The organism is Aeromonas sp. Lyrl_2 (genome assembly GCF_051948815.1).
GTDB lineage: Bacteria > Pseudomonadota > Gammaproteobacteria > Enterobacterales > Aeromonadaceae > Aeromonas > Aeromonas veronii.
The window spans coordinates 1-42,232 of the sequence record NZ_JAYJLJ010000029.1 but is presented as its reverse complement, the minus strand read 5'-3'; the positions used below and the strand labels follow the sequence as shown (position 1 = coordinate 42,232).

Below are 42,232 nucleotides of genomic sequence, written 5' to 3'. Positions count from 1 at the left end.
GTAGACCTCAAGGTGATGGCCTACTTCAAGATTAGCCTTTCAACACGTAATTGGGACAGAGCCGTTTATTTCCACCATTTTCTGGCTATATCTGAGCCTTATCAGTTTCATTCACAGCAATTTGAACGACTCTGCAGGTGGTCAAATCAGGCTTCTGTCGCTTGCTGGCTACAGAGTAGCTCCATACTGACCACCCCCTCTTCCATTTGCACGTCGATCTTGAAGCCAAGCCGTTTGGCGAGGTTGACCATGCCGCGATTGCTGGGCATGGTCATGCCGGATAGCTGGCCAATCCCTTGCTCTTTGGCGTAACGGATGATCTTCTCCATCATCAATTTGCCGAGCCCCACCCCTTTCAAGTCCGATCGCACCAGAATGGCAAACTCGGCATCGCTCAGGTCCGGGGTCGAGATAGCGCGTACCACGCCGAGGATTTGATCCTGCAGCTCGCCATCTTGCCCCACAGCCACGAAGGCCATCTCCCGGTCGTAATCGATCTGGGTCATGCGGGCCAGCTCTTCATGGCCCAGCTCGCCTACATCGGCGAAGAAGCGTTTGTACCTGTCTTCATCGGAGACTTGCAGCACGAACTGCTTGTGAGCCGGTTCATCTTCCGGCCGGATCGGGCGCAGCAGGATATGGCGCTGATCTTTAAGCCAGGCACCCTCTTCCAGTTCGGTAGGATAGGGGCGGATAGCCAGTCGGTTGCTGGCCGGGAGGGCGGGGTCAGCCAGTGTGAGGCTGGCATCCAGCACCACCATCTCTGCGCCGCACGCTTGCAGCGGGTGTAGGTCCAGTTCCTGAATCTCAGGAAAGGCGAGCAGCAGCTCGGAGAGCTGGCAAAGCACTTGGCCCAAGGCATCGATATCCAGTCGTTCCGGCGTGGCATGTTCACGGATCTTGCGGCTCTTGAGCGCACCGATGATCTGGTAACGGGCCAGCGCCTGATTGAGCGGTGGTAGCGCTGCGACCATCTCCTGCGGTTCGGCGCCCGACTCACCCAGCAGAATGACGGGGCCAAAGATGGCGTCTTGCTGGATACGTACCCGCAGCTCCAGGCCGCCGCTGCGGCGAGCCATCCGCTGCACCAGCAAGCCTTCGATACGGGCGCCCGGAGCATGTTGTCTGACCCTGTCCAGAATGGCATCGGCGGCTTGCGCCACTTCGGCCGAGGTGCGCAGGTTGAGCACCACGCCGTGCACGGCAGACTTGTGCAGGATATCTGGCGAACGGAGTTTGACTGCCACCGGGTAGCCGATCTGCTCGGCAGTCAGGGTTGCCTCGATGGCGTCGGTGACGATCCAGGTTGGCAGGGTCGAGAGACCAGCGGCTTGCAAAATCGGGTGTACCAGATGAGTATCCAGCCTCAGTTGCTTGCGCTCCTGCGCCTGACGGATCAGCTGCTGGCACAGCTCGCCATTGAGCTGGTTGCCATGTAGTGACGCCGGTGTCTCCATCAACTGCTTCTGGTTGCGGCGGTATTCCACCATATGCATGAAGGCGGCCATGGCGCTTTCCGGTGTGCGGTAGGTCGGGAAGCCCGCTTCGGTAAAGAGTTTGCGCCCCTCCTGCGCCGAGTATTCACCCGCCCAGTTGGTGAGGATGTTGAAACGGCGCGCTCTGGGGTGCTGTTTCAGATGGGCAATAAGATGGCTGGCCAGAGGCGCGCTCGGTGCCGTGAGCGAGGGGGCGTGGATGATCAGGATGGCATCAATGCCATCCTCTTGCAGCACGCTGTCCAGCGCCTCCTGATAGGTGGTGATGGTGGCATCGCTGCCGATATCGAGCGGCGGGCGAGCCAGCTTGCCGCCCCGTTCCAGCAGCACATCCACTGCCATATTGGCCAGCCCGCGGCCGTTGGAGATGATGGCAAGCCGCTCCCCCTTGAGGGTCATGGAGTGGCTGAGGGTTTCTACCGCGGCAAACAGTTCGTGGGTATCCCGTACCCGCAACATGCCGGCGCGACGGATGGCGGCATCATAGACGTTGTCGAGGCCGTGGGCCGGATCGTGGCGCCCGCTTTTCAGCACCAGGATCGGCTTGTTGCGCGAGGCTGCCCGCGCCGCCGAGAGAAAGTGGCGGGCGTCGTGCAACTTGTCCATGTAGATCAAGATGGCGCGGGTGACGCTGTCGCGGGAGAGTTGATCCAGCAGCTGGCCGAAGTCGATGTCGCAGTGATCACCAAGGGAGATGAAGGCGGAGAAGCCCAGCTCATGCTGCTTGGCCCAATCCAGAATGGTGGTGCTGACGGCGGCGGATTGCGACAGAAAGGCGACCTGCCCCGGCTTGGCGGCAATGGGTGAAAAGCTGGCGTTAATCCCTTGGCCTGGCAGCAGCATCCCCATGCTGTTGGGGCCGAGCAGGCGAATGCCATATTGCTGGCAGACCCGTTTCAGCTCCAGCCGCTCTTCGGGAGAAAAGTCGGCGGCCAGTATGATGGCCGCCCCCGCCCCCTTCTGGCCAAGCGCTTCCAGCAACGGCAGGACCCGCTCCCGTCTGGTGCAGATGATGGCGAGATCCGGGGTTAGCGGCAGGCTGGCAATATCGGGATAGGCCAGCACGCCGGCGATGGACTTGTTGCGCGGGGTGACAGGGAGGATGGGCCCTTTGAACTGGCCCGCCAGCAGGTGGCGCACGATTACGTGACCCGCCTTGAGCGGGTCGGTCGAGGCGCCGATCACGGCGATTGAGTGGGGTTTGAACAGCCGATCCAGACCGCTTGCTTTCATGGGCACTCCCGACAAAAGGGGGAAGATACCAGTCTAATACGCCTTTGCTGCGGGTTCTGTGACCGGCTCCTGATCACCGTTTGTTCAGGGCATTGGCACGCAGATAAAAGCGCAGTTCGCCTTGCACCCGACGAATGGCCCCCAGGTGGCGTTCCTGCAGATAGATATCCTGCACCCGATCGAGCGCTGTACTGGGCACGCCCATGCTCTGCAGATACTCGTCAAACAGGGTTGAACCCTTGATCTCTACCAGATGCTGTTTCATGGCTCTCCTCCCTGCGCCTTGGCGTGTGTTGATGAACGCCCAGTCTGCGATGACCTGCCGGGTTTGCCTATTGTCACTTTTGACACGAGATTTGACACGAGAGCGCTCACACATCTTTCAGAGAGGGCGCCGTTGAGGCGCTGGCTGGCGTTATAGTATGGCGAGGAGCACGAGGCACGGATGGTGCACAGGATGATCAGAGTCTGGTGGTGGTGCATGGCACTGTGGACGGTTGGCGCAACGGCAACCGAGCAGCCTATCCGCGCCTGGAATCTGCTGCTGGATCACCCCAACCCCGCCGTCGTCCAGTTGCTGCGGCTCTCCCTCGATCTCACCGTGCCCGAATATGGCCCCTACCAGCTGGTCTCCAGTCCGCAAATGGAGCAGGGGCGGGCGGTGAAGGAGCTGCGCAGCGGCGAGCTGGTTCAGGTCGGTGTCTTTGCCCCCGATGGTGAGCGAGAGCGGGAGTTGCTGGCAATCCACATTCCGCTGGCCAAGGGGCTGCTGGGGTGGCGGGTGTGTCTGGTTCGGCAGGGGGATGAGGGACGTTTTGCCGCGATCGGGTCGTTGGCAGACTGGCATCGCGCCGGGCTCTCCATCGGTCAGCACAGATCCTGGCCTGATACCCAGCTGCTCAAGGCCAACGGCCTCAAGGTGACGGTGGGCAATCTCTATGAGGCGCTCTTCAACATGCTGCGCAAGAAGCGCTTTGACTGCTTCCTGCGCTCGGTCATCGAGGTCGAGGATGAACTGCGGCAGCACACGGATCTCGCCATCGAGCCCCGTCTGGTGTTTCGTTATCCGCTGGCGCTGCTCTTCTTTGTCTCGCCAAAATATCCGGAGCTGGCCCAGCGCATCGAGCTTGGCCTGCTGCGGGCGCGGCAGTCTGGTGCTTTTGACCGGGTCTTTGAAGAGGGATTTGGCAGCACCATTCGGCGGCTGAAACTGGATGAGCGGGTGCGCCTCGAGCTGCACAACCCCGACTTGCCGCTGCCCAGCCGCATCATGATGGCCGATCCGGCCCTTATCTATAATCCGGTGTCAGCGCAGTGAACCCTGATTCTGCGCGGTATCCCAGAAGGCGCGGATCAGCGGCTCTTCCAGTCGCTTCTTGAGCACCCCGATCCCCACATCAAATGGCTTGAAGGCGGGCTTGAGGTCGATGATCCGCACCTTGTCGCCGAGCGGGCTGTGGTCGATCACCGCCGCCGGCACCAGTCCCACACCACAGCCGAGCGCCACCATAGCGACGATCCCCTCGTTACCCGCCACTTCGGCGTAGATGTTGGGGGCGATCCCCTTGTTGCGAAACCACTGATCGCTACGTTTTCGGGCCAGCCCCTGTTCGGAGAGGATGACCGGCAGCTGCTCCCAATCAGGTTCTCCCTGACGGAACCACTGGTTCAGTTGCGGGGCGTTGCGCGGCGCGATAAAGACCAGCGGTACCAGCTGCAGGCTGGCGAACTCCAGCTTGGCCGGCAGGGCGTCGGGGCGGGCGGCGATGGCGAGATCGGCCTCGTCGGCCAGGATCTTGTCCACCGCCAGCGCCGGGTCACCGGTCTCCAGCTTGATCTCCAGCTGGGGGTAGCGGCGGCGAAAGCGCTCCAGTACCTCGGGCAGCAGAAAGTAGCTGGCAGTGACCGAGCAGAAGACCCGCAGACGACCTTGCAGCGGCTCGTCGCTGCGTTTGAGCTCCTGTTTGAGCTGGCGCCACTCCTGCAACAGGCCGCCGCCAAACTCCCGCAGTTTCTCGCCGGCAGGGGTGAGCCGCACCGAGCGGTTGTCCCGTTCGAACAGGATGCAGCCGGTCTCCTGCTCCAGTCGCTGGATGGCGCGGCTCAGGGTGGAGGGGCTGACCGCCATGGCATCGGCACTCTTGCCGAAGTGGAGGGAGTCGGCGAGGTGGAGAAACAGCTCGAGATTGCGAAGATCCATCTTTCAGCTCCTGACGCGGCTTGTGTGCCCGATATCCAGCGGTTGGCGGCTTGTTTCTGCCATCTCGCGGTACATTCAGCAGGCAATTTTGAAGAGTGAGCGTTTCAGTTATTGCAACGTACTGTTTCGAATATATCAGTTCAGGCAATAAGTGTCCCGCGCTATAGTGGTTCAGACAACGCCGCTATCCGGCATGGAATCAATCGAACGGAGCAATCACCATGGCTAACTATTTCAACACCTTGAACCTGCGTCAGCAGTTGGCCCAGCTGGGCAAGTGTCGTTTCATGCAGCGCGAAGAGTTCGCGGACGGCTGCAACGTGCTGAAGGGCAAGAAGGTGGTGATAGTGGGCTGTGGTGCCCAGGGTCTGAACCAGGGTCTGAACATGCGCGACTCCGGGCTGGATATCTCCTACGCCCTGCGCAAGGCCGCCATCACCGAGAAGCGTGCCTCCTGGCAGAAAGCTACCGACAACGGCTTCGCGGTCGGTACCTATGAAGAGCTGATCCCGACCGCCGATCTGGTGCTGAACCTGACTCCGGACAAGCAGCACTCTGACGTGGTGAAAACCGTGATGCCGCTGATGAAGCAGGGCGCCGCGCTGGGTTACTCCCACGGCTTCAACGTGGTGGAAGAGGGTCAGCAGATCCGCTCCGACATCACAGTCGTGATGGTTGCGCCCAAGTGCCCGGGGACCGAAGTGCGTGAGGAGTACAAGCGCGGTTTCGGCGTACCGACTCTGATCGCCGTTCACCCTGAAAATGACCCGAAAGGCGAAGGCATGGCCATCGCCAAGGCGTGGGCCTCTGCCACCGGCGGCGACCGTGCCGGGGTGCTGGAATCCTCCTTCGTGGCGGAAGTAAAATCCGACCTGATGGGCGAGCAGACCATCCTCTGCGGCATGCTGCAGGCCGGTTCCCTGCTCTGCTACGACAAGCTGGTTGCCGAAGGCACAGACCCGGCCTACGCCGGCAAGCTGATCCAGTTCGGCTGGGAGACCATCACCGAAGCCCTGAAACAGGGTGGCATCAGCCTGATGATGGACCGCCTGTCCAACCCGGCCAAGTTGCGCGCCTTCGAGCTCTCCGAGCAGCTCAAGACCCTGATGCGCCCGCTGTTCGAGAAGCACATGGACGACATCATTGCCGGTGAGTTCTCCCGCGGCATGATGGCCGACTGGGCCGAAGATGACGTCAAACTGTTCACCTGGCGCGAAGAGACCGGCAAATCAGCCTTCGAAAATGCGCCGGCGTTTGCAGGCAAGATTGCCGAGCAGGAGTACTTCGACAATGGCGTGGTGATGGTGGCCATGGTCAAGGCGGGTGTCGAGCTGGCGTTTGAGACCATGGTGGCTTCCGGTATCTACGAGGAGTCTGCCTACTACGAATCCCTGCACGAGTTGCCGCTGATCGCCAACACCGTTGCCCGCAAGCGTCTGTACGAGATGAACGTGGTCATCTCCGACACCGCCGAATACGGTAACTACCTGTTCGCCAACGCCGCCGTGCCGTTGCTGCGCGAGCACTTCATGCCGACCCTGAAAGCGGGCGATCTGGGTGCCAGCAAGGCGGAAGGGCAGAGCGTCGACAACCTGACGCTGCTGGCTGCAAATGAGGCGACCCGCAACCACCCGATCGAAAAAATCGGCCAGGTACTGCGTGGTTATATGAAAGACATGAAACGCATCGCCGTTGGCGGTTAAGCCCGCATCGGGCTGGATGATGAAGGGGCGGGGATGACGATCCCCGTCGCCGGTCGGACTGGACACCCGACCGGCCCGCCAGAAAACCCAGCCCGACAGCCATAAATAAAAAAGCCCCGCTCATCGAGCGGGGCTTTTGCATTCAGAAAGGCCCGATAAATCAGGCTTTCCACGCTTTCCAGGTGTTGATCAGACCGTTGGTGGAGCAGTCGTGGCTGGTGACAGCCTCGTTGTTGCCCAGCTCCGGCAGGATCTTGTTGGCCAGCTGTTTGCCCAGCTCCACGCCCCACTGGTCGAAGCTGAAGATGTTCCAGATTGCGCCCTGTACGAAGATCTTGTGCTCGTACATGGCGATCAGGGCACCCAGGGTTTTTGGGGTCAGGCTCTTGAACAGGATGGAATTGGTCGGGCGGTTGCCTTCGAACACCTTGAACGGCACCAGATCCTTGACCTGCTCCAGGGTTTTGCCAGCCGCCAGGAACTCGGCTTCAACCTCTTCCTTGCTCTTGCCGAAGGCCAGCGCCTCGGTCTGGGCGAAGAAGTTGGCCAGCAGTTTCGGATGGTGGTCACCGATCGGGTTGTGGCTGATGGCCGGCGCCAGGAAGTCGCAGGGGATCAGCTTGGTGCCTTGATGGATCAGCTGGTAGAAGGCGTGCTGGCCGTTGGTGCCCGGCTCACCCCAGATGATGGGGCCAGTCTGGTAGTCAACCGGCTTGCCGTTGCGATCCACGTACTTGCCGTTGGACTCCATGTTGCCCTGCTGGAAGTAGGCAGGGAAGCGGTGCATGTACTGATCGTACGGCAGGATGGCTTCGGACTCGGCACCGTAGAAGTTGTTGTACCACAGGCCAATCAGGGCCAGCAGCACAGGTACGTTCTGCTCATAGGAGGCAGTGGCGAAGTGCATGTCCATCTCGAAGGCGCCTTGCAGCAGGGCTTCGAAGTTCTCGAAACCGACAGACAGGGCGATGGGCATGCCGATGGCAGACCAGGAGGAGTAGCGGCCGCCAACCCAGTCCCAGAACTCGAACATGTTGTTGGTGTCGATACCGAACTCGGCCACGGCCTTGCCGTTGGTGGAGAGGGCGGCGAAGTGCTTGGCAACGTGGGCCTTGTCACCGGCGATATTGATAAACCAGTCGCGGGCTGTCAGGGCGTTGGTCATGGTCTCCTGGGTGGTGAAGGTCTTGGAGGCCACCAGGAACAGGGTGGTTTCCGGATCGATCTTCTTCAGGGTCTCGGCGATGTGAGTGCCATCGACGTTGGAGACGAAGTGCATCTGCAGGTGGTTTTTGTAAGGGCGCAGTGCCTCGGTGATCATCACCGGGCCCAGATCAGATCCACCGATACCGATGTTGACCACATGCTGGATCGCTTTGCCGGTGTAGCCTTTCCACTCGCCTCCGATTACCTTCTCGCAGAAGCCTTTCATCTTGGCCAGTACGGCGTTCACTTCCGGCATCACGTCCTTGCCGTCGCACTCGATGGGGCGGTCGGAGCGGTTGCGCAGGGCCACGTGCAGTACGGAGCGTCCTTCGGTCATGTTGATCTTGTCGCCATTGAACATGGCATCGATTGCGCTGCGAAGATCGGTCTCTTTGGCCAGACCAATCAGCAACTTGAGGGTTTCTTCGGTGATCAGGTTCTTCGAGTAATCAACCAGGATGTCGCCGCCGAAGGTAAGGGAAAACTTGTCAAAGCGCTTCGGGTCCTGCGCGAACAGATCCTTGAGTCGGGTCTCTTTGTTTGCTGCAAAGTGGGCTTCCAGTGCCTGCCAGGCCTGGGTTTGGGTTGGATTGATATTTTTCATAGGATTCCTGAAATGCCAAGTTGTGTTTGAACCTTGCAGGCAAGGTCCCGCCAAACCTTATTATCCGAGCATTATAGCGAGCCGATCGGGCGGCCCGTGTAACAGATTTTTACCGATTGTCTTTTACCGCAATGGGTCACTGTCGGGAGCATACAACCAGAACATTGGGATTATGTGTCACGAAAGCAAGGCGGATCTTGCGCTTGCTCATGATTGGGACCACCCCGATAGCCTGAAATTGTTTTCATCCGGTTGGCGTGGTTATGCATCGACATGGCCATGGGCTGGGGCCAGAAACGACAATGCCAGCCTGAAGGCTGGCATTGTCTGTTGCAGCAGAACCGCGATCACGCCTGCGGTTTTTGCATGTGCATCACCATCTGCGGGAAGGGGATCTCGATGCCTTCAGCATCAAAGGTCAGTTTTACCTTCTCATGGAAGTCGAACCAGACCCCCCAGTAGTCAGCGGTCTTGACCCACGGGCGCACCACGATATTGACCGAGGAGTCGGCCAGCGCGGCAACGGCGATGGTAGCGGCCGGATCTTTCAGGATGCGCGGCTCTTCGCTTACCAGACGCTCCAGGATCTGTTTGGCCTTGCGCAGGTCAGAGCCGTAGCCGATGCCAAAGGTCATATCGACGCGGCGGGTATCCATACGCGAGTAGTTGACGATGGTGCCGTTGAGGATGGCGGAGTTCGGTACTACCACCATCTTGTTGTCACCGGAGGTGAGGGTAGTGGTAAAGAGCTGAACGGACTGCACCACACCCGCAGTGCCCGCCACTTCTATAAACTCGCCCGCCTTGATGGGGCGGAAGATGATCAGCAGGAAGCCGGCAGCGAAGTTGGAGAGCGAGCCTTGCAGCGCCAGACCGATGGCCAGACCGGCGGCACCGATAATGGCGACGAAGGAGGCTGTCTGCACGCCGACACGGCCCAGCGCGGCGATCACTACGAACACCAGAATGGCGTATTTGAGGATGCTGCCGACGAAGTGGGTGACTGTGGTGTCCAGCTTGCGGGCCTGCATCACCTTGACCACGCCACCGCTGATGAGGTTGGCGGCGATATAGCCGACCAGCAGGGTCAGCAGGGCGGCGGCGATATTGACGCCGTATTCGATCAGCAGTCCCTGATTATTGACCAGCCAGGTCTGCGCTTCGGTAATGATTTCGGGTTCCATAGGATGTCCTGTCAGGTTCTAAAAGGTTTATGGTGGATAAATCTAACACCGCAGCGCGACAGTACGGGTCGCATCTGGTACTTCTTTTCTGCCATAAAAACCTGACACAAAAAAGAAGGGAGGCCAAAGCCTCCCTTCTTTTTGCTGAATGATGCGAAAAAACCATCAGCTCTGCAGCAGTTGGCTGCGGATAAATTGCCACTGATCTTCGAAACCGGCGGTCGGCTTGAGCTTGAACTCGGAGCGCACGAACTGGCTGATACGGCCTTCGGTGTAGGCCAGCAGCAGATTGGCCAGCATGGTCTCGTCGAGCTGGAAGCCTTGACCCTCGCGCAGCCGCTTCTCGCGCAGCACCTGTTTGATCTGGGTCTCCAGCTTGTCGAACAGGATGCTGATGCGATCCCGCAGCCGATCGTGCTCACCCAGCAGGGCGTCGCCATTGAGGATGCGGGTAATGCCGGGATTGCGCTCGGCGAACACCAGCAGCAGCTGCAGGATATGGTGGCAGCGCGCCATGGTGTCCTTCTCTTCCGCCATGATCAGATTGACCCGTGACAGCAGGGAATCCTCGATAAAGTCGATCAGCCCCTCGAACATCCGCGCCTTGCTGGGAAAATGTCGATAGAGGGCTGCTTCAGAGACGCCGACCTCGGCCGCCAGACGGGCCGTGGTGATACGCTGACCCGGACTGGTTTCCAGCATATGGGCGAGCGCCTGCAGGATCTGATCGCGCCGACTCTGTTTCTGATTACTGCTTGCCATGGATTCCCCTAAAAAAACAATGGCTTGATTCTATTATTAGGCACCGCCCATCGGGCTGGTGTGGTCTGTTATTGGCGACCAGAAGAACCAAAACCGCCTTCACCCCGTTCGCTCTGATTGAACTCATCGACCAGTTGGAAGCTGGCCTGAACTACCGGCATGATCACCAGCTGGGCGATGCGCTCGCCGGGTTGCATGGTGAACTCATCCTTGCCGCGGTTCCAGACCGAGACCATCAGCTGACCCTGATAATCGGAATCGATCAGACCGACCAGGTTGCCCAGCACGATGCCGTGCTTATGGCCGAGGCCGGAGCGGGGCAGGATGGTGGCACACAGACCCGGATCCTGGATGTGAATGGCCAGACCGGTCGGCACCAGGGTGGTATCACCCGGAGCCAGAGTCAGCGGCGCATCCAGCAGTGCGCGCAGATCCATGCCGGCAGAGCCGGGAGTGGCGTAGGCGGGCAGTGGGTACTCGGTACCGATACGGGCATCCAGAATCTTCAGTTCAATTTGTGTAGTCATGAATCGCTTTTTCAGTTGGATCTTGTATTGGCGTCCCTCTTGGCAGGCGGGGCGCCGTGAGTCTTGTTCTTTCGGGACGCTCAGTGCCGGTAGTGGCGTGCAATCAGGGCGATCAGGTGACGGGCCAGCGTCAGCTTGTCGGCCAGCGGCAGCGGGGCCTGGCCCCCTTGCCAGAACACGGTCAGGGCGTTGTCATCGGCGTTGAAGCCTTGCCCCTCGCGGGACACATCGTTGGCGGCGATCATGTCCAGCCGCTTATGCTGCAACTTGTCGAGGGCGTATTGTTCCACATCCACGGTTTCGGCGGCAAATCCGACGGTGAAGGGTTTGTCTGAAAGGGCACCAACGGCCGCGATGATGTCGGGGTTTTTCACCAGCTTCACCACCATCTGGTCGTTGTCGCTGGTTTTCTTGATCTTCTGGCTGGCCACCTGCTCGGGGCGATAGTCGGCTACCGCGGCGCAGCCGATGAAGAGGTCGCACTCGCCGACCCGGCTCATCACCGCCTGATGCATTTGCTCCGCGCTCTCGACATCGACACGGGTCACGCCCGCAGGCGTAGCCAGCGTCACCGGGCCGCTCACCAGCGTCACTTCGGCGCCCGCTTCGCGGGCTGCTCGGGCGATGGCGTAGCCCATCTTGCCGGAGCTGTGGTTGCTGATGTAGCGCACCGGATCGAGCGCCTCGCGGGTTGGCCCTGCGGTGAGCAGCAGCTTGATGCCTGCCAGCAAGGGCTCGGCGGCCAGCTGCTGGCAGCAGCGATCCACCAGTTCGAGGGGATCCAGCATCCGCCCCGGGCCTACATCGCCACAGGCCTGGCTGCCAGCATCCGGCCCCCACAGCAGAATGCCGCGGCTGGCCAGGGTCTTGAGGTTGGCCTGGGTCGCGGCGTTGAGATACATCTGTTGGTTCATGGCAGGTGCCAGCGCGATGGGCGCCGGAGTGGCCAGACAGAGGGTGGTCAGCAGTTCGTCTGCCATGCCTGCTGCCATCCGCGCCATCAGGTTGGCGCTGGCGGGGGCGATCAGCACCAGATCGGCCCACTTGGCCAGCTCGATATGGCCCATGCCCGCTTCGGCGGAGGGATCCAGCAGGCTGTAGGCCACCGGATGACCGGAGACCGCCTGCAGGGTCAGCGGGGTGATGAACTCCTTGGCGGAGCGGGTCATCACCACCCGCACTTCGGCGCCCTGATCTTTCAGGCGGCGTACCAGCTCGGCACTCTTGTAGGCGGCGATCCCGCCACTGACACCCAACAGGATGCGTTTATCGGCCAATCTCATCTGCTGTTTCTCTATCCGGCTCATTCTGACTGGTCGGCTAAGATACCACAGGCAATGGATGACGACAGGGGTTGGCATCAAGGGGTGTGGTCGGGCGCGCGCAATTTTTTGCTATGTTTTTTCTCAACAGGGATGAGGGAGAGACAAATGAGCATCAAAGAGTGGCCGGAAGATGAACGCCCCAGAGAGAAGCTGCTGCGTCAGGGGCCCGCGGCGCTCTCCGATGCCGAGCTGCTCGCCATCTTTCTGCGCACTGGCGTCAATGGCCTGAGTGCAGTGGATCTTTCACGTAATCTATTGAATCAATTCGGCTCTTTGCGCAGTTTGCTGGGGGCGGATCAACGGGCATTCTGCGAGGCGCACGGCCTTGGCCCGGCCAAATATGCCCAGTTGCAGGCGGTGCTGGAGATGGCCAGACGCCATCTGGCCGAGCAGCTGCAACGGGGTGATGCGCTCACCTCGCCCCAGCTGACCCGCGACTATCTGCAGGCCCAACTGCGGGATCGGCCGAGGGAAGTGTTTGCCCTGCTGTTGCTCGACAATCAGCACAGAGTCATTCAATTTGTTGAGCTTTTTTTCGGCACAATCGATTCGGCGAGCGTCTGGCCAAGAGAAATCGTGCAGATCGCGCTCAAACATAATGCAGCCGCGGTGATTCTGGCGCATAATCACCCGTCCGGCGTCGCCGAGCCCAGCAGGGCCGACCGCCAGATCACGGATCGGATCACGGCCGCTTTGGCCCTGATCGATATCAGAGTGCTGGATCACTTGGTGATCGGTGATGGCATCACGGTTTCTTTTGCCGAGCGCGGTTGGCTATAACTGTGCTCTGGCACCGTATTAGTTGATCTTTGATCACGGATGCTGTATAAAATGCCGCCTTCTGTTTGCCCCGCAATCGAAGGCCAGCGGGGCAGATATTTGCTCGAGCAATGAAGTAAGATTTGGAGAGACTGACATGTCTAGAGTATGCCAAGTAACCGGCAAGCGCCCGGCAGTTGGTAACAACCGTTCGCACGCTAACAACGCCACCAAGCGTCGTTTCCTGCCGAACCTGCACACTCACCGTTTCTGGGTTGAGAGTGAAAAACGCTTCGTAAGCCTGCGCGTATCCGCAAAAGGCATGCGTATCATCGACAAGCGTGGCGTTGAAGTGGTTCTGGCTGAACTGCGCGCCAGCGGTGTTAAGGTATAAGGAATTAGATCATGGCTAAAGGTATTCGCGAGAAAATTCGCCTGAACTCCAGCGCCGGTACTGGTCACTTCTATACCACTACCAAAAACAAGCGCACCATGCCCGAAAAAATGGAGATCAAAAAGTTTGATCCCGTTGTTCGTCAGCATGTGATCTACAAGGAAGGCAAAATCAAGTAATTACTTGATGCTGCATTCCCAAAAACCCGGCTTCGTGCCGGGTTTTTTTATGCGCCGAATTCAGTACACTGCCGGTTCAAAGGGAGGCTTGCCATGTTCAAATTGAGCCGCAAAGGCTGGAATAACGTGATCATTGTGGTGGTGCTGATCGTGATCACCCTGTTGCATCGTATGGAGACAGCCCAGCAGGAGAACAGCGCCAAGCGGGCTCGCCCCTTGCTGCCGGATGCGTCTGTGGTGCTCACCTGGCAGGGACCGAGCTGGCAGATTGAGCGAATCGGTCAGGGCTGGCGCAGCGTGCCGGATTTGGGGCTCGACACTGCTCAGCTGGATGCCCGTCTGGCACGCTGGCAGAGCTGGTTGCTGTCCCCCGGCGAGGTGGTGCGCGGTACCCCGGTGACCATCAAGGTGTGGATTGCCGGCCAGAACGATCCGGTCGAGATCGGCCTCTATCAGAACAGCGGCCAATATGGCGCTCAGCTGCCCTCCGGTCTCTGGCTCGCCCTCACTGCCGAGCAGTATCGCGATCTGCTGCGTCCTGCTCCCTGAGTTTCTTTTCCTTGCGAGGTGCCCATGCCCGAATTGCCAGAAGTTGAAGTCAGTCGTCAGGGGATCTCCCCCTGGCTCACCGGTATCAAGGTGACGCGTGTAGTGGTGCGGGATGGCCGCCTGCGCTGGCCGATCCCCGGTGAGATTCAGGAGCTGGTGGACCTCACCATCCATCGGGTGCGTCGCCGTGCCAAATACCTGCTGCTGGAGACCGATTTCGGCACCGCCATCCTTCATCTGGGGATGTCCGGCAGCCTGCGGGTACTGGATATCGGCACGCCAGCCGAGAAGCACGACCACGTGGATATCGAGCTGGAGAATGGCAAGCTGCTGCGGCTCAACGATCCGCGCCGCTTCGGCGCCCTGCTCTGGACCCGGGAACCGGCCGAAGCCCACGCGCTGCTCGCCAAGCTGGGGCCAGAGCCGCTCACCGATACCTTCAGTGCTGATTACCTGCGTGAGCGCGCCAAGGGGCGCAGCACCGCCATCAAACAGTTCCTGATGGACAATCAGGTGGTGGTCGGGGTGGGCAACATCTACGCGAACGAGGCGCTCTATGCTGCCGGCATTCACCCCAAACGGGCGGCGGGCAATATCAGTGCCGAGCGGCTGGGAACCCTGGTGGCCGAGATCAAGCGGGTGTTGGCCGAGGCGATTCGCCAGGGCGGCACTACTCTCAAGGATTTCACCAGCGCCGATGGCAAGCCGGGCTATTTCGTGCAGCAGTTGCAGGTTTATGGCCGTGGCGGTCAGCCCTGTTTCCACTGTCACACCCTGCTGACCGAGACAAGAATGGGCCAGCGCACCACGGTTTTTTGCAGTCATTGCCAGCGCTGAGCGCACTTTTTGCCCCGATCCGGGGGAAGTTGTAACAGCGTATTTCCACTCTGTTGAAGATTTGCACAGCTGTCACTAGTATCCCGACCGTTCAGGCGGTTTGAGAATATAAAAATGACAGTTAAATCAATAGACTGGGAATATTTATCCCGGCAGGAGCGCTATTGCGCAAAATCCATGGCCCGCTTCCTCTACCCCGAGGGATGTGACCGGAAAACCTTCAATCGCGGCAAGTTCGTGCTGCGCAGCCTGCTCTATCGCAAGTCGCTGAGCCGGGTCTTCAGCCTGTTTCAGTGCGACTCGCTCAAGGCGCTGCCAGCGGTCTATCCCGAGCTGCTCGACAAGCCGATGCGCCCCTATCGCTTCGCCTGTGCCAGCGCCCGTGAGCGGGCCGAGATGCTGGAAAATCACTACCGTTTGCTGTTGGAGTGCTACCCGCAGCTGATCGACCCCCTCTATCTGGGCGAGGGGATCGAACTTGGGCACTATCCCCAGAGCGGCTGCCGCATTCTGCTGCGTCACGATGGCACCTTCCGCCGCGAGGCCGAGCTGGCGCTCTCCATCGTCAACGGCGAGGGGCAGCGCCTCTACAGCTGCGCCTTTTCGCTGGCGGGCAGCGTGGATCGTTTGATTCTGATGATCGGCTCCATGCAGGGGCCGGAGCCTGCGGTCGACAATGCTCAGGATCGGGTGCGCGAGCTGACCAAAGAGGGGCACGGCCTGCGGCCCAAATCCCTGCTGGTGCAACTGGTGCTGCAACTGGCGCAGAGCATGGGGGCGGCGGAGGTGCTGGCGGTGCGCAAGCGGGCCCACGTGTTTCAGGCCAAGCGCTACAGCAGCAAGCAGAAAGCCAATTTGCAGGCCGATTATGACGAGCTGTGGCAGGAGTTCGACGCCCGGGATGTGGATGCCAACTTCGTCGCTCTGCAAGCCCAGCCGCGCAAGCCGCTGGAGGAGATCGCCTCCAAGAAGCGGGCCATGTATCGGCGCCGCTACGAGTGGCTCGATCTGCTGGTGCAGGAGATGAATGAGCGGTTTGCCCGTCAGTAACCGGCAAGCAGGCTGACCTCTCTATAACGAGACAGATACAACAAGGGCTACCCGTGGGTAGCCCTTGTTCGTTGTTGCCGTCGGGAATGGCGAGTGTAGAAGGGGATCACCCTTTCTGTTTGGCGGCGATGGCCTGGGCCACTACCGGGTCGACAAACTGACGAATGTCGCCACCGTGCAGCGCCACCTCTTTCACCAGAGTGGAGGAGATAAAGGAGTTCTCCTCCGCCGGGGTGAGGAAGACGCTTTCCAGCTCCGGCATCAGGCGGCGGTTCATGTTGGCCAGCTGGAACTCGTACTCGAAGTCGGAGACGGCGCGCAGGCCGCGGATAAGCACGTTGGCTTGATGCTCTTTGGCGAAATCTACCAGCAGACCGGAGAAGCCCACCACCTTGACGTTGGGCAGCGTGCTGGTCACTTGCTGGACAAGCTGGACACGTTCTGCCAGATCGAACAGCGGGCGCTTGCTCGGGCTGTTGGCGACCCCGACCACCACCTCGTCAAACAGCTTGGCGGCGCGGCCGATGAGATCGGCGTGGCCATTGGTAACGGGATCAAAAGTCCCGGGATAAATTACCTTGGTAGTCATCTTTGCGGTCCTGCAACCTGGAAATTTGGTCGCATTATAAGGTCGTCGCTTGAGAATAGCAGTGCATCAGGCAAGAATACGCCATCGCGCATCAAGCCTCCTTGCATTGGTGACAGGGAGCAAAGGGATTTTTTATGAAACGTATTCTGGTCGTTCGCAATGACAAGATTGGTGACTTCATGCTGGCGTGGCCTAGCTTCGCCATGCTCAAAGGCTCCATGGAGTGTCATGTGACTGCCCTGGTTCCGGCCTACACGGCGCCGCTGGCCCGGCTCTGCCCCTGGATTGACGAGGTGATCATCGATCCGGGCGTGCGGGCCGACAAGGAGCAACAGCGAGCGCTGCTGGCGCGGATCAAGGCGGCGGCGTTCGACGCGTCCATCTGCCTCTTCTCCAACTCCCGCAACGCCATGCTGGTGTGGAAGGCGCACATCCCTTACCGGCTGGCCCCGGCGACCAAGCTGGCGCAAGTGCTCTACAACCAGCGACTGGTGCAGCGTCGCTCCCGCTCCCAGAAGCCGGAGTCCGAGTACAACCTGGAGCTGATCCGCCGCTTCCTGGCCGATCAGCAGGTGGCCGTGGTGGAGCCCAAGACCCCCTTCCTGCAGTTCGATGACGAGACCCTGCTACAGGTGCGCGAGCAGTTGGCACTCAAGCTCAAGCTCGATGCCAGCCGCCCCTGGCTGATGGTGCATGCCGGCAGCGGTGGTTCGGCCAACAACCTCTCCATCGAGCAGTACGCCCGCATCATCATCAAGCTCAATCAGGCCTGCCCCGAGCTGCAGTGCGTGCTGACCGCAGGCCCGGGCGAGGAGAAGATGGCCGAACAGCTGGCGGCCGAGCTGCTGGCCCACGGCGGCAACGGCTGGATCTACCGCTCCAGCGATGGTCTGCCGATGTTCTGTCAGGTGCTGGCCAACGCAGCCCTGTTTATCGCTGGCAGTACCGGCCCGCTCCATATCGCCGGTGCGCTCGATGTGCCGACTATCGGTTTCTTCCCGATGCGCCGCTCCGCTACTCCGCTGCGCTGGAAGCCCCTCAACAGCGAAGGGCGTCACCTTGCCTTCAGCCCGCCGGAGGATAGCGACCATCCTGAGGATATGAGCCAGCTCGATCCCAAGACCATGGTGCCGGTGATGGCCCGCTGGGCGGCGCCTTTCTGGCGCAAATAACGTATGCAGCAATGTAAACAGGGCCCCGCGGGGCCCTGTTTCGTATGACGGTTATTCCGGCTGCTGCGGCTGCTGGCGCACCCAGAGGTCGGCGTATTTGACGAAGGTAGAGTGGGCGGAGAGGATCGCCAGCAGCAGCCCCTGCTTGCCGTCGAGGAAGCCCGCTTTGAGCAGGTACATCTTGAGGAAGCAGCCGACCGCGTGGACCAGCCCCTGACTGAGGGAGCCTTTCTTGCCGCGAGCGGTACGCTGATCGGCCCAGGCGCGGGCATAACCGGCGGATTTGACCAGATAGTGCTCCAGATCCCGATAGGTGAAGTGGTGCAGGTCGCCGTAGAGGTTGACGATCTTCATGTTGGCGCGCACCTCCACCTTCTCGTGCACCAGCGCCTCGTTGTAGCTGGTGAGTGCCTTGGGATAGAGGCGCAGCACCCGATCCGGATACCAGCCACTGTGGCGGATAAAGCGGCCAAAGACCCAGGAGAGGCGCGGCAGCGAGTAGATGGTGTCGCTGGCCGGATTGGCCATCACGTTGGCGATGGCGGTTTTCAGCTCGGGGGTGAGCCGCTCGTCGGCATCCAGCCACAGCACCCAGTCGGATTGCACATGGGACTGGGCCAGTCGGCGCTGCTTGCCAAAGCCGGGCCACTTGGCGTTGACGAAGAAACGGGCCCCAAATTCGGCGGCGATGGCCGGGGTCTCGTCCTGACTGCCTGAGTCCAGAATGACGATCTCGTCCACCAGTCCGTCGAGGGAGGCGAGGCACTTGCGCAGGTTGTCGGCTTCATTCTTGACGATCAGAACGGCAGCCAGAGTCGGTTTTTTCACGAAATGGGGCTCTCGGTTGTTGCCCGTCTGGCGGGGCGAATGCGTATTGATGGGCCATTCTAACGGAAAAATGGGCCAAAGAGAGAGCCGCCATTGCTCGTTTCTCCCTGCTGGTTGCCTGTCTCGTCTCGCCCGGTTGGAAGAGGGTCACCGCTGGAAAAATGAGGCGGATGGGGGGATGCGCGAGGATCTTCTGTTATTTATCCACTCATTCTTGGGGCATAATCTCGCCCAGTGATGATTAACCGCCGGGCCAGACCCGAGAGAAGACGCGTAATGAAAATATTGGTGATCGGCCCCTCCTGGGTCGGCGACATGGTGATGTCCCAGAGTCTCTACAAGGCGATCAAGGCCAACCATCCCGAGTGCGAGCTGCACGTGATGGCCCCCGCCTGGTGCTGCGCCCTGCTGGAGCGGATGCCGGAGGTGGACAAGGCGATCACCATGCCCCTTGGCCACGGTGACTTCAAGCTGGTGGCACGCCGCCGCCTCGGCAAGCAGCTGGCCGCCGAAAAATACGATCAGGCCATCGTCCAGCCCAACTCCATGAAATCGGCGCTGATCCCCTGGTTTGCCCGCATTCCGGTCCGTACCGGCTGGAAGGGCGAGAGCCGCTACGGTCTGCTCAACGACCTGCGCAGCAACAAGTCCGCCTTCCCGCTGATGGTGGAGGGCTATCTGGCGCTCGCTTATCCCAAAGCGCAGATGAAGAGTCGGGCCGATATCCCGACCATTCCGCATCCGGCGCTCCATGTCGATCTGATAAACCAGAGCAAGGCGCTGGAGCGGCTGGGGCTGGATCGCGCCCGTCCGGTGCTGGTGCTCTGCCCCGGTGCCGAGTTCGGCCCGGCCAAGCGCTGGCCGGAAGGGCACTACGCCGTGGTGGCCCAACAGCATCTGGACGAGGGGTGGCAGGTGTGGATCTTCGGTTCCAACAAGGATGTGCCGGTGGCCAATACCATCCGGGATCGGGTCAATCTGCTGACTCGCCCCAACTGCCACGTGCTGGCGGGCAAAACCAGCCTGCACGAGGCGATCGACCTGATGGCGCTGGCCAGCCGGGTCATCTCCAACGACTCCGGCCTGATGCACATCGCCGCCGCCCTCAACCGGCCGCTGGTGGGCGTCTATGGCTCCACTTCGCCGCTCTACACCCCGCCGCTGGCGGATCGGGTCGAGATCGTTCACACCGACATCGAGTGTCGCCCCTGCTTCAAGCGCACCTGCAAGTTCGGCCATCTCAAGTGCCTGATCGACCTGGCGCCGGAGCAGGTGGTCGATGCCTGCAAGAAGCTGGAGCAGAGTCAGTAAGATGCCCTACCGCCTGCTCTACAACCTGCTGATCCATCTGGGATTGCCGCTGGCGCTGCTGGCCCTCTACAAGCCTAAGAAAGGCAAGCCCGGCTTTGGCAAGCGCTGGGCCGAGCATCTCGGGCGGCTGCCCGCCACCGGACAGGAGGCGCCGCTCTGGATCCATGCGGTGAGCGTGGGGGAGACGCTGGCCATCACGCCGCTCATTCGCGCCCTCAAGGCGGAGCGGCCCGATCTGCCGATCGTGCTCACTACTACCACCCGCACCGGCGCCGATCAGGCTGCCAAGCTGGGGGATCTGGTGATCCATCGTTACGCGCCGCTCGACTACCCCTGGGCCATTGCCGCCTTTCTCGACACCTTCAAGCCGCGCGCGCTCTGGGTGATGGAGACCGAGCTGTGGCCGAACTGGCTGGCCGCCTGCGAGGCGCGCCACCTGCCGGTGACCATCATCAACGCCCGCCTCTCCGAGCGTTCCTGCCAGCGTTATGCCCGCTTCCACGGCGCCTTCGATGCCCTGAGCCGGCCGCTGACCCATCTGCTCTGTCAGCATCAGGATGACGCCGACCGCTTCGCCCGCCTCGGCATCGATCGTTCGCGGCTGGCGGTGACCGGCTCAATCAAGTTCGACATCCAGTTTGGTGACGAGGTGCAGGCCAAAGGGCGCGCCTTGCGCCAGCAGCTGGGGGCGGATCGGCCGGTCTGGATTGCCGCCAGCACCCATCTGGGTGAGGACGAGCAGGTGCTGGCCGCCTTCGATCTGCTGCTCAAACGCCATCCCGCTGCACTGCTCATTCTGGTGCCGCGCCACCCCGAGCGGTTCGACCGGGTGGCCGAGCTGTGTGCCCCTTACGGCTGCGTGCGGCGCACTGATGGTGCTGCGGTGAGTGCGGAGGATAAGGTCTATCTCGGCGATACCATGGGCGAGCTGCCGCTGATGCTGGCGGCGGCCGATGTGGCCTTCGTCGGCGGCAGTCTGGTGAAGATCGGCGGTCACAACCTGCTGGAGCCGGCGGCCCTCGGCAAGCCCTGCCTGACTGGACCCGCCTACTTCAACTTCAGCGATATCACCCGCCAGCTGGTGGCTCAGGGTGGCGCCGCCATCGTGGCCGATGCCGCCGAGCTGGGCGAGCGGGTGAGCCAGCTGTTTGCCGACGACAACGCTCGCCGCGAGATGGGCGAGCAGGCCCGCGCCGTGGTGCTGCGCAATCAGGGAGCCCTGGCGCGCACCCTCTCTCATTGCTTGGCTGCGCTGGAGAACGACTGAACCCATGATGAGCACCGCACTGGCTCTCGATTTTCAACTGCAAAAGCGTCAAAGCAGCTGATCCCCGTTTCACACGTCATCAAAGAGGCAACCATGTTCAAGGCTCTGTTACTGGAAAACCAAGACGGCAAGACTGTACCGACTCTGACCCGGCTGGCCGAGAGCCAGTTGCCGGAAGGTGAAGTGCGGGTGGCGGTCGCTTACAGCTCCATCAACTACAAGGACGGGCTGGCCATTACCGGCAAGGGCAAGATAGTGCGTCAGTGGCCGCTGGTGCCCGGCATCGACTTTGCCGGTACCGTGCTTGAGTCTGCCGACAGCCGCTATCAGCCCGGCGACAAGGTGGTGCTGACCGGTTGGGGCGTGGGCGAAGGCCACTGGGGCGGTATGGCTGAACAGGCGCGGGTCAAGGGGGACTGGCTGGTGCCGTTGCCCGCTGGGCTGGATGAACGGCAGGCCATGTGCATCGGTACCGCCGGTCTCACCGCCATGCTCTGCGTGCTGGCGCTGGAAGAGGCGGGTATTACTCCCGCAAGTGGCGAGGTGCTGGTCACCGGCGCGGCAGGCGGTGTGGGGGCCACCTCGGTCGCCCTGCTGGCGGCCCTGGGCTATCAGGTGGCGGCGCTGACCGGTCGTCCGGAAGAGCAGGGCGCCATGCTGACCGCACTGGGTGCCAGCCGCATCGTGCCGCGTAGCGAGCTGCTGGTGCCTGCCAAACCGCTGGAAAAACAGCTGTGGGCTGGCGCCATCGATACCGTCGGCTGTCAGGTGCTGGCCAAGCTGCTGGCCCAGATGAACTATGGCGGGGCTGTGGCAGCCTGCGGGCTGGCGGGCGGCTTCGATCTGCCGACTAGCGTGATGCCCTTCATCCTGCGCAATGTGCGGCTGCAGGGGGTCGATTCGGTGATGTGCCCGTTTGAACGTCGTCAACTGGCGTGGCAGCGACTGGCACGGGATCTGCCCGCCAGCTTCTTTGAACAGGCGGTTACCGAGATTGGGCTGGAGCAGGTAGTGGAGGCCGCCGAGGCCATCACACAAGGCCAGATCGCCGGCCGGACTCTGGTCAAACTTTGAGCTCTCTCTGACTGGCGAGCCCGATAATTCCGGATAAAATTGGAGTGCGGGTGAACTATCCAAGGAGAGTGAAGATGGGTGGACACAAGCCGGATTACGACTCCTCTGATGATGATTGGGAGCCGGATTCCTGGGAAGAAGAGCTGGATCAGTGGGAAGATGAAAGCTGGCAGGATGATGACACTTTCGATGACCAGTGAACCACGGCATTGAACGAACAGGCGGGCTTTGGGCCCGCCTGATTTTTTTGCCGCGCTCACATGGCTGAGCGTTCGTCCTTGGTCAGGGGAGGGGCGCTGGGTAGAATGAACTGCCCAAATGACGCTCAAGGATGACTATGCGACTCACCATCATATTGTTGGCTGCCCTGCTGGGTGGCTGTGTCTCCAACGATGATCCCTGCGAGAAGGTGTGGAGTGAGGTGGGGGAGGCGGATGGCAAGCTGGGCTTCACCACCGAGCGGATCGAGTTCCATCAGGGGCAATGTGGCAAGAAGGTGGATCCTGAACTGTGGAAGCAGGGACATCAGAAGGGATTGGCATGGTATTGCCGCCCCGAGCACCTCTATCTGGCTGGCCGCTCAGGCGAGGAGTATCGCGGTGTCTGCCCGAATGATACCCAGGCGCGCAGATTGTTCGAACAGGGGCGTCAGGGGTGGACCGATCAATAACGCCCTGACAGGGAGGGGCGTTACTCCTCTTTCAAGCGCAGCGGCTGGCAGAGGTAACCCTTGTCATTGGCACTGCGGGCGCACTTGCTGCAGACAAACTTGGGTTTGCGGACTATCTTGCGCAACGCCTTGAGATCGGTGGGGATCTCGTGACGGCGCCATTCACACAGGGTTTTGCTGCCCATAACGACTACCTCTACGACTTGACGGCCGTATTGTAATCGATTTTCATTTCGAATAAACCGGCAAAGCTCGCTTATTGGCCGATATGCCAATAAGCGATTGTTTCGGGAGGGATTACTGGTAGAGGAACTTGGTGAAGATGAGCTCGCGCACCGCTTTCTTGCCGGTCTCTTTCACCAGCAGTTCGTTGACGGTTGTCTCGCACTCCTTGCGCAGCTCTTCTCGGTTGGTCAGGGACTTCACTTGATCGGCATTTTTGCTGCCAATCAGACGGATGATGGCATCGCGGATCAGCGGGTCATGCTGCTCCAGCAGCTTGAGGTCGGCTTCGTTTTCCGCCATCAGCTCCACCGTGACCCGGATATAACCGAGGGTTTTGCTATCACTCAGGTAGTTGGTGATGATGTCGGGATCGAGCGCGTGGTAGGAGAAACCGGGCTTGGCAGCCCCCTCTGCGCCCTCGGCGGGCGGCTCATCTTCAGCCAGAGCTTGCTGCTGCAGGGCGCCACAGCTCAGTAACAACACCAGCAGAATTTTGAAGATCTTCATATAGATGGCTCATCAGCAAGAGATAACCCATTTTTGATGTTGCCATCGGGGCCGTCAAGCACGGATGTTCTTACATTTCGCTATTGATTTACGGATAATAAACCGGATTTTAACCTGAACACGGAAATCTCTGGATGGTGAAGCTGTGAAGTCCGAGTTGACTGTTCCCCTCACGCCGTTAAGCGGGTGGCTGGCCCCCGAATGTTGCGAATTGCCCGCCAGCTTGCGCCCCTGGCTGCTGGAGCCCGGCTCCATGACCCGGCGGCTGCGTCAGCACAATCGCCACTTTTCGGTGGAGTGGCTGGGCAATCACCCGGTCTCCCTTACTGCCGATGAGCAGTGGCTGGTGGATTCGGCCTCGCCGGCCGGTACCTGCCGCGAGGTGATCCTGCACGGGGATCGTGGGCCCGCCGTGCTGGGCTGGACCCTGTTTGCCGATGACGCACTGCAAGGGAGCGGCATTGCCGAGCTTGGCGAGCAGCCGCTGGGTGAGCGGGTATTTGGCCATGAGCCTGCCCGCCGCGATCACCTGCAGCTGGCCCGTTTCGATATTGCCGCCAATCCCCGTTGCCCGGCCGCCACCGTCTGGGGACGTCGTTCCCGTCTGTTTCTGGGGCAGTGGCCACTGCTGGTGCACGAGCTGTTTCTGCCCTCTCTCGTCTGTGACAAGGAGCTGGAGTGAATCTGTTAACCAAGGAGCGGGGACTTGCCTACATGCAGTTGGCCCGCGTCGACAAACCCATAGGCACTCTGCTGCTGCTGTGGCCAACCCTGTGGGCGCTCTGGCTGGCCGCTGGTGGCCTGCCCAATCTCTGGGTGCTGACCGTGTTTGTGGTCGGCGTCTTTCTGATGCGCTCGGCAGGGTGCGTCATCAACGACTATGCGGATCGCAACTTCGACGGCCATGTCAAACGCACGGCCGGTCGCCCCTTGCCCACGGGCAGAGTCAAGCCGTGGGAGGTGCTGGCGCTCTTCTTCGTGCTGGCGCTTATCTCGTTTGGTCTGGTGCTGACCATGAATCCGCTCACCATCGGTCTGTCGTTTGTCGCCCTGCTACTGGCGGTGAGCTACCCCTTCATGAAGCGCTTTATCTCCAATCCCCAGCTGGTGCTCGGGATGGCCTTCTCCTGGTCGATCCCCATGGCCTATGCGGCGCAGGCGGATGCTCTGCCGCTGGTGGCCTGGCTGCTCTTCTTCGCCAACCTGCTCTGGACCGTGGCTTACGACACCCAGTACGCCATGGTGGATCGGGATGACGACCTCAAGATCGGCCTCAAATCCAGCGCCATCCTGTTTGGTCGTTACGACAAACGGATCATCGGCGCATTGCAACTCTCGACTCTGCTGCTGTTGCTGGCGGTCGGGCAGTTGATGACGCTGGGGGGGGGGTATTACTGGGGATTGCTGGGAGCGGCGGTGCTGTTTGTCTATCAGCAGCGGCTCATTCGCGAGCGGCAGCGGGAAGCCTGCTTCCAGGCGTTTCTCAACAACAACTATGTGGGGGCGCTGGTGTTTGCCGGTCTGGTGCTCGATTACCTGCTGGCGTGACATGTTCCCGCGCAGACTCCGATAAAAAAGAAGGCCGCATCATGCGGCCTTCTTTGTTTGCGTTGCAGATCAGAGCTGATTGCCTGCCTGAATGGTGCGGCGGATCTTGTTGCTCAGCAGCGGCACTATGTTGTCGGCCAGCGCCTGGAAGCGGCCAAGATCCGGCTTGCACTCGGGAGAGAGGTAGCCCTCTTTGCGCAAGGTGTGGATCAGGGTGCTAAACAGCTTCTGGTCGAAGAACTCGGGGGCGTTGATGCCGTGCAGGGTGCCGAGGCGCTCTGCCATCATCAGGCCGTCCGCTTCCAGCTGCTCCGCCTCGATATGAGGCTGTGCCAGCACCCGGGTCAGCACGATGGCGTAGCGTTGCAGGGTCTCCTGAATGCTCTCAGCCAGCAGCAGCAGGCGCATCTGGTTGGCCGGATTGACCCAGTAGCCGTCATCGCGGGTCTCGATCAGTTGCTGGGTTTGCAGCGCGTCGAGCAGGCTGTCGACCAGCGCCGGCAGATCCTCCTCTTCATAACGCAGGAACAGCTCGGTCTTGAGCAGCGGATAGATGTCGATGCAACGAGCCATGATCTCGCTGCGGGAGATCCCTTCGCACCGTTCGATCAATGCCGCCACCAGAGAGGGCATGGCGAACAGGTGGAGGATGTTGTTGCGGTAGTAGGTCAGCAGGATCGCCTGATAGCGGTCGAGACTGATGATCTGCCCCAGCTTGTCCTCGCTCACCTCGAACTTGTTGAGCTCCATCGCCTGATCCAGCAGGGTCTTGGCATCCTCATCCGGAATGGTGCTCTGCGGGCTGTAAGGCACCGCTTTGAGCAGATCCAGATAGGTGTTGAGCTGGGCCTGCAATTCGTCGCGGGTCAGGGCGTGGCGCTCGGCGGCCAGCAGCGCCAGCGCGCTCAGGGTCAGGCCGTTGACGGCGGCAGCGCCGTTGATGCGGGTCATCAGCAGTTCGGCCAGATTGTTGACGGTGCCCGCCATCCACTCCGGACGCTCCTCTTCCCCGATGTGCTTTTTCCAGTCGGGGATGTGTTCGCTCAGGTAGCTGTTGAGAGTCAGCGGCTCGCCGAAGTTGACGAAACCACGGCCGTAGTTGCGCAGCTTGCGCAGGATGCCGAGCACCTGCAGGAAGCTCTCTTTCTCCTTGCGGCTCCCTTTGAGCTCGTTGTGGTAGGTGTTCACCTCCATCACGTGCTCGTAGCCCAGATAGACCGGCACCAGAGTGACCGGCCTGTCCAGCCCGCGCATCATCGCCTGCAGGGTCATCGCCAGCATGCCGGTCTTGGGCGGCAGCAGACGGCCGGTACGGGAGCGACCACCTTCGGTGAAGAACTCTACCGAGTAACCCTTGGCAAACAGCAGGTTGAGGTATTCACGAAATACCGTGCTGTAGAGCGGGTTGCCCTTGAAGGTGCGGCGAATGAAGAAGGCGCCGCCGTGGCGGAAAATCGGGCCCGCCGGCCAGAAGTTGAGGTTGATGCCTGCCGCGATATGGGGCGGCACCATCCCCTGGTGGTAGATGACGTAGGAGAGCAGCAGGTAGTCCATGTGGCTGCGGTGGCAGGGGACGTAGACGATCTCGTGCCCTTCCTGCGCCAGTTGGCGCACCTTCTCGGCGCCATTGACCGACAAACCGCGGTAGAGCTTGTTCCACAGCCAGCCGAGGAAGCTCTCGCCCAGGCGGATCAGCCGGTAGGAGAAGTTGGAGGCGATCTCGTCCATGTAGCCATGGGCGCGCTTTTGCGCCTTCTCGAGGCTGATCCCCTCGCGCTGGGCCTCCTCTTCAATTGCCTGCTGGATCACCGCGGAGTCGAGCAGCTGCTTGAACAGCAGGTTGCGGTTCGGCAGTTTCGGGCCGGTAGCGGCCAGCTGCTGGCGGCTGAAGTGGGTACGGGCCACTCGTGCCAGCTTGTGGGCGATCGCCTCGTCGGTGCCGTGCTTGTCGGCCATGTAGCGCAGGGAGAGGGGCGGCGAGAAGCGCACCAGATTTTCGCGACCCTTGAGGATCACGATAAGTGCCTTCTTCAGCCGGTTCGGCGCCAGGCTGCTGATGATGTTGAGGCCGGAGGCTTCTTCCCCTTCCCGACCCGGAGCGCGGCCCCAGAACAGGGTGACGGGCACCACCTGGATATCCAGCTCGGGATCCTGCTTGTGCAGATCCAGCAGCTGGTGGAACTCCTGCAGGAAGGGGAGCGGTTTGCTGCGTTTGCCAAACAGGGGAGGCGGACGATCCAGACAGACATAGCGCGGCAGCAGCTGGCCGTTGAGCTCCAGCGGCGTGAAGGGGCCGGGCAGACCGAGATCCTCGCAGCACTGCTGCAGGGTCATCAGGTCGGTGATCGAACTGGTTTTCAGGGCATAGACGATGGGTCTGGCCGGATCCAGATTGAGTTCTGTGATGGGATTTTCCGGCAGGCTCTTGTGATTGACCAAGCCGCTGACCGGCCATTGCAAGATGGCTCTGGAAATCTTCTGTCCTAGGGACATGTGCGTCTGCTCTCCAAAAAAATGCGGCGTGAGCATAGCAAATCGACAGCCCCTTGTCGCCGAGAGGTACGATGAGTCGGCTGCGCAGGATCAAAACAGTAGTAAATGAGGGGTTGGTTGCGACAAATGTCAGCTGCGCCTTGCCTTGGCCACTGCACTGTATATACTGCCAGTGTGCTGTATAAAAAGACAGGTGCCAATTCTATGAAACCCCTTACCCCCCGCCAGGCCGAAGTGCTGGAGCTGATCAAGGTGAACATGAGCGAGACCGGTATGCCGCCGACTCGTGCCGAGATTGCCCAGAAGCTTGGTTTCAAGTCGGCCAATGCGGCCGAAGAACATCTGAAGGCCCTGGCCAAAAAAGGGGTCATCGAGATCATGCCGGGCACGTCCCGCGGCATTCGCCTGTTGCTCGAAGAGGAAGAGGTGCTGGAAGAGAGCGGCCTGCCGCTCATCGGGAAGGTTGCCGCCGGTGAACCCATCCTGGCTCAGGAGCATATCGAGAGCCACTATCAGGTGGATCCCGCCCTGTTCCACCCGCGCGCTGATTTTCTGCTGCGGGTGCAGGGGATGAGCATGAAGAACATCGGCATTCTGGATGGCGATCTGCTGGCGGTGCACAAGACCCAGGAGGTGCGCAACGGTCAGGTGGTGGTCGCCCGTCTCGATGAGGATGTCACCGTCAAGCGCTTCCAGCGCAAGGGCAGTCAGGTATGGCTGCTGCCGGAGAATGAAGAGCTCTCCCCCATCGAGGTGGACCTCTCTTGCCAGCAGCTCACCATCGAGGGGCTGGCGGTCGGGGTGATCCGCAACGCCGACTGGATGTAATCATCCCCGCCAACTGCGTTTGCCACACGGCCTCCTTCGGGAAGCCGTGCTGTTTCTGGCGCACTTTCCCTGTCATATCAAACAGATCATCGGCGGCGGCATTTTTGTCCTGCGCGACCGGCTACCAATCATCCATTTCAGATATATGCTCAGATCAGTGCCCTGTCGCCGAGATAGGGCTTGGCGCCTCCCTCTGACCATCGCAATGCGCAGGACGGGAGAGCCGGTAACAACGAGAATCGGGCAGTACACCTTCACGGGATATGAAGGGGGAGTGGGGAGATCCCGAGCCTTGTCGGGCAAAGGGGACCACTCGTAATGGTTGCAGATAGTCGTGACGGGCCTGTTCCCAGTTCAGGCCGACGAAGCAACATGACCTGTCGGTCAAGGAGGACTGGTATGGCATCAAGATCGCCATGGGATTCAGAGGCTGGGGCTGCGCCAGCGGAATCGTCAATCACCCGTTTCGTCAAAGGTAGCCGGATGACCTGGTTTTACGGTCTCTGGCTGCACCATCGTGGTTCGCACTGGACGCTCTGGCTGGGATGCCCGAAAGAGAAGGTGGTGCGTCTGGTGCTGCTGTTCAAGCGTGGTCACGGTGATCGCCAGGGGGAAGAGGGCTGGCTGGCCCCCGTGATTCCCATCGGCGTGCGGGCCATCGGCAAGATGTTGCAGCAGGGGCGTAACGCTCGCCCCTGAGCAGAAGAGACAAACAAATCCATCCATAACCGGCACCCAAGGGGGCCGGTTTTTTTATGGCTGAAATTGGCGATTAATTATGCCAAATGGTCGACTCCTGACAGGGCGTTGCACAAGGTTGAACCACCTTGGCGGCTCGCTGGGGTACAATGCCCCCTTCTTGTCCGGTCACTGCTGGCCATCTGCCTCGAACTGAAAGGGTCTCTTGTTATGATGAAGCTCCGCTATCCCTTGCTCTTTCTGCTGCTGACAGCCTGCCTGCTCCTGGTGTTTTACGCCACACAGCCAGAGCAGCCGGAACAGGCCGATTATTATCCGGCGGGGCGGGATATCAATGATTTCGCCTTTACCGATGCGGACAACCAGCCGTTCACCCCTGCCAGCCTGAAAGGGCACTGGACCTTCCTGTTCGTCGGCTACACCTTCTGCCCCGATATCTGCCCCACCACCCTGGCAGATATGCGCTCCGTCTATGACCAGCTGAAGAAGATGGCGCCCGACAGTCAGGTGGTGTTTATCTCGGCGGATCCCCAGCGTGACGATATTCCACGCCTCAAGACCTATACCGCCTTCTTCAATCCCGAGTTCAAGGCGGCCACTGCCCCCCACGACAAGCTGTTCCCGTTCGTGCGCAATCTGGGGCTCATCTACTCCATCGCCAATCAGGGGGAGAAGGATTATCTGATCGATCACTCCGCTTCCATCGTGCTCATCAATCCCAAGGGCAAGCTGCAGGCGGTGTTCCGCCCGCAGGTGGCGCCGGGTCAGGTGCCCAGGGTGCAGATGGCCACCATGCTCTCTGACTTCGCCCGCATTCTGAAGCTGGCCGGCTACTGAGCGTGACCCCATCTGCTGTCCCCTGGTGGCTAGATCCCTCTCGCCACCGCGCCGTCTTTGCGCTCGCCCTGCCGATGGTTTTCTCCAATATCACCACCCCCTTGCTGGGGCTGGTGGACACCTGGGTGATCGGTCATCTCGGTCAGGCCTGGTTTCTGGGGGGCGTGTCGGTCGGTGCGACTCTGATCAACCTCATCTTCTGGCTGCTCGGCTTTTTGCGGATGTCGACCACCGGCTTGACGGCGCAGGCGCACGGCGCCGCCGACGGTCGTGCCCAGCTCGATACCCTGCTGCGGGCGCTGGGGTTGGCCATTGCTCTTGGCCTGGCGCTGCTGTTGTTGCTCTTCCCCCTGTTGCCACGACTGATCGTCCTGAGTGGCGGCTCGCCCGAGGTGCAGCTTTATGCGGGCCAATATGTGGCGGTGCGGATCTGGAGCGCCCCGGCGGCGCTCTGCAATCTGGTGGTCATGGGCTGGCTGTTGGGGATGCAGGATGCCCGCAGCCCCATGGTGATGCTGATCCTCACCAATCTGGTCAATATGGCGCTCGATGCCCTGTTTGTGCTGGGGCTCGGCTGGCAGGTGCGGGGTGTGGCGGCGGCCTCGGTCATGGCGGACTACTGCGCACTGGCAGTCGGTATCTGGCTGGTACGCCGTCAGCTGCGGCAACTGGCGCCGACGGTGTGGCTAGATGGCTGGCAGCGCTGGCGGCAGTTCGCGCCCATGGTGCGGCTGCTCGGCCTCAACCGCGATATCTTCCTGCGCTCCCTCTGTTTGCAGCTCTGTTTCGCCTTCATGACTCTGCAAGGGGCGCGGCTGGGGGATGTGGCGGTGGCCGCCAATGCGGTGCTGCTCAACTTCCTGATGCTTATCTCCTATGGGCTCGATGGTTTTGCCTATGCGGTGGAGGCCATGGTAGGACGAGCCATCGGTCAGCGGGATCGGCAGAAACTGCGGGAGGCCATCGTGCTCAATCTGGGCTGGGCCGCCCTCATCGCCAGTGGTTTTACCCTGGTGTTTGCCCTCTTTGGTGCCCACCTTATCGGCTATATCACCGACATTCCGGCCGTGGTAGCGGAGGCACATCGTCAGCTTCCCTGGCTGATCGCCATGCCCTTGCTGGCGGTCTGGTGCTTCCTGCTGGATGGCGTATTTATCGGGGCGACCCGGGCGCGGGAGATGCGCAACAGCATGTTGCTGGCCGCGTTTGGCGGCTTCTTCCCGATCTGGTGGCTCTGTCAGTCGTGGGGCGTGGCAGCGTTATGGGCGGCGATGGCGGCGCTGATGGTGGGGCGCGGTCTGTCGCTGGGGGTCACTTGCTGGCGGCTGGAGCGCAGCGGGCATCTGCTCGACGCCCGCCACTGATCATCGGTGGCGCTTACATGGCACCGTCGTAGTCGAGCTGGCGCCAGCTCTCGTAGACAAAGACAGACACCGCGTTGGAGAGGTTCATGCTGCGGCTCTGGGGCACCATAGGGATGCGCAGCCGCTGCTCGAACGGCAGACTCTCGATGATCTCGATGGGCAGGCCGCGACTCTCCGGGCCAAACAGCAGGGCGTCGCCAAGGGCATATTGTGCTGCCGAGTGCGCGGTGCGGCCCTTGGTGGTGCAGGCAAACACCCGCTTGGGCGCTACGGCAGCCAGAAAAGCCTCATAGCTTGGCCAGTGCTTCACCTCGGCAAACTCGTGATAATCGAGTCCCGCCCGCTTTACCCGCTTGTCATCCCACTCAAATCCCAGCGGCTCGATCAGATGGAGCCGGTAACCGGTATTGGCGCAAAGCCGGATGATATTGCCGGTGTTGGGCGGAATTTCCGGCTGGTAGAGGACGATATCGAGCATGACGAGCTCCTGCAAAGAGATGTAAAGCCAAGAAGGGGCGCCAGCATACCCAGCGCCCGTCCGGATGAAAAGGATCAGGCGATGGGCAAGCGGATGGTGATGGTCAGCCCGGTCGGGTGATTGTTGCTGGCCGCAATGGTGCCGCCGTGGCGCTGGATCGCCTCCGAGGCGATGGCCAGCCCCAGCCCGGTGCCGCCAGTCTTGGCGTTGCGGGCGTCATCGACCCGGAAGAAGGGTTGGAACAGCAGCGCCTGCTGCTCGTCAGGCACCCCGGGGCCGTCATCCCGAATGGTCATCACCCACTCCAATCCCTCCCGATACCAGTCCACCTTGATGAACTCGCGGGCATATTTGAGGGCGTTGCGCAGGGGGTTCTCCACCGCCCGGGCCAGCAGCTCGGGCCACATCTGGATCGACTCTGCGGGCAGCGGCGGCAGTCTGAGTTGTTTGCCGCTCTGATTCGCTTCGAACATGGCATCTTCGAGGATGGGTTCCAGCAGGTCGGCCAGCGGGTGCACCACCGGTGCCTCCACATGCTGCTGCACCCGCGACAGATCCAACAGATCGCCGATCAGCTTGTCCAGCCGTCCGATCTCCGATTCGATCCGCGCCAGCTCGGCGCTGTCACCCTGCTTGCGGCGGATCAGCGCCTGCGCCAGTTGCATCCGGGTGAGGGGGCTGCGCAGCTCGTGGGAGATATCGGAAAGCAGCTGTTTCTGCTTCTGGATCATGCTCTTGAGCGTCTCCACCATGCGGCTGACGTTATCCGCCAGCTGGCCGATCTCGTCGCCCCGTCCCAGGTTGGGTATCTGTACCTCCAGATTGCCGGCCGCCAGTTGGGAGACCGATTTCTGCAACTGCAGGATGGGCCGGGTCAGCCGCCAGGCGAGCAGCAGGCAGAGCGGGGTGCTGACTAGCATCGAGATGCCCAGAATGCGGATCGGGTGATCCAGCACCTGAATAAACAGGAACAGGTAGGGATTCTCGGCATTGAGGCCGAAATAGACGTGATAGCGATGGCCGTGGTGTTCCATCAGGAAGGGGCCGGCGATCGCCTTGCGATCCTCGTTGCCCAGCATGGGGTTGGCCGGGTCATCGGCATCCACCATAAAGCGCACCACGAACTTGCGCGGATGGGTGGTGGACTGGATCTGCCCCTTCTCGTCGCGCAGGTAGACGTTGTCCACCGGCAGCATGGCGATCTTGTCCATCGCCTTGGCCAGATCGAAATCCTGATCCGGCTCGGCGGCGTTGAGCAGGGCCTGCACGTTGTTCTGCATCCGCGCCACTTCATGGGTCGGCAGCGGGATCTGGTTGCGGGGATCCAGGGTCGGCAGGCTGATCACGGCGGCCAGCATCACCAGCAGCATGAACCAGAACCAGAGGAAGATGTGGGTCGAGATCCCGTTGAGGGAGTTGATGCGCTCTATTCTTGCTCTAGCCACAGGTACCCGCGCCCCCGTACGGTTTTGAAGCGGGGCTGGCCATCGGTGCGGTCCGGCAGCTTCTTGCGCAGGTTGCTCAGGTGCATGTCGATGGCCCGATCGAAGGGTTCCAGCTTCTTGCCCAGCACCTGCTCGGAGAGGTGGCTCTTGCTGACGATCTGGCCGGGATTGCGCAGCAGGCACTCCAGCAGGCCAAACTCGGTGGCGGTCAGCTCCAGCAGTTGTTCGCCGCAGCGGGCCTGCTGCAGGCCGGGCTGCAGCACGATATCCATGAAGTGCACTTCGTCGGAGGAGTTGCCGCGCTGGGGCGGGGCGCTCTGGGTGCGGCGCAGGATGGCGCGTACCCGGGCCAGCAGCTCCCTGTCATCGAATGGCTTGGCCAGATAGTCGTCGGCGCCCGCTTCCAGACCGTTGACCCGATCCTGGCTGTCACCGCGGGCGGTCAGCATCAGTACCGGGGTATCGTGGGTCTTGCGCAGCTTGGTCAGCATGGCAAAGCCGTTGAGCTTGGGCATCATCACGTCCAGCAACACCAGATCGAAGCTCTGCTCCGCCAGCCGTTGCAGCCCCTCTTCACCATCCTCGGCGACCGTGACCTGAAATCCCTCCAGGGTCAGAATTTCGGTGAGCAGTTGGGTCAATTCAAGATCGTCGTCGACCAGGAGTATTCTGTTCATCTGGTGTTATTCCGCAGATTTTCGCGCCAAACTGACGCCGGGGTCAGGGTATAATAAGTTTTTCATCGCCAGAGGAAAGCCGGTTTTGAGCCATCAACAATATTCCCGTTGGGTGACCTTTGCCAGCATAGCGGCGGTTACCACCGCTACCTTGCTGATCATCGGCAAACTGATCGCCTGGCTGATGACCGACTCGTCGACCCTGCTGGCATCGCTCACCGACTCCTTCATGGATGTGAGTGCCTCCATCATCAACCTGTTGGCCATTCGCTATGCGCTGGCCCCCGCCGATGACGAGCACCGTTTCGGTCACGGCAAGGCGGAGTCGCTGGCGGGCCTCATCCAGTCGGCCTTTATCTCCGGCTCCGCCCTGCTGCTGGTGATGCACGGAATTTCATCCCTGCTCAATCAGGCGCCTATCCTGCGGCTGGAAGCGGGTCTCTGGGTCAGCGGCGGATCCATCGTGCTGACCCTGCTGCTGGTCAGCTTCCAGAGTTTCGTTATTCGCAAGACCAACAGTGTGGCCATCAAGGCCGACATGCTGCACTACCGTTCCGATCTGCTGCTTAATGCCGGTGTCTTGCTGGCGCTGGTGCTGGCGGGGCAGGGGTGGTACTGGGCCGACGGCCTGTTTGCCATCCTGATCGGGCTGTTCCTGTTGTGGGGGGCGGGACACATCGGCTACGAGTCGGTGCAGGCGCTGCTCGATCGTCAGTTGCCAGCGGAAGAACAAGCGAGAATAATGGCGCTCTGCTGTGCCGTAGAAGGTGTACACGGCGTACATGACCTGCGCACCCGTCAATCCGGGCCGACCCGATTCGTACAGTTGCATCTTGAACTGGATGATCAGATCCCCCTGGTCAAGGCCCATCAGATCGCCGATGAAGCCGAACTGGCGGTACGCCAGGCATTCGAGCGGATGGATGTCATCATCCACATGGACCCCATCTCGGTGCTGACAAAAGAACAACAGAGCCCTCACCCAGAACAACAGTAGGCTGCAACATGGATGAACTGGTTGCCAAAACCTGGCACAAAATTCAGCAAGAAGCGGAGTGCATGGCGGCCCAGGAGCCGATGCTGGCCAGCTTCTTCCACTCCACCATTCTCAATCACAAGAACCTGCGTTCGGCCCTCAGCTTCCAGCTGGCCAACAAACTCGACAGCGCCACCATGCCCGCCATCGCACTGCGCGAGGTGATCGAGCTGGCCCTGCGCAGCGAGCCCGAGCTGCTGACGGTAGTGGCGGCCGACATCTGCGCCGTGCAGGAGCGGGATCCGGCGGTCGACCTCTTCTCCACCCCGCTGCTTTACCTCAAGGGGTTCCATGCCCTGCAGGGCTATCGGGTCGCCAACTGGCTGTGGCGTCAGGGGCGCCGCTCGCTGGCCCTCTATCTGCAAAACCAGATCTCGGTGGTGTTCGGGGTGGATGTGCACCCGGCCGCCCGTATCGGCAAGGGCATCATGTTTGACCATGCCACTGGCATAGTGGTCGGCGAGACGGCGGTGATTGAAGATGATGTCTCTATCCTGCAAAGTGTGACCCTAGGTGGTACCGGCAAGGAGAGCGGCGATCGCCACCCCAAGATCCGCGAAGGGGTGATGATAGGGGCGGGCGCCAAGGTGCTCGGCAATATCGAAGTGGGCGTGGGCGCCAAAATTGGTGCGGGCAGCGTGGTGATCAACCCGGTGCCGCCTCATACCACGGTCGCTGGCGTACCCGCCAAGATCGTCGGCCGTCCGGAGTGCGACAAGCCTTCACTGGATATGGATCAGTGTCTCTGATCTCCCGGCCGGAGTAGTCGATGGCCAAACGTTGGTCGGGTTATCTGATTTTGGGGATGTGGCTGCTCAACCTGCTGCATCTCTATCTGGGGCTCTCCCCCTGGCCTGCGGCCATGGCGGCCTGGGGGGCGTCACTGCTCACCTGGCCCTGGCTGGTGGGGGCCGCCAAGCGGCAGGCGCTGGCCTTGTATGGTGCCGCCCTGCTGCTGTTCTTCTTCTCCTGGTGGCAGGGAGCGACCCTCACCGCCGGTGACTGGCTGCTGCCCAACATCAATATGCTCACCATGTTTGCCGCGGTGAGCACCCTCAATCTCGCCACCTCGGGTCTCTTGACCGGCACAAGCTCATGGATCGGGCGCAAAGGGCTGTGGAGCACCATGGCCAGCCTCAATCTGCTGGGGGCGGTCATCAACCTCTCGGTGCTGTTTATCATCGGCGATCGGCTGGAGCGCAATGGCACCCTGGAGCGGCGTCAGGTGATGGTGCTGAGCCGGATTTTCTGTGCCGCCGCCTTCTGGTCACCTTTCTTTGTCGCCATGGCGGTAGCGCTCACCTATGCGCCGGGCTTGCAGCTCTCCCATATTCTGCCGTTCGGGATCCTCGCCGCTTTGCTGGCGATGGGGTTGACTGCCTGGCAGGTGGAGCGGATCGGGGTGGATGACTTTGCCGGTTATCCGCTGCGGTTGCAGACCTTGGGGTTGCCGGTCACGCTGGCGCTGCTGGTGCTGCTCATCAAGCAGATCTGGCCCCAGCTCGGCATTCTGGCGGTGATCGCACTGGTGGCCCCGCTGCTGGCGCTGCTCTTTATGCCGAGGGCCGGGCGCAAGGCGGCCCTCAAGCGGCAGGTGGTGGAACGCTTTCCCGCCATCGGCGGTCAGCTGGTGCTGTTTCTGGGGGCCGGTTTGCTGGCGGCAGGCATCAACAGTGCGCTGTCGGTCATCGATCTCGGCGCTGGTCACGGCTTGCCGCTGTTCAACCACTTTGGCTGGCTTGAGGCATCCCTCACTCTGCTGCTGATCCTGCTGGTGGCCATCGTCGGGGTGCATCCGCTCATCAGTATCTCCGGGCTGGCGCCACTGCTCTGGCCGCTGGCGCCGGATCCCAGCCTGCTCGGCATGTGTTTCCTGCTGGGATGGGGGCTTGCCACCGGCACCAGTCCGCTTTCCGGCTCCAATCTGGCGCTGGCCTCCCGCTACAACCTCAGTGCCGGGCTGATCCTGCGCTGGAACCTGCTCTACGGCTTGCTGATGTATGTGGTTGCCTGTCTGTTGCTGGGGGCTTATATCGCCTTGCATGGATAACGGCGGCGCCGTCAGGAGGGGGCAAATGATGCGCGGGTGGCGGGGTCTTTTACGCACGGCTCAGTGTGTTGTCGCGGCTCTAGCGCAGGATGCGAGAAAAATAGACGCATATTTAGACAATACATCTATGGAAGGCGCATTTTACAGCGCACTGGCTTGTTTGTGCCGATGCGCTCGGGGTATGCTGGCTTCACGCGCTTGTATCGCCCTCTGTGGGGCATCGCAATTGAACAAACAGGTATGCATATGTCACTAGAAGTCCTTGAGCAACTCGAATCCAAAGTACAATCCGCCGTCGACAACATCTCCCTGCTGAAGATGGAGCTGGACGAGCTGAAAGAGCAGAACAGCAAGCTGCAAGACGAGAACCATCAGCTGCGCAACGAGCACACTGCATGGCAGGAGCGTCTGCGTGCCCTGCTGGGCAAGATGGATCAGATGGGCGAAACCATCTAATTCATCGCCTTCAGGCAGAATTGAAAACGGGCCGCTCCATGAGCGGCTCGTCTGTTTTTGGCGGGATGGGAATTACAGCGCCAGCAGTTGCTTGACTGTCTTCTCGATGCCGTCTGCCGCTTCGACAATGTTGTTGGCCAGCATGTAGGCGGGGGTGGAGATCACCTTGCGCTCCTGATCCACTACGAACTCGTTGACCGGGCAGTTGAGATGGCTGCCACCCATCGCCTCGATGGCGTTGGCGGTACCCTCGTCATGGCCGATGGTCGCCAGCGTCCCGGCACCATAGATCAGCGGGATCATGGCGGGCGCGATGCAGATATAGGCGGCCGGTTTGTTGGCGTTGGCAAAGCTCTGGCACGCTTTCAGCACATCGGGCTGGATCTGGCACTCGGCCTCTTTGATAGCGAAGTCGCACAGGTTTTTGGCCGCGCCAAAGCCGCCGGGCACCAGCAGCGCGTCGTAATCGGCCGCATCCAGCTCGGCCACATCCTTTATCTGGCCACGGCAGATGCGGGCCGCTTCGACCAGCACATTGCGGCTCTCTCCCTCGCTCACTTCACCGGTCAGGTGGTTGATGACATGGAGCTGCGCCACGTTCGGGGCGAAGCACTGGACGGCGGCTCCCTGACGGGCCAACGCCAGCAGGCTGATGACGGCCTCGTGGATTTCGGCCCCGTCAAAGACACCGCAGCCACTCAAAATCACGGCCACTTTTTTCATGGCAAACTCCTCGTTGTTGAAAATGTGAGCCAGGATGGATTGTTGTACTTTTGTATGGTTATCGCTCGCCCTCCGCTGGTCAAGTCATCTTGCTGTGCTAGGATTGTTTCGTTTTGGATCCTGCCGTACCTACTCCCTTAAATCTTTTTCCACATTGATCGAGATCATTCTAACTGTCTCGCGATCGGTTTTTACGATCTCAATGCATTGTTTTTAATGGGTTTTTATATTCTTATGCACAGTTTTATCACTGTGCGCTCTGATGCGTCCCATTTTTGAACACAGAGTTATCCACAGATTGAGTCCCTTTATCGGGCGCTGTGTGCTGTTGCTGCGCCCCTTGGTGTGAGGGGGGCCCTGTGGCATCCTAGCGGCTGTTTATCTCTGGCAGGACGATTTCATGGCCCCTAGCAACCCCCTTATTCTGGTCGACGGCTCCTCTTATCTTTACCGCGCCTTCTTCGCCTCCCAGCAGGCCGATCTGCGCACATCGACCGGTTTGCCGAGCGGCGCCGTCCGTGTCATGGCCAACATGATGCGCAGCCTGCGCAAGCAATATCCTGACTGTCATGTGGCCGTGGTGTTTGATGCCAAGGGCAAGACCTTCCGCGACGACATCTATCCCGAATACAAGGCGACCCGCGCCAGCATGCCGGACGATCTGCGCAGCCAGGTTGCCCCGATCCACCAGATGATCAAGGCGATGGGCTTCCCCTTCCTGATGGTTGAAGGGGTTGAAGCCGACGACGTGATCGGCACCCTGGCCCGCCAGGCGACCGAGAAGCAGCTGCCGGTGCTGATCAGCACCGGTGACAAGGATATGGCACAGCTGGTCTCCGACCATGTCACCCTGATCGACACCATGAAAGATGTGAAGACCGATCGGGAAGGGGTGATCGAGAAGTTTGGCGTACCGCCCGAGCTCATCATCGACTATCTGGCCCTGATGGGTGACAAGGTCGACAACATTCCCGGTATGACCGGTGTCGGCGAGAAGACCGCACTGGCTCTGCTGCAGGGGATTGGCAGCATCGACGAGATTGCCGCCAACCTCGACAAGGTAGCTGCGCTCGGTTTCCGTGGCTCCAAGGCCTTTGCCGACAAGTTCCGCGAGCAGGAGGAGCAGGTTCGTCTCTCCTATCGACTGGCGACCATCAAGACCGACGTCGAACTGGAACAGAGTCTGGAAGAGCTGTTGCTCAAGCCGGTCGACAAGGAGTCCTTGCTGGCGGTCTATCGCGAATACGAGCTGCGCAACCTGATCAAGGAGCTGGAATCCGGTGGTGAAGAGGGCAGCGAGAGTGCCGGACAAGACGAGGCTGGCGATGAGAGCGCCGCTCCGGTTGCCGCCATCGAAACCGACTACCGCTGCATTCTGGACGAAGCCGAGTTTGACGGCTGGCTGGAACAGCTGAAAGCGGCACCGCTGTTTGCCTTCGATACCGAAACCACCAGTCTCGATTACATGGAGGCGCGGATCGTCGGCGTCTCCTTCGCGGTTGAGCCGGGCAAGGCTGCTTATGTGCCGTTTGGCCACGACTATCTGGGGGCACCGGTACAGCTGAGCGAGGCCGTGGTGTTGGGCAAGCTCAAGCCGCTGTTGGAAGATCCGACCCGTCTTAAGGTGGGGCAGAACCTCAAGTACGACCGCAACGTGCTGCTCAACCATGACATCGACCTGCAGGGCATTGCCTACGACACCATGCTCGAGTCCTACGTGCTCAACTCCACCGCCAGCCGTCACGATATGGATTCGCTGGCCAAACGCTATCTCGGGATCGAGACCACCTCCTTTGAAGATATCGCTGGCAAAGGGGTGAAACAGCTCACCTTCAACCAGATCGAGCTGGAGCAGGCCGCCCCCTATGCGGCGGAAGATGCCGATATCACCCTGCGTCTGCACCAGACCCTGTGGGGTCAGCTGGAGGCCGTGCCGGGTCTCGCCAAGGTATTCAGCGAGATCGAACTGCCCCTGCTGCCAGTGCTGGCGCGGATGGAGTTGCTCGGCACCACTATCGATCCCAAGTTGCTGCACCAGCAGAGTCAGGAGATCGAGCTGCGGTTGGGGGAGTTGGAGAAGCAGGCCCATGAGCTGGCCGGACAGGAGTTCAACCTCTCCTCGCCCAAGCAGTTGGGGGAGATCCTCTTCACCAAGCTGGGCCTGCCGATCATCAAAAAGACGCCGAAGGGCGCACCGTCCACCGCAGAAGAGGTGCTGGCCGAGCTGGCGGAGACCTACGAGCTGCCGCAACTGCTGATGGAGCATCGTGGGCTGGCCAAGCTCAAGTCCACCTACACCGACAAGTTGCCGCTGATGATCAAGCCGCAGACCGGGCGGGTACACACCTCCTATCATCAGGCGGTAGCGGCTACGGGCCGCTTGTCATCATCTGATCCCAACCTGCAGAACATCCCGGTGCGCAATGAGCAAGGGCGCCGGATCCGTCAGGCCTTCATCCCGAGCGCCGGTTACAAGCTGGTGGCGGCGGACTACTCCCAGATCGAGCTGCGCATCATGGCGCACCTCTCCGGTGACAAGGGGCTGCTGACCGCCTTTGCCGAGGGCAAGGACATCCACAAGGCGACTGCCGCCGAGGTGTTCGGCGTGGCGCTCGATGCGGTCACCACCGACATGCGCCGCAGCGCCAAGGCGATCAACTTCGGCCTTATCTACGGCATGAGTGCCTTCGGTCTGGCCAAGCAGCTGGGGATCGGTCGTGCCGAAGCGCAGAAGTACATGGATCTCTACTTCGAACGCTACCCGGGCGTGCTGGAGTATATGGAGCGCACCCGTCAGCAGGCGGAAGCCCAGGGGTATGTCGAGACCCTGTTTGGTCGTCGCCTCTATCTGCCGGATATCAAGTCCCGCAACGCCGGTCTGCGCAAGGCTGCCGAACGGGCCGCCATCAACGCCCCGATGCAGGGCACGGCCGCCGATATCATCAAGCGCGCCATGATCAACGTGGACAGCTGGATCCGCGGTATCGAGGATGAGTCGATCCGCATGCTGATGCAGGTACACGATGAACTGGTGTTCGAGATCCGCGAAGAGAAGCTGGAGGAGTACACCGCTATCATCAAGGAGAAGATGTCTGCCGCAGCCGAACTGGATGTGCCGCTGGTGGTGGAGGCGGGCACCGGCGACAACTGGGATCAGGCCCATTGATCTCCGGTCAGCCGTTTTGCACTGCTATATAGCTATATAAGAAGCGAAGCCCGGCATGATGCCGGGCTTCCTGTTTCTGCCAGCCCTATCAGGTCTCTTGCAGATACTCATCCTTGAGCAGGACATAATTGTCCGCCGAGGTCTTGAGGAAGGCGATCTCGGCGGGCTTGAGCGGGCGAGCCTGTTTGACGGGATTCCCTATATATAGAAAGCCCGACTCGAGTCGCTTGCCCGGTGGCACCAGCGAACCTGCGCCGATCATCACATCATCTTCAACCACGACGCCATCAAGCAGAATGGCACCCATGCCGACCAGTACCCGGTTGCCGATGGTGCAGCCGTGAAGCATCGCCTTGTGACCCACAGTGACATCTTCACCGATCAGCAGCGGATAGCCGGTTGGGTTGCTGGCGCTCTTGCGAGTCAGGTGCAGCACAGTGCCGTCCTGAATATTGCTGCGGGCGCCGATGCGGATATGGTTCACATCCCCCCGCGCCGCCACCATGGGCCAGATGCTGGCGTCGTCGGCCAACTCGATATCGCCCACCAGTGTTGCGCAGGGGTCTACATACACCCGTTTGCCCAGTTGCGGGCATTTTCCCTTATAGGGTCTCAGTCGCAAGTCCATCTTGGCCTCCTTGTTTTCGGCCATTCTAGCAACCAGAAGGGTGTTTCTGTGGATAAGTTTGTATAAAAGCTGTGGCTGGATATGAATAACTAAAAAAGTGCGCTTTTTTGCAATTTTATTGCCGATGAGGGGTTGCCAGAAAGAATCTGTTCC

43 protein-coding genes are annotated in these 42,232 nt (G+C 60.8%); 25 read left to right on the top strand and 18 right to left on the bottom strand.

Annotated features, from left to right (window positions below; all coding sequences use genetic code 11):
• Nucleotides 1–146 precede the first annotated feature (146 nt).
• Together VF684_RS19225 and VF684_RS19220 are read right to left on the bottom strand one after the other, a co-directional pair.
• Nucleotides 147–2,729 (bottom strand): bifunctional acetate--CoA ligase family protein/GNAT family N-acetyltransferase, encoded by a 2,583-nt coding sequence (locus tag VF684_RS19225; RefSeq protein ID WP_201998884.1) that lies wholly within the window; start codon nucleotides 2,727–2,729, stop codon nucleotides 147–149.
• A 73-nt stretch (nucleotides 2,730–2,802) separates the two neighbouring features.
• Nucleotides 2,803–2,994 carry a hypothetical protein gene (locus VF684_RS19220; protein WP_201998883.1) on the bottom strand — a complete coding sequence of 64 codons (192 nt, stop codon included), beginning with the start codon at nucleotides 2,992–2,994 and terminating at the stop codon, nucleotides 2,803–2,805.
• Nucleotides 2,995–3,186: 192 nt separating this feature from the next.
• Between VF684_RS19220 and VF684_RS19215 the strand changes: the two genes are divergently transcribed.
• On the top strand, nucleotides 3,187–4,047 hold the full coding sequence (locus VF684_RS19215) for an ABC transporter substrate-binding protein (protein WP_201998881.1): 861 nt from the start codon (nucleotides 3,187–3,189) through the stop codon (nucleotides 4,045–4,047).
• Here the strand turns inward: VF684_RS19215 and ilvY are convergent.
• The gene (gene ilvY / locus VF684_RS19210) at nucleotides 4,036–4,929 is read right to left on the bottom strand and encodes an HTH-type transcriptional activator IlvY (protein WP_005342097.1); all 894 of its coding nucleotides are present in this window, start codon (nucleotides 4,927–4,929) and stop codon (nucleotides 4,036–4,038) included. The genes VF684_RS19215 and ilvY overlap by 12 nt on opposite strands.
• Nucleotides 4,930–5,150: 221 nt before the next feature.
• Between ilvY and ilvC the strand changes: the two genes are divergently transcribed.
• On the top strand, nucleotides 5,151–6,632 hold the full coding sequence (gene ilvC, locus VF684_RS19205; protein WP_139440740.1) for a ketol-acid reductoisomerase: 1,482 nt from the start codon (nucleotides 5,151–5,153) through the stop codon (nucleotides 6,630–6,632).
• A 160-nt stretch (nucleotides 6,633–6,792) separates the two neighbouring features.
• Here the strand turns inward: ilvC and pgi are convergent, their stop codons facing one another.
• The 5 genes from pgi to coaBC all read right to left on the bottom strand — a co-directional run bounded on the left by pgi (nucleotide 6,793) and on the right by coaBC (nucleotide 12,198).
• The gene (pgi, locus tag VF684_RS19200) at nucleotides 6,793–8,442 is read right to left on the bottom strand and encodes a glucose-6-phosphate isomerase (RefSeq protein WP_139440741.1); all 1,650 of its coding nucleotides are present in this window, start codon (nucleotides 8,440–8,442) and stop codon (nucleotides 6,793–6,795) included.
• A 347-nt stretch (nucleotides 8,443–8,789) separates the two neighbouring features.
• Entirely contained in the window at nucleotides 8,790–9,626 is an 837-nt protein-coding gene (locus tag VF684_RS19195) for a mechanosensitive ion channel domain-containing protein (protein WP_005339493.1), read from the bottom strand.
• 165 nt (nucleotides 9,627–9,791) lie between these two features.
• Nucleotides 9,792–10,388 (bottom strand): nucleoid occlusion factor SlmA, encoded by a 597-nt coding sequence (gene slmA, locus VF684_RS19190; RefSeq protein WP_005339495.1) that lies wholly within the window; start codon nucleotides 10,386–10,388, stop codon nucleotides 9,792–9,794.
• Nucleotides 10,389–10,456: 68 nt separating this feature from the next.
• Nucleotides 10,457–10,915, bottom strand: coding sequence for a dUTP diphosphatase (gene dut, locus VF684_RS19185; protein ID WP_005339498.1), 459 nt, complete (start codon nucleotides 10,913–10,915; stop codon nucleotides 10,457–10,459).
• An 80-nt stretch (nucleotides 10,916–10,995) separates the two neighbouring features.
• Entirely contained in the window at nucleotides 10,996–12,198 is a 1,203-nt protein-coding gene (gene coaBC, locus VF684_RS19180; protein ID WP_139440742.1) for a bifunctional phosphopantothenoylcysteine decarboxylase/phosphopantothenate--cysteine ligase CoaBC, read from the bottom strand.
• A 147-nt stretch (nucleotides 12,199–12,345) separates the two neighbouring features.
• On the opposite strand from coaBC, the gene radC reads away from it, so the two are divergent.
• The 6 genes from radC (at nucleotide 12,346) to VF684_RS19150 (ending at nucleotide 16,008) form a co-directional block, all read left to right on the top strand.
• On the top strand, nucleotides 12,346–13,020 hold the full coding sequence (gene radC / locus VF684_RS19175; RefSeq protein ID WP_005339502.1) for a RadC family protein: 675 nt from the start codon (nucleotides 12,346–12,348) through the stop codon (nucleotides 13,018–13,020).
• A 136-nt stretch (nucleotides 13,021–13,156) separates the two neighbouring features.
• Nucleotides 13,157–13,393 carry a 50S ribosomal protein L28 gene (rpmB, locus tag VF684_RS19170; RefSeq protein ID WP_005307492.1) on the top strand — a complete coding sequence of 79 codons (237 nt, stop codon included), beginning with the start codon at nucleotides 13,157–13,159 and terminating at the stop codon, nucleotides 13,391–13,393.
• A gap of 11 nt (nucleotides 13,394–13,404) precedes the next feature.
• On the top strand, nucleotides 13,405–13,572 hold the full coding sequence (gene rpmG, locus VF684_RS19165; protein WP_005307500.1) for a 50S ribosomal protein L33: 168 nt from the start codon (nucleotides 13,405–13,407) through the stop codon (nucleotides 13,570–13,572).
• Nucleotides 13,573–13,665: 93 nt separating this feature from the next.
• Nucleotides 13,666–14,121: a hypothetical protein gene (locus tag VF684_RS19160; protein WP_139440743.1), complete on the top strand. Its 456-nt coding sequence runs from the start codon at nucleotides 13,666–13,668 to the stop codon at nucleotides 14,119–14,121.
• 24 nt (nucleotides 14,122–14,145) lie between these two features.
• Nucleotides 14,146–14,958, top strand: coding sequence for a bifunctional DNA-formamidopyrimidine glycosylase/DNA-(apurinic or apyrimidinic site) lyase (mutM, locus tag VF684_RS19155; RefSeq protein ID WP_139440744.1), 813 nt, complete (start codon nucleotides 14,146–14,148; stop codon nucleotides 14,956–14,958).
• Nucleotides 14,959–15,072: 114 nt separating this feature from the next.
• Complete coding sequence (locus VF684_RS19150) at nucleotides 15,073–16,008, top strand: VirK/YbjX family protein (protein WP_019446531.1); 936 nt, start codon at nucleotides 15,073–15,075, stop codon at nucleotides 16,006–16,008.
• A gap of 106 nt (nucleotides 16,009–16,114) precedes the next feature.
• On the opposite strand, the gene coaD is transcribed toward VF684_RS19150, so the two are convergent.
• The gene (coaD, locus tag VF684_RS19145; protein ID WP_139440745.1) at nucleotides 16,115–16,597 is read right to left on the bottom strand and encodes a pantetheine-phosphate adenylyltransferase; all 483 of its coding nucleotides are present in this window, start codon (nucleotides 16,595–16,597) and stop codon (nucleotides 16,115–16,117) included.
• A 134-nt stretch (nucleotides 16,598–16,731) separates the two neighbouring features.
• Between coaD and VF684_RS19140 the strand changes: the two genes are divergently transcribed.
• Nucleotides 16,732–17,769, top strand: coding sequence for a glycosyltransferase family 9 protein (locus VF684_RS19140; RefSeq protein ID WP_005339514.1), 1,038 nt, complete (start codon nucleotides 16,732–16,734; stop codon nucleotides 17,767–17,769).
• A 51-nt stretch (nucleotides 17,770–17,820) separates the two neighbouring features.
• Here VF684_RS19140 and VF684_RS19135 read toward each other — a convergent pair whose 3' ends face one another.
• The gene (locus tag VF684_RS19135; protein ID WP_139440746.1) at nucleotides 17,821–18,597 is read right to left on the bottom strand and encodes a glycosyltransferase family 2 protein; all 777 of its coding nucleotides are present in this window, start codon (nucleotides 18,595–18,597) and stop codon (nucleotides 17,821–17,823) included.
• A 276-nt stretch (nucleotides 18,598–18,873) separates the two neighbouring features.
• On the opposite strand from VF684_RS19135, the gene waaF reads away from it, so the two are divergent.
• The 5 genes from waaF (at nucleotide 18,874) to VF684_RS19110 (ending at nucleotide 22,919) form a co-directional block, all read left to right on the top strand.
• A complete protein-coding gene (waaF, locus tag VF684_RS19130; RefSeq protein ID WP_005339516.1) occupies nucleotides 18,874–19,908 on the top strand; it encodes a lipopolysaccharide heptosyltransferase II in 1,035 nt (344 codons plus the stop codon).
• Nucleotide 19,909: 1 nt separating this feature from the next.
• Nucleotides 19,910–21,175 (top strand): lipid IV(A) 3-deoxy-D-manno-octulosonic acid transferase, encoded by a 1,266-nt coding sequence (waaA, locus tag VF684_RS19125; RefSeq protein ID WP_139440747.1) that lies wholly within the window; start codon nucleotides 19,910–19,912, stop codon nucleotides 21,173–21,175.
• Nucleotides 21,176–21,268: 93 nt separating this feature from the next.
• On the top strand, nucleotides 21,269–22,249 hold the full coding sequence (gene acuI / locus VF684_RS19120) for an acrylyl-CoA reductase (NADPH) (protein WP_139440748.1): 981 nt from the start codon (nucleotides 21,269–21,271) through the stop codon (nucleotides 22,247–22,249).
• 74 nt (nucleotides 22,250–22,323) lie between these two features.
• Nucleotides 22,324–22,449, top strand: a complete 126-nt coding sequence (locus VF684_RS19115) for a hypothetical protein (protein ID WP_005339521.1) — start codon at nucleotides 22,324–22,326, stop codon at nucleotides 22,447–22,449.
• Between the two features lie 137 nt (nucleotides 22,450–22,586).
• Entirely contained in the window at nucleotides 22,587–22,919 is a 333-nt protein-coding gene (locus VF684_RS19110) for a DUF2799 domain-containing protein (RefSeq protein WP_040069401.1), read from the top strand.
• Nucleotides 22,920–22,939: 20 nt separating this feature from the next.
• On the opposite strand, the gene VF684_RS19105 is transcribed toward VF684_RS19110, so the two are convergent.
• Nucleotides 22,940–23,104 carry a hypothetical protein gene (locus VF684_RS19105; protein WP_005339525.1) on the bottom strand — a complete coding sequence of 55 codons (165 nt, stop codon included), beginning with the start codon at nucleotides 23,102–23,104 and terminating at the stop codon, nucleotides 22,940–22,942.
• 112 nt (nucleotides 23,105–23,216) lie between these two features.
• The gene (locus VF684_RS19100; protein ID WP_005339527.1) at nucleotides 23,217–23,651 is read right to left on the bottom strand and encodes a flagellar basal body-associated protein FliL; all 435 of its coding nucleotides are present in this window, start codon (nucleotides 23,649–23,651) and stop codon (nucleotides 23,217–23,219) included.
• A gap of 145 nt (nucleotides 23,652–23,796) precedes the next feature.
• On the opposite strand from VF684_RS19100, the gene VF684_RS19095 reads away from it, so the two are divergent.
• Nucleotides 23,797–24,333: a chorismate--pyruvate lyase family protein gene (locus tag VF684_RS19095; protein WP_127008536.1), complete on the top strand. Its 537-nt coding sequence runs from the start codon at nucleotides 23,797–23,799 to the stop codon at nucleotides 24,331–24,333.
• Nucleotides 24,330–25,199 (top strand): 4-hydroxybenzoate octaprenyltransferase, encoded by an 870-nt coding sequence (ubiA, locus tag VF684_RS19090; RefSeq protein WP_043826418.1) that lies wholly within the window; start codon nucleotides 24,330–24,332, stop codon nucleotides 25,197–25,199. Before VF684_RS19095 ends, ubiA begins: the two co-directional genes overlap by 4 nt.
• 69 nt (nucleotides 25,200–25,268) lie before the next feature.
• On the opposite strand, the gene plsB is transcribed toward ubiA, so the two are convergent.
• Nucleotides 25,269–27,692 (bottom strand): glycerol-3-phosphate 1-O-acyltransferase PlsB, encoded by a 2,424-nt coding sequence (plsB, locus tag VF684_RS19085; RefSeq protein ID WP_058057057.1) that lies wholly within the window; start codon nucleotides 27,690–27,692, stop codon nucleotides 25,269–25,271.
• A 204-nt stretch (nucleotides 27,693–27,896) separates the two neighbouring features.
• Here plsB and lexA point away from each other — a divergent pair, with 204 nt between their 5' ends.
• From lexA to dinF, 4 genes are all read left to right on the top strand, one after another.
• Nucleotides 27,897–28,520, top strand: a complete 624-nt coding sequence (lexA, locus tag VF684_RS19080; RefSeq protein ID WP_005339540.1) for a transcriptional repressor LexA — start codon at nucleotides 27,897–27,899, stop codon at nucleotides 28,518–28,520.
• A 483-nt stretch (nucleotides 28,521–29,003) separates the two neighbouring features.
• On the top strand, nucleotides 29,004–29,219 hold the full coding sequence (locus tag VF684_RS19075) for a hypothetical protein (RefSeq protein WP_019446524.1): 216 nt from the start codon (nucleotides 29,004–29,006) through the stop codon (nucleotides 29,217–29,219).
• A gap of 210 nt (nucleotides 29,220–29,429) precedes the next feature.
• Nucleotides 29,430–30,056: an SCO family protein gene (locus tag VF684_RS19070; protein ID WP_139440749.1), complete on the top strand. Its 627-nt coding sequence runs from the start codon at nucleotides 29,430–29,432 to the stop codon at nucleotides 30,054–30,056.
• 2 nt (nucleotides 30,057–30,058) lie between these two features.
• Complete coding sequence (gene dinF, locus VF684_RS19065; protein WP_201998877.1) at nucleotides 30,059–31,420, top strand: MATE family efflux transporter DinF; 1,362 nt, start codon at nucleotides 30,059–30,061, stop codon at nucleotides 31,418–31,420.
• 13 nt (nucleotides 31,421–31,433) lie between these two features.
• Here the strand turns inward: dinF and trmL are convergent, their stop codons facing one another.
• The 3 genes from trmL to VF684_RS19050 form a co-directional block, all read right to left on the bottom strand.
• Nucleotides 31,434–31,898 carry a tRNA (uridine(34)/cytosine(34)/5-carboxymethylaminomethyluridine(34)-2'-O)-methyltransferase TrmL gene (gene trmL, locus VF684_RS19060; RefSeq protein WP_440174361.1) on the bottom strand — a complete coding sequence of 155 codons (465 nt, stop codon included), beginning with the start codon at nucleotides 31,896–31,898 and terminating at the stop codon, nucleotides 31,434–31,436.
• A 74-nt stretch (nucleotides 31,899–31,972) separates the two neighbouring features.
• On the bottom strand, nucleotides 31,973–33,343 hold the full coding sequence (locus VF684_RS19055; protein ID WP_005356054.1) for an ATP-binding protein: 1,371 nt from the start codon (nucleotides 33,341–33,343) through the stop codon (nucleotides 31,973–31,975).
• The gene (locus tag VF684_RS19050; RefSeq protein ID WP_005339549.1) at nucleotides 33,325–34,020 is read right to left on the bottom strand and encodes a response regulator; all 696 of its coding nucleotides are present in this window, start codon (nucleotides 34,018–34,020) and stop codon (nucleotides 33,325–33,327) included. Before VF684_RS19050 ends, VF684_RS19055 begins: the two co-directional genes overlap by 19 nt.
• Before the next feature lie 85 nt (nucleotides 34,021–34,105).
• On the opposite strand from VF684_RS19050, the gene fieF reads away from it, so the two are divergent.
• The 4 genes from fieF to VF684_RS19030 all read left to right on the top strand — a co-directional run bounded on the left by fieF (nucleotide 34,106) and on the right by VF684_RS19030 (nucleotide 37,562).
• Nucleotides 34,106–35,017, top strand: a complete 912-nt coding sequence (gene fieF, locus VF684_RS19045) for a cation efflux pump FieF (RefSeq protein ID WP_005339551.1) — start codon at nucleotides 34,106–34,108, stop codon at nucleotides 35,015–35,017.
• 8 nt (nucleotides 35,018–35,025) lie between these two features.
• Nucleotides 35,026–35,805, top strand: coding sequence for a serine O-acetyltransferase (gene cysE / locus VF684_RS19040; RefSeq protein WP_005339552.1), 780 nt, complete (start codon nucleotides 35,026–35,028; stop codon nucleotides 35,803–35,805).
• A gap of 20 nt (nucleotides 35,806–35,825) precedes the next feature.
• Entirely contained in the window at nucleotides 35,826–37,106 is a 1,281-nt protein-coding gene (locus tag VF684_RS19035; protein ID WP_107683343.1) for a hypothetical protein, read from the top strand.
• A 246-nt stretch (nucleotides 37,107–37,352) separates the two neighbouring features.
• A complete protein-coding gene (locus tag VF684_RS19030) occupies nucleotides 37,353–37,562 on the top strand; it encodes a cell division protein ZapB (RefSeq protein WP_005339554.1) in 210 nt (69 codons plus the stop codon).
• Between the two features lie 72 nt (nucleotides 37,563–37,634).
• On the opposite strand, the gene elbB is transcribed toward VF684_RS19030, so the two are convergent.
• Nucleotides 37,635–38,285: an isoprenoid biosynthesis glyoxalase ElbB gene (elbB, locus tag VF684_RS19025; RefSeq protein WP_107683342.1), complete on the bottom strand. Its 651-nt coding sequence runs from the start codon at nucleotides 38,283–38,285 to the stop codon at nucleotides 37,635–37,637.
• 400 nt (nucleotides 38,286–38,685) lie between these two features.
• Between elbB and polA the strand changes: the two genes are divergently transcribed.
• Entirely contained in the window at nucleotides 38,686–41,451 is a 2,766-nt protein-coding gene (gene polA, locus VF684_RS19020) for a DNA polymerase I (RefSeq protein WP_139440751.1), read from the top strand.
• Between the two features lie 88 nt (nucleotides 41,452–41,539).
• On the opposite strand, the gene VF684_RS19015 is transcribed toward polA, so the two are convergent.
• Entirely contained in the window at nucleotides 41,540–42,079 is a 540-nt protein-coding gene (locus tag VF684_RS19015; protein WP_005356065.1) for a gamma carbonic anhydrase family protein, read from the bottom strand.
• Nucleotides 42,080–42,232: the final 153 nt, after the last annotated feature.

Bases quoted from the DNA above. Each gene is read 5' to 3' on its own strand.
- VF684_RS19225 (WP_201998884.1), bottom strand. From the start codon at position 2,729: ATGAAAGCAAGCGGTCTGGATCGGCTGTTCAAACCCCACTCAATCGCC.
- VF684_RS19220 (WP_201998883.1), bottom strand. From the start codon at position 2,994: ATGAAACAGCATCTGGTAGAGATCAAGGGTTCAACCCTGTTTGACGAG.
- VF684_RS19215 (WP_201998881.1), top strand. From the start codon at position 3,187: ATGATCAGAGTCTGGTGGTGGTGCATGGCACTGTGGACGGTTGGCGCA.
- ilvY (WP_005342097.1), bottom strand. From the start codon at position 4,929: ATGGATCTTCGCAATCTCGAGCTGTTTCTCCACCTCGCCGACTCCCTC.
- ilvC (WP_139440740.1), top strand. From the start codon at position 5,151: ATGGCTAACTATTTCAACACCTTGAACCTGCGTCAGCAGTTGGCCCAG.
- pgi (WP_139440741.1), bottom strand. From the start codon at position 8,442: ATGAAAAATATCAATCCAACCCAAACCCAGGCCTGGCAGGCACTGGAA.
- VF684_RS19195 (WP_005339493.1), bottom strand. From the start codon at position 9,626: ATGGAACCCGAAATCATTACCGAAGCGCAGACCTGGCTGGTCAATAAT.
- slmA (WP_005339495.1), bottom strand. From the start codon at position 10,388: ATGGCAAGCAGTAATCAGAAACAGAGTCGGCGCGATCAGATCCTGCAG.
- dut (WP_005339498.1), bottom strand. From the start codon at position 10,915: ATGACTACACAAATTGAACTGAAGATTCTGGATGCCCGTATCGGTACC.
- coaBC (WP_139440742.1), bottom strand. From the start codon at position 12,198: ATGAGATTGGCCGATAAACGCATCCTGTTGGGTGTCAGTGGCGGGATC.
- radC (WP_005339502.1), top strand. From the start codon at position 12,346: ATGAGCATCAAAGAGTGGCCGGAAGATGAACGCCCCAGAGAGAAGCTG.
- rpmB (WP_005307492.1), top strand. From the start codon at position 13,157: ATGTCTAGAGTATGCCAAGTAACCGGCAAGCGCCCGGCAGTTGGTAAC.
- rpmG (WP_005307500.1), top strand. From the start codon at position 13,405: ATGGCTAAAGGTATTCGCGAGAAAATTCGCCTGAACTCCAGCGCCGGT.
- VF684_RS19160 (WP_139440743.1), top strand. From the start codon at position 13,666: ATGTTCAAATTGAGCCGCAAAGGCTGGAATAACGTGATCATTGTGGTG.
- mutM (WP_139440744.1), top strand. From the start codon at position 14,146: ATGCCCGAATTGCCAGAAGTTGAAGTCAGTCGTCAGGGGATCTCCCCC.
- VF684_RS19150 (WP_019446531.1), top strand. From the start codon at position 15,073: ATGACAGTTAAATCAATAGACTGGGAATATTTATCCCGGCAGGAGCGC.
- coaD (WP_139440745.1), bottom strand. From the start codon at position 16,597: ATGACTACCAAGGTAATTTATCCCGGGACTTTTGATCCCGTTACCAAT.
- VF684_RS19140 (WP_005339514.1), top strand. From the start codon at position 16,732: ATGAAACGTATTCTGGTCGTTCGCAATGACAAGATTGGTGACTTCATG.
- waaF (WP_005339516.1), top strand. From the start codon at position 18,874: ATGAAAATATTGGTGATCGGCCCCTCCTGGGTCGGCGACATGGTGATG.
- waaA (WP_139440747.1), top strand. From the start codon at position 19,910: ATGCCCTACCGCCTGCTCTACAACCTGCTGATCCATCTGGGATTGCCG.
- acuI (WP_139440748.1), top strand. From the start codon at position 21,269: ATGTTCAAGGCTCTGTTACTGGAAAACCAAGACGGCAAGACTGTACCG.
- VF684_RS19115 (WP_005339521.1), top strand. From the start codon at position 22,324: ATGGGTGGACACAAGCCGGATTACGACTCCTCTGATGATGATTGGGAG.
- VF684_RS19110 (WP_040069401.1), top strand. From the start codon at position 22,587: ATGCGACTCACCATCATATTGTTGGCTGCCCTGCTGGGTGGCTGTGTC.
- VF684_RS19105 (WP_005339525.1), bottom strand. From the start codon at position 23,104: ATGGGCAGCAAAACCCTGTGTGAATGGCGCCGTCACGAGATCCCCACC.
- VF684_RS19100 (WP_005339527.1), bottom strand. From the start codon at position 23,651: ATGAAGATCTTCAAAATTCTGCTGGTGTTGTTACTGAGCTGTGGCGCC.
- plsB (WP_058057057.1), bottom strand. From the start codon at position 27,692: ATGTCCCTAGGACAGAAGATTTCCAGAGCCATCTTGCAATGGCCGGTC.
- lexA (WP_005339540.1), top strand. From the start codon at position 27,897: ATGAAACCCCTTACCCCCCGCCAGGCCGAAGTGCTGGAGCTGATCAAG.
- VF684_RS19075 (WP_019446524.1), top strand. From the start codon at position 29,004: ATGACCTGGTTTTACGGTCTCTGGCTGCACCATCGTGGTTCGCACTGG.
- VF684_RS19070 (WP_139440749.1), top strand. From the start codon at position 29,430: ATGATGAAGCTCCGCTATCCCTTGCTCTTTCTGCTGCTGACAGCCTGC.
- trmL (WP_440174361.1), bottom strand. From the start codon at position 31,898: ATGCTCGATATCGTCCTCTACCAGCCGGAAATTCCGCCCAACACCGGC.
- VF684_RS19050 (WP_005339549.1), bottom strand. From the start codon at position 34,020: ATGAACAGAATACTCCTGGTCGACGACGATCTTGAATTGACCCAACTG.
- cysE (WP_005339552.1), top strand. From the start codon at position 35,026: ATGGATGAACTGGTTGCCAAAACCTGGCACAAAATTCAGCAAGAAGCG.
- VF684_RS19035 (WP_107683343.1), top strand. From the start codon at position 35,826: ATGGCCAAACGTTGGTCGGGTTATCTGATTTTGGGGATGTGGCTGCTC.
- VF684_RS19030 (WP_005339554.1), top strand. From the start codon at position 37,353: ATGTCACTAGAAGTCCTTGAGCAACTCGAATCCAAAGTACAATCCGCC.
- elbB (WP_107683342.1), bottom strand. From the start codon at position 38,285: ATGAAAAAAGTGGCCGTGATTTTGAGTGGCTGCGGTGTCTTTGACGGG.
- polA (WP_139440751.1), top strand. From the start codon at position 38,686: ATGGCCCCTAGCAACCCCCTTATTCTGGTCGACGGCTCCTCTTATCTT.
- VF684_RS19015 (WP_005356065.1), bottom strand. From the start codon at position 42,079: ATGGACTTGCGACTGAGACCCTATAAGGGAAAATGCCCGCAACTGGGC.